The 57671-nt window shown below is 55.2% G+C and carries 51 protein-coding genes, 1 tRNA gene and 1 riboswitch (2 of these 53 cut by a window edge); of the genes, 23 read left to right on the top strand and 29 right to left on the bottom strand.

Translation table 11 applies throughout. The features are described from left to right. From pdeN to yeiP, 5 genes are all read right to left on the bottom strand, one after another. Window positions 1–665, bottom strand: partial view of a cyclic di-3',5'-guanosine monophosphate phosphodiesterase PdeN gene (pdeN, locus tag MWH02_RS13510; protein WP_271460832.1) — the 5' end (the start) only. 901 nt of this gene lie to the left of the window's left edge; 665 of the gene's 1566 nt are visible here — the first part of the coding sequence; it begins with the start codon at window positions 663–665; its stop codon lies beyond the left edge, outside the window. A gap of 280 nt (window positions 666–945) precedes the next feature. Further along, window positions 946–1521: a bifunctional murein DD-endopeptidase/murein LD-carboxypeptidase gene (mepS, locus tag MWH02_RS13505; RefSeq protein WP_271460831.1), complete on the bottom strand. Its 576-nt coding sequence runs from the start codon at window positions 1519–1521 to the stop codon at window positions 946–948. Window positions 1522–2035: 514 nt separating this feature from the next. Beyond that, complete coding sequence (locus MWH02_RS13500; protein WP_101763698.1) at window positions 2036–2743, bottom strand: phosphatase PAP2 family protein; 708 nt, start codon at window positions 2741–2743, stop codon at window positions 2036–2038. Between the two features lie 44 nt (window positions 2744–2787). Beyond that, window positions 2788–3762 (bottom strand): CobW family GTP-binding protein, encoded by a 975-nt coding sequence (locus MWH02_RS13495; protein WP_271460830.1) that lies wholly within the window; start codon window positions 3760–3762, stop codon window positions 2788–2790. 106 nt (window positions 3763–3868) lie between these two features. Further along, window positions 3869–4444: an elongation factor P-like protein YeiP gene (gene yeiP, locus MWH02_RS13490; RefSeq protein WP_008105009.1), complete on the bottom strand. Its 576-nt coding sequence runs from the start codon at window positions 4442–4444 to the stop codon at window positions 3869–3871. Window positions 4445–4596: 152 nt separating this feature from the next. Here yeiP and MWH02_RS13485 point away from each other — a divergent pair, with 152 nt between their 5' ends. The 4 genes from MWH02_RS13485 to fruA all read left to right on the top strand — a co-directional run bounded on the left by MWH02_RS13485 (window position 4597) and on the right by fruA (window position 8909). After that, entirely contained in the window at window positions 4597–4851 is a 255-nt protein-coding gene (locus tag MWH02_RS13485) for a YkgJ family cysteine cluster protein (protein ID WP_101763700.1), read from the top strand. Between the two features lie 278 nt (window positions 4852–5129). Then, window positions 5130–6260 carry a fused PTS fructose transporter subunit IIA/HPr protein gene (gene fruB, locus MWH02_RS13480; RefSeq protein ID WP_271460829.1) on the top strand — a complete coding sequence of 377 codons (1131 nt, stop codon included), beginning with the start codon at window positions 5130–5132 and terminating at the stop codon, window positions 6258–6260. Continuing rightward, complete coding sequence (fruK, locus tag MWH02_RS13475) at window positions 6257–7195, top strand: 1-phosphofructokinase (RefSeq protein ID WP_101763702.1); 939 nt, start codon at window positions 6257–6259, stop codon at window positions 7193–7195. Before fruB ends, fruK begins: the two co-directional genes overlap by 4 nt. Window positions 7196–7211: 16 nt before the next feature. Further along, window positions 7212–8909, top strand: coding sequence for a PTS fructose transporter subunit IIBC (gene fruA / locus MWH02_RS13470; RefSeq protein WP_271460828.1), 1698 nt, complete (start codon window positions 7212–7214; stop codon window positions 8907–8909). Between the two features lie 55 nt (window positions 8910–8964). Here fruA and nfo read toward each other — a convergent pair whose 3' ends face one another. Together nfo and MWH02_RS13460 are read right to left on the bottom strand one after the other, a co-directional pair. Beyond that, window positions 8965–9810 carry a deoxyribonuclease IV gene (gene nfo / locus MWH02_RS13465; protein ID WP_101763704.1) on the bottom strand — a complete coding sequence of 282 codons (846 nt, stop codon included), beginning with the start codon at window positions 9808–9810 and terminating at the stop codon, window positions 8965–8967. 57 nt (window positions 9811–9867) lie between these two features. Then, a complete protein-coding gene (locus tag MWH02_RS13460; RefSeq protein ID WP_192233326.1) occupies window positions 9868–10911 on the bottom strand; it encodes a YeiH family putative sulfate export transporter in 1044 nt (347 codons plus the stop codon). 139 nt (window positions 10912–11050) lie between these two features. Between MWH02_RS13460 and yieE the strand changes: the two genes are divergently transcribed. The 4 genes from yieE to MWH02_RS13440 all read left to right on the top strand — a co-directional run bounded on the left by yieE (window position 11051) and on the right by MWH02_RS13440 (window position 15554). Beyond that, window positions 11051–11917, top strand: coding sequence for a DNA-binding transcriptional regulator YeiE (gene yieE, locus MWH02_RS13455; RefSeq protein ID WP_101763706.1), 867 nt, complete (start codon window positions 11051–11053; stop codon window positions 11915–11917). A 136-nt stretch (window positions 11918–12053) separates the two neighbouring features. Next, on the top strand, window positions 12054–13520 hold the full coding sequence (locus tag MWH02_RS13450; protein WP_101763707.1) for an amino acid permease: 1467 nt from the start codon (window positions 12054–12056) through the stop codon (window positions 13518–13520). A 169-nt stretch (window positions 13521–13689) separates the two neighbouring features. After that, the gene (locus MWH02_RS13445) at window positions 13690–14769 is read left to right on the top strand and encodes a FecCD family ABC transporter permease (protein WP_271460827.1); all 1080 of its coding nucleotides are present in this window, start codon (window positions 13690–13692) and stop codon (window positions 14767–14769) included. Beyond that, entirely contained in the window at window positions 14769–15554 is a 786-nt protein-coding gene (locus MWH02_RS13440) for an ABC transporter ATP-binding protein (protein WP_271460826.1), read from the top strand. The genes MWH02_RS13445 and MWH02_RS13440 overlap by 1 nt, the downstream gene beginning before the upstream one ends. 182 nt (window positions 15555–15736) lie before the next feature. Here MWH02_RS13440 and fghA read toward each other — a convergent pair whose 3' ends face one another. The 3 genes from fghA to ptrR all read right to left on the bottom strand — a co-directional run bounded on the left by fghA (window position 15737) and on the right by ptrR (window position 18695). Beyond that, window positions 15737–16579: an S-formylglutathione hydrolase gene (fghA, locus tag MWH02_RS13435; RefSeq protein WP_137386162.1), complete on the bottom strand. Its 843-nt coding sequence runs from the start codon at window positions 16577–16579 to the stop codon at window positions 15737–15739. A gap of 12 nt (window positions 16580–16591) precedes the next feature. Further along, window positions 16592–17716 (bottom strand): S-(hydroxymethyl)glutathione dehydrogenase/class III alcohol dehydrogenase, encoded by a 1125-nt coding sequence (locus tag MWH02_RS13430; RefSeq protein ID WP_064739274.1) that lies wholly within the window; start codon window positions 17714–17716, stop codon window positions 16592–16594. Window positions 17717–17783: 67 nt separating this feature from the next. Then, entirely contained in the window at window positions 17784–18695 is a 912-nt protein-coding gene (ptrR, locus tag MWH02_RS13425) for a putrescine utilization regulator PtrR (protein ID WP_101763711.1), read from the bottom strand. Window positions 18696–18794: 99 nt separating this feature from the next. On the opposite strand from ptrR, the gene MWH02_RS13420 reads away from it, so the two are divergent. From MWH02_RS13420 to mglC, 7 genes are all read left to right on the top strand, one after another. Beyond that, window positions 18795–19922: a YbfB/YjiJ family MFS transporter gene (locus tag MWH02_RS13420; RefSeq protein ID WP_271460825.1), complete on the top strand. Its 1128-nt coding sequence runs from the start codon at window positions 18795–18797 to the stop codon at window positions 19920–19922. Window positions 19923–20039: 117 nt separating this feature from the next. After that, complete coding sequence (gene folE, locus MWH02_RS13415; RefSeq protein ID WP_049852430.1) at window positions 20040–20705, top strand: GTP cyclohydrolase I FolE; 666 nt, start codon at window positions 20040–20042, stop codon at window positions 20703–20705. Window positions 20706–20758: 53 nt separating this feature from the next. After that, complete coding sequence (yeiB, locus tag MWH02_RS13410; protein WP_101763713.1) at window positions 20759–21919, top strand: DUF418 domain-containing protein YeiB; 1161 nt, start codon at window positions 20759–20761, stop codon at window positions 21917–21919. A gap of 142 nt (window positions 21920–22061) precedes the next feature. Next, window positions 22062–23102 carry an HTH-type transcriptional regulator GalS gene (gene galS / locus MWH02_RS13405; RefSeq protein WP_101763714.1) on the top strand — a complete coding sequence of 347 codons (1041 nt, stop codon included), beginning with the start codon at window positions 22062–22064 and terminating at the stop codon, window positions 23100–23102. A gap of 303 nt (window positions 23103–23405) precedes the next feature. Continuing rightward, the gene (gene mglB, locus MWH02_RS13400) at window positions 23406–24401 is read left to right on the top strand and encodes a galactose/glucose ABC transporter substrate-binding protein MglB (RefSeq protein ID WP_101763715.1); all 996 of its coding nucleotides are present in this window, start codon (window positions 23406–23408) and stop codon (window positions 24399–24401) included. A 70-nt stretch (window positions 24402–24471) separates the two neighbouring features. Beyond that, complete coding sequence (mglA, locus tag MWH02_RS13395) at window positions 24472–25992, top strand: galactose/methyl galactoside ABC transporter ATP-binding protein MglA (RefSeq protein ID WP_110866613.1); 1521 nt, start codon at window positions 24472–24474, stop codon at window positions 25990–25992. 18 nt (window positions 25993–26010) lie between these two features. Further along, on the top strand, window positions 26011–27021 hold the full coding sequence (gene mglC, locus MWH02_RS13390) for a galactose/methyl galactoside ABC transporter permease MglC (protein WP_007889502.1): 1011 nt from the start codon (window positions 26011–26013) through the stop codon (window positions 27019–27021). Window positions 27022–27149: 128 nt separating this feature from the next. Here mglC and sanA read toward each other — a convergent pair whose 3' ends face one another. The 5 genes from sanA to MWH02_RS13365 all read right to left on the bottom strand — a co-directional run bounded on the left by sanA (window position 27150) and on the right by MWH02_RS13365 (window position 31951). Continuing rightward, window positions 27150–27869 carry an outer membrane permeability protein SanA gene (sanA, locus tag MWH02_RS13385; protein ID WP_008104952.1) on the bottom strand — a complete coding sequence of 240 codons (720 nt, stop codon included), beginning with the start codon at window positions 27867–27869 and terminating at the stop codon, window positions 27150–27152. 134 nt (window positions 27870–28003) lie between these two features. Next, window positions 28004–29701, bottom strand: a complete 1698-nt coding sequence (locus MWH02_RS13380; RefSeq protein WP_101763321.1) for an NAD-dependent malic enzyme — start codon at window positions 29699–29701, stop codon at window positions 28004–28006. Window positions 29702–29861: 160 nt separating this feature from the next. Next, window positions 29862–30758, bottom strand: a complete 897-nt coding sequence (cdd, locus tag MWH02_RS13375) for a cytidine deaminase (RefSeq protein ID WP_271460824.1) — start codon at window positions 30756–30758, stop codon at window positions 29862–29864. Between the two features lie 124 nt (window positions 30759–30882). Further along, window positions 30883–31575, bottom strand: coding sequence for a CidB/LrgB family autolysis modulator (locus MWH02_RS13370; protein WP_110866615.1), 693 nt, complete (start codon window positions 31573–31575; stop codon window positions 30883–30885). Then, window positions 31568–31951: a CidA/LrgA family protein gene (locus MWH02_RS13365; RefSeq protein WP_110866616.1), complete on the bottom strand. Its 384-nt coding sequence runs from the start codon at window positions 31949–31951 to the stop codon at window positions 31568–31570. Before MWH02_RS13365 ends, MWH02_RS13370 begins: the two co-directional genes overlap by 8 nt. A gap of 152 nt (window positions 31952–32103) precedes the next feature. Between MWH02_RS13365 and MWH02_RS13360 the strand changes: the two genes are divergently transcribed. After that, complete coding sequence (locus tag MWH02_RS13360) at window positions 32104–32460, top strand: endonuclease domain-containing protein (protein WP_192411507.1); 357 nt, start codon at window positions 32104–32106, stop codon at window positions 32458–32460. Between the two features lie 137 nt (window positions 32461–32597). Here the strand turns inward: MWH02_RS13360 and metG are convergent, their stop codons facing one another. Then, window positions 32598–34631 (bottom strand): methionine--tRNA ligase, encoded by a 2034-nt coding sequence (gene metG, locus MWH02_RS13355; protein ID WP_271460823.1) that lies wholly within the window; start codon window positions 34629–34631, stop codon window positions 32598–32600. A gap of 161 nt (window positions 34632–34792) precedes the next feature. Here metG and apbC point away from each other — a divergent pair, with 161 nt between their 5' ends. After that, complete coding sequence (gene apbC / locus MWH02_RS13350; RefSeq protein WP_101763326.1) at window positions 34793–35905, top strand: iron-sulfur cluster carrier protein ApbC; 1113 nt, start codon at window positions 34793–34795, stop codon at window positions 35903–35905. Here apbC and MWH02_RS13345 read toward each other — a convergent pair. Then, window positions 35902–36354: a GNAT family N-acetyltransferase gene (locus MWH02_RS13345; protein WP_271460822.1), complete on the bottom strand. Its 453-nt coding sequence runs from the start codon at window positions 36352–36354 to the stop codon at window positions 35902–35904. The two genes, apbC and MWH02_RS13345, sit on opposite strands and share 4 nt — an antisense overlap. Window positions 36355–36580: 226 nt before the next feature. Here MWH02_RS13345 and ahpC point away from each other — a divergent pair, with 226 nt between their 5' ends. Then, on the top strand, window positions 36581–37144 hold the full coding sequence (ahpC, locus tag MWH02_RS13340; protein WP_101763328.1) for an alkyl hydroperoxide reductase subunit C: 564 nt from the start codon (window positions 36581–36583) through the stop codon (window positions 37142–37144). Between the two features lie 67 nt (window positions 37145–37211). Beyond that, complete coding sequence (gene ahpF, locus MWH02_RS13335; RefSeq protein WP_192411512.1) at window positions 37212–38780, top strand: alkyl hydroperoxide reductase subunit F; 1569 nt, start codon at window positions 37212–37214, stop codon at window positions 38778–38780. A 69-nt stretch (window positions 38781–38849) separates the two neighbouring features. Here the strand turns inward: ahpF and MWH02_RS13330 are convergent, their stop codons facing one another. From MWH02_RS13330 to chiP, 6 genes are all read right to left on the bottom strand, one after another. Further along, window positions 38850–39053 carry a hypothetical protein gene (locus tag MWH02_RS13330; protein WP_101763330.1) on the bottom strand — a complete coding sequence of 68 codons (204 nt, stop codon included), beginning with the start codon at window positions 39051–39053 and terminating at the stop codon, window positions 38850–38852. A 185-nt stretch (window positions 39054–39238) separates the two neighbouring features. Further along, entirely contained in the window at window positions 39239–41104 is a 1866-nt protein-coding gene (locus MWH02_RS13325; RefSeq protein ID WP_271460821.1) for a GNAT family N-acetyltransferase, read from the bottom strand. Then, window positions 41104–42135: a UDP-glucose 4-epimerase GalE gene (galE, locus tag MWH02_RS13320; RefSeq protein WP_271460820.1), complete on the bottom strand. Its 1032-nt coding sequence runs from the start codon at window positions 42133–42135 to the stop codon at window positions 41104–41106. The genes MWH02_RS13325 and galE overlap by 1 nt, the downstream gene beginning before the upstream one ends. 56 nt (window positions 42136–42191) lie before the next feature. Beyond that, window positions 42192–43316 (bottom strand): sugar efflux transporter, encoded by a 1125-nt coding sequence (locus tag MWH02_RS13315; RefSeq protein ID WP_271460819.1) that lies wholly within the window; start codon window positions 43314–43316, stop codon window positions 42192–42194. A 53-nt stretch (window positions 43317–43369) separates the two neighbouring features. Next, window positions 43370–46033, bottom strand: coding sequence for a beta-N-acetylhexosaminidase (locus MWH02_RS13310; protein WP_271460818.1), 2664 nt, complete (start codon window positions 46031–46033; stop codon window positions 43370–43372). A 51-nt stretch (window positions 46034–46084) separates the two neighbouring features. Further along, a complete protein-coding gene (gene chiP / locus MWH02_RS13305) occupies window positions 46085–47482 on the bottom strand; it encodes a chitoporin ChiP (RefSeq protein ID WP_271460817.1) in 1398 nt (465 codons plus the stop codon). A gap of 266 nt (window positions 47483–47748) precedes the next feature. Next, window positions 47749–47844, top strand: a riboswitch (TPP riboswitch). A 33-nt stretch (window positions 47845–47877) separates the two neighbouring features. Here chiP and thiM point away from each other — a divergent pair. From thiM to fbaB, 3 genes are all read left to right on the top strand, one after another. Next, a complete protein-coding gene (thiM, locus tag MWH02_RS13300) occupies window positions 47878–48663 on the top strand; it encodes a hydroxyethylthiazole kinase (protein WP_192233356.1) in 786 nt (261 codons plus the stop codon). After that, window positions 48660–49460 (top strand): bifunctional hydroxymethylpyrimidine kinase/phosphomethylpyrimidine kinase, encoded by an 801-nt coding sequence (gene thiD, locus MWH02_RS13295; protein WP_271460816.1) that lies wholly within the window; start codon window positions 48660–48662, stop codon window positions 49458–49460. The genes thiM and thiD overlap by 4 nt, the downstream gene beginning before the upstream one ends. Before the next feature lie 147 nt (window positions 49461–49607). Then, window positions 49608–50660, top strand: coding sequence for a class I fructose-bisphosphate aldolase (gene fbaB, locus MWH02_RS13290; RefSeq protein ID WP_192233358.1), 1053 nt, complete (start codon window positions 49608–49610; stop codon window positions 50658–50660). Window positions 50661–50851: 191 nt separating this feature from the next. On the opposite strand, the gene MWH02_RS13285 is transcribed toward fbaB, so the two are convergent. From MWH02_RS13285 to MWH02_RS13265, 5 genes are all read right to left on the bottom strand, one after another. Beyond that, window positions 50852–51538 (bottom strand): GntR family transcriptional regulator, encoded by a 687-nt coding sequence (locus MWH02_RS13285; protein ID WP_101763339.1) that lies wholly within the window; start codon window positions 51536–51538, stop codon window positions 50852–50854. A 98-nt stretch (window positions 51539–51636) separates the two neighbouring features. Beyond that, window positions 51637–53097 (bottom strand): mannitol dehydrogenase family protein, encoded by a 1461-nt coding sequence (locus tag MWH02_RS13280; RefSeq protein ID WP_271460815.1) that lies wholly within the window; start codon window positions 53095–53097, stop codon window positions 51637–51639. A gap of 44 nt (window positions 53098–53141) precedes the next feature. Further along, window positions 53142–54425, bottom strand: a complete 1284-nt coding sequence (locus MWH02_RS13275; RefSeq protein ID WP_101763341.1) for an MFS transporter — start codon at window positions 54423–54425, stop codon at window positions 53142–53144. Window positions 54426–54509: 84 nt separating this feature from the next. Further along, a complete protein-coding gene (locus MWH02_RS13270; protein WP_271460891.1) occupies window positions 54510–55520 on the bottom strand; it encodes a Zn-dependent oxidoreductase in 1011 nt (336 codons plus the stop codon). Window positions 55521–55728: 208 nt separating this feature from the next. Further along, a tRNA-Asn gene (locus MWH02_RS13265) sits at window positions 55729–55804 on the bottom strand. Window positions 55805–56110: 306 nt separating this feature from the next. Between MWH02_RS13265 and MWH02_RS13260 the strand changes: the two genes are divergently transcribed. Then, window positions 56111–57232, top strand: coding sequence for a Gfo/Idh/MocA family protein (locus MWH02_RS13260; protein ID WP_217548664.1), 1122 nt, complete (start codon window positions 56111–56113; stop codon window positions 57230–57232). A 77-nt stretch (window positions 57233–57309) separates the two neighbouring features. Here the strand turns inward: MWH02_RS13260 and yegS are convergent, their stop codons facing one another. Beyond that, window positions 57310–57671: the end of a lipid kinase YegS gene (gene yegS, locus MWH02_RS13255; RefSeq protein ID WP_110866633.1), read on the bottom strand. It continues 538 nt past the right edge of the window; only the last 362 of its 900 coding nucleotides appear in the window; its start codon lies off the right edge, out of view — the gene reads right to left on this strand; the stop codon is at window positions 57310–57312.

Here is a 57671-nt window from a genome sequence, read left to right as displayed (position 1 = left end):
TTAAAGGCTATTTCATGCAGCGATGCCGGTAAATCACTCGCGCGTACCACGTTGTTGCTGCCGCTCAACAGCGCTTTGTTGCCGACCACCAGCGCCATGCCGGTGATTTCGGGATGATAAGAGGCCAGCAGCTGATAAGGCGTCAGGCTGATGTTCATGGTGGCGAAAAGGCCGGTCTCGGCTGAACCTGGATTTTTCACCCATAGCACCAGCGCCGGTTTCTTCGGTAGCAATGGCGTGCCTTCCAGCAAGCGCATATCGCGATCGCGTTCCAGTTCAGACTCAGGAGAAATATCGTTGGCCGGCATCAGAAAAGCGCCGGTGGCAGAAGAGCAGTAAGCGTTGCCATCACGCACCAGCAGGATGGCGCGGATATTACCGGCAAAGGCGGCGCGAGAAGTGAGCTCACGACTGACGTTGTTGCAGGCTAACTGGGTGTATTGCTGTAAGGGATAAAGTGTATCGACCAGGCTTGCTATCACCTGTTGTAAATCGTCGCGGCTGTGTGCCAAAAGCTGTTCGTGTTGTTGTACGCGTTTTTGCCAGGTGAGTGTTAATAGCACGGTGACAAAAAGCAGAAAGAATGCCGCGCCGATAATCGCACTATGCCAGGCGATACGGCGTGAATAACTGCTGTGGTGTTTTAATGTCCCTGACAGTGGCATGGAGTGCATTCCCCTTGTCTTGCCATTTTTTATTATGTTTATCGTTTGGTCACTACCCACTTCAGACCGCAGCCACGGTGATAACGGTGTCTGCAGCGCAATATCTGGGTATCAGGAAGTCAACGAGAATATAACGAGAGCGCGAAGAATGTCTCGTTATATTTTTGATTCTCAATTACTTTTTATCGGTTGGATTTGAGTTAAAAACTACGGGCGAAAAAAAACGCTGCCGGGGCAGCGTTTCTGATTCTCTGGCTGAGAGGATCATCAAAGAAATACGTTAGCTTGGGTTTTTAGCAAGAACCCGACGCGCTTCGCGGTAACGATTTTTCCAATAACTGTCATTCAGGTTGGAAATCATGACGCCACTGCTGGTGGACGCGTGAACAAAGTTATCGTTGCCAAGATAGATGCCCACGTGGCGACCGGTAGAACCGGCGCGGAACAGCACTAAGTCACCTGCGCGCAATTTATTGCGTGAAATCTCTTTGCCGGTGTCTTGCTGTTCAGACGTTGAGCGTGGCAAATCTAAACCGAACTGCTCGCGAAAGGTGCGCTGAACAAAAGCAGAACAATCAATGCCGCGTTTGGTGTCGCCGCCTAAGCGATAACGTACACCTTTCCAGTCACTGTACTGTTCCATGATGCGGGACTTAACGTCCACGTTCTGCACCATCTGTTCAAATTCGTCCTGAGACGCTTGAAGTAAAAAACCATTCTGGTTGTTAACTTCATGATTCTCGTTATTCGCGTTCTGACCGTTATGGGTACTGCTGCATGCTGATAAAAGTGTTGCGAGTGCTACCGCGGAAATGATCCGCCTGAGGTATCTCAGAATTGGTTGAGACTTGACCATTGTACGTGTTTTCCTTCGATTTCCTTACGACAGAATGTCGTCAGCCAGATGACAAAACGGGTTGAGATTAATAAGTACGACCGTCTAAGACAAATCCTTAATTACTAAAATGTGTTAATGCACACATTTTTGTCGCTTTCAGCACCGCATTTTATGCTGTTGCTTACTAATCGGATTCGAGGTTAACCGATTACAGACCGCGTGGCGAGTGCTTTTATATAAATATTCAAAGGTTTTTTCGATGTGAAATCAATCTGTAACACAATGGCGACTTTATCAACAATTGGCAGCGATTTAATAGCCAAACAGCGGTGCAATAAGGGGGTAATTCTGGCGCTAAGGCCGATTTTAAGAGGGTTCGGGCTGGACAACTTAGGATTAAGGCTATTGTTCCGCGTTTTTCATCATAATCTTTTCTTTTACCTGAATAATGTTAGTTTGCTAATAGTTTATTCAGGTTTTAAATAAGCGCGAGCGACTGACTTTTTGTTCTATGATCACTCGCGCTTAACAATTACGTGCGCGGCTTATATTTGCCCGGCAACGAACGGTTCAGCCAATTCACCAGCTTGTCGCTGAAGGGCGTTAACAGGCACCAGCTCATGCCAACCAGCACCACTGACAACGAACCCACAGCGATATCAGTAAACCAGTGCGCACCCGCCATCACACGTGGCAGAGCAAACACCACGGTAATCATCAACCCCACCAGAAACGCGCGGAAGCCGAAATAGCGCCACATAAAGCAGGTGAAGATCATCAGCATCATGCCGTGGTCGCCAGGGAAGCTATCTTTCGAGGCATCTTTGGCCGGGATGCCGGTCAGTTCGCTTACGCGATGCACATTCTCAAAGAAAAGCGTTGGGCTAGAGTGCTGTACCGGCAGCAGATGACCGAGTTGGTTCAGTACTACCGCGCTCAGCAGCATCGTGATGCCAATGGCCAGCAAACGGCGGCGACCTTGCGGTGTCTCGCGACGCCAGTAGCTTAAATAGAGCAAACCCATAGCCAGCAGCGAAACCACATCGAAACCGCGGAAGTTAGTGATGGCCACTAACAGTGCGAAACCGTGATGATCAACCATCTGGTCATTGAAGCCATAAAAGATGGCTTTATCGATACCAAACCAGAACCCGTGATCCGGCGGCAGGTACCATGAAAGGAAAAGCATCACACCCAGTGCATTCAGCAGCAGGATGGTGACTAATCGAGAAGCGCGCATAGAAAATAGACTCAAAGTGAAAACAACGGGGCAACCTAACGCATCTAATTTAAACGAATCTTCAACAAAGCGGTCTGCAAAAGGTTCCAGTCAGCAGGCTGATGATGAATCAATTCGATGCGGCTATCAGGCGGTGTAGTAGGGCGGGTTTCTATAAACAGATCGTCGCCCTGGCGATTGATATTCACTAAACCATCGGCAGTGCGCAACACACCTTTAACGCGATCAACTGGCGCATGCCTTGCCCACTCTAGCGCTTTGATCGTATCAAACACGGTTTCACCATCGAAAATCCAGCCACAGGAAGCATAGCCCTGGCCTTCATTTAGCGCACGACGCCAGCGCGCCTGGCCATCCAGTTTCAGTGCGGCCAAGCCTTGTGGACGTGAATTATGGTAGTGATGTGCTGCATCGGGAACCGCACGATCCGCCAAGGCGGGTTGAGTCAACAGCGCGGGATCGATGTGTCCCCACGCTGCTTCCACTAGCTGACGCTCGCCCAAAAATTGCTGTTGCCAGGTCTGTAACCGCTGACGATCATCATCGCTCCAGCGATCGCTTTTATTCGCCACGATGATATCGGCCGCCACCAGCTGATCGCGGAAATTCTCATTCTCCACTACGCGTGCGTCGGCAAGCTGGCGCGGATCGAGCAGCGTTAAGGTGGCATCCACCTGAATCCAGGGTTGATAGACGGCGGCACGCAGCATATTCAGCAGCTGTTTGGGATGGCCAAGGCCAGTGGGTTCGATAATCAGACGATCGGGTTTAGCCTGTTTTAGCAGCATGTTCAGCCCAACCTGCAGCGGCAAGCCATTAACGCAGCACATGCAGCCGCCGGGAATCTCTTTCAGCGTGGCACCGCGATCGGCGAGCAGTGCGCCGTCGATGCCAATTTCGCCAAATTCGTTGACCAGAATCGCCCAGTTTTCATCGGCGGGTTTATTGGCTAACAGATGCAGCAGAGTGGTGGTTTTTCCGCTGCCGAGAAATCCGGTGATGAGGTTTACGCGCGTCACAAAAGGGCTCCCAAAAAAAGAGAATAAATCGCGCGTGGATGAGAGGCATCCGGCGCGCACGGCCTTGTTATACTATAACAATCACCGGCCGCCGGACGGAAGCACGTTATGAATCAGCGCGTCCCATATAACGACGTTCCGCAATATGAATGCGGATGCGATCGCCATTGCTCAGGTATTCCGGCACCTGAATGGATAAGCCGGTGCTCATGCCTGCGGGTTTGGAGCGAGCGCTGGCGGAGGCGCCTTTAATGCCCGGCGAGGTATCAACAATTTCCATATCGACGGTTTGTGGCAGCTCAAGCGCCAAGACCTGGCCATCCATCGTCAGCACCTGAATGCCTGGAATGCCACCTTCAGGAATAAACAGCAGCTCTTCTTCAATTTGCTCTTTTTTGAAGTTGTACGGCGTGTAGTCTTCGTCATCCATAAACACATACTCATCACCATCTATATAAGAGAAGGTGACGGCGCGGCGGCTGAGCGAAATGGCGTCAATAATATCGTCGCCTTTGAAGCGTTCTTCCACTTTCAGGCCGGTGCGGACATCGGTGAAACGCATCTTATAGAGCGTCGCGGCACCGCGAGCACTTGGGCTCTGTACATCAATGTCTTTCACCAGCAACAGTTTGCCGTTCCAGGTGACAGCCATCCCTTTTTTGATCTCATTTGCCTTTGGCATGGTGGTTTTCTCGCTGACAGGAGGTTAATGCGCGTCACGTTACTCGCGCGGCGAAAAACTGGCAAGTCAGCCAATGTAAAATTGTTGCCGGTGCATGGCATTCGCGGTCTGGGACTGTTATTGTCGCGGCGAATTGTCTGCAGGAGCGCATGATGTTTTGTCGTGACCAGTGCGGTGCCTGTTGCACAGCCCCCTCAATCTCGTCCCCGATTCCTGGCATGCCGCACGGCAAGCCGGCCAACACGCGTTGCGTGCAGCTTGATGAGCAACAGCGTTGCAAAATCTTTGGTTCACCGCTGCGTCCGGCGGTCTGTGCCGGCTTACAGCCCAGCGCCGAAATGTGTGGCAGCAGCCGTGATAGCGCCATGACATTTCTGCTTAAACTGGAAGCCGAGACGGCGCCCTGAAGCACTGCTGACGCATAGCTGAAGAATTGGGCTTAGTGCCGTTGGTCTGTACAGCAAAAGCATCAGCCTGCCTGCCGGTAAAAATCTTAAATCCAACATGAAGTGTGCGGAACGTCAAAAATCTGCTACTCAGATCGCGCATTTTCTTGCCTGCTGTACGTGGCTGTACCATATTCCCTGAAACGTTTCAGCGTTGTCACTCCGGCTAAGTCCGCGATGCACAGCAGCTTTTTTCACCATCTAGCTGAAACGATTCAATACAGCAAGCGAGGAGAGATATGTTCCAGCTCGAAGTTCAGGCCATTCATACCGGTGCTAGCGCACAGAATAAAGAAGAGGCCATTCGTCAGGTTGCCGCTGCGTTAACCGCTGCAGGCAATGTGGCCGAAGGCTACGTTAACGGCATGCTGGCGCGCGAACAGCAAACCACCACTTTCCTGGGTAACGGCATCGCCATTCCGCACGGCACCACCGACACCCGCGACCTGGTGCTGAAAACCGGTGTCCAGGTTTATCAGTTCCCGCAGGGCGTGGATTGGGGCGAAGGGCAAACGGCGTATGTGGCGATCGGTATTGCCGCTAAATCGGATGAACACCTCGCGTTGCTGCGCCAGCTCACTCACGTATTAAGTGATGACAGCATTGCTGAACAGCTAAAAACCGCCTCGGCGGAAGATTTGCGTGCGCTGCTGATGGGCGAAAACCAGGCTGCAGAATTCAAATTCGATACCTCGCTGATTGCCGTTGATGTGGCGGCCAGCGATTTAATCACGTTACAGGCACTGAACGCCGGACGTCTGCAGGCTGCAGGCGCGGTGGACGCGTCATTTATTGCTGACGTGATTTCCCGCGCCCCGCTGAGCCTCGGTCAGGGCATCTGGCTGAGCGACAGCGCCAACGGCAATCTCGGCAGCGCAGTGGCCGTAAGCCGCGCGGCAGCGCCATTCCAGCATCAGGGCGAAAACGTCGCGCTGCTGCTGACCGTGGCGGCTAACGATCAGCGTCCGCTGGAAGTGCTGGACTATCTCAGCAACCTGCTGCTCAGCAACAAAGCTGAACGTCTGCTGAAGGCCGATGCCGCCGGTATTCTGGCGCTGCTGACCAGCGAAGTCGATGAAGCTGCCGAGCTGCTGACCGCTGAATTCACCATCCGCAACGAACACGGTCTGCACGCGCGTCCGGGCACGGCGCTGGTGACCGTCATCAAACAGTTCAACAGCGACATCACCGTAACCAATCTCGATGGCAGCGGTAAGCCTGCTAACGGCCGCAGCCTGATGAAAGTCGTTGCGCTCGGTGTGAAAAAAGGCCATCGCCTGCGCTTTACCGCCAGCGGCGAAGATGCACAGCAGGCGCTGAACGCAATTGAAGAAGCGATCAATTCTGGTTTAGGCGAGGGGGTTGCATGAGCCGTCGTGTCGCAACAATTACCTTAAACCCGGCTTACGATCTGGTCGGATACACGCCAGAAATTGAGCGCGGCGAAGTTAACCTGGTGAAAACCACCGGCCTGCACGCGGCGGGTAAAGGCATCAACGTTGCCAAAGTGCTGAAGGATCTCGGTATCGATGTCACCGTCGGCGGTTTCCTCGGCAAAGAGAATCAGGACGGCTTTCAGCAGCTGTTCAGCGAACTCGGCATCGCCAACCGTTTTCAGGTGGTGCAGGGCCGTACGCGTATTAACGTTAAGCTGACCGAAAAAGACGGCGATGTGACCGACCTGAATTTCTCTGGCTTTGAGGTCACCGCGCAGGATTGGGAGCGCTTCACCGCCGATTCTCTGACCTGGCTCGGACAGTTCGACATGGTGTGCGTCAGCGGCAGCTTGCCAGCCGGCGTGGCACCAGAAGCGTTCACTAAATGGATGAGCGATCTGCGCACGCTGTGCCCGTGCATCATCTTCGACAGCAGCCGCGAAGCGCTGGTTGCCGGTCTGAAAGCCGCGCCGTGGCTGGTGAAACCGAACCGCCGCGAGCTGGAGATTTGGGCTGGTCGCAAACTGCCTGCGCTGCAGGACGTGATCGGTGCTGCACATGAACTGCGTGAGCAAGGTATTGCGCACGTAGTGATTTCTCTCGGTGCTGAAGGTGCGCTGTGGGTGAATGCCTCCGGCGAATGGATCGCCAAACCGCCTGCCTGCGAAGTGGTCAGCACCGTCGGTGCCGGCGATTCGATGGTCGGCGGCCTGATTTACGGCTTGCTGATGCGTGAATCCAGCGAGCACACGCTGCGTCTGGCGACGGCAGTGGCGGCGATGGCCGTCAGCCAAAGCAACGTTGGCGTGAAAGATCGTACCCAGTTGGCCGCGATGATGGCGCGCGTCGACTTACAACCCGTTAACTAACAGCAGGAGAGCGATAATGAAAACGCTGCTGATAAAAGATTCTTCACTGGGACTGGCGTCAGGACATCTGGCGCTGGAACGTTTACGCGCGACGGCGGCACAAGCTGGCCTGACGCTGACCGATAATGCCGCCGAAGCTGAACTGGTGCTGGTTGCTGGCCACAATATGCCGCACGACGCAGAGCTGGCCGGTAAATCGCTGGCGCTGGTTGATGTGCAGCAAGCGCTGCGCGATCCGCTGGCGGCAATCAATCAAGCCAAAGCGAGTGCCAAAACCTGGCAGCCTGCGGCTGCAATCGCTGCCGCGCCAGTAGCTGCGCAGAGCGCTGCTCAGAAACGCATCGTGGCGGTGACCGCCTGCCCAACCGGCGTGGCGCATACCTTTATGGCTGCTGAAGCTATTCAGGCCGAAGCGACCAAGCGTGGCTGGTGGGTGAAAGTTGAAACCCGTGGTTCAGTGGGCGCAGGCAACGCGATTACCCCAGAAGAAGTGGCGGCGGCCGATCTGGTGATCGTCGCGGCTGATATCGATGTGGATCTGGCGAAATTTGCCGGTAAGCCGATGTACCGCACCTCAACCAGTCTGGCGCTGAAGAAAACTGCGCAGGAGCTGGATAAAGCGCAGGCCGAAGCGAAAACCTATCAGCCGAGCGGCAATCAGGCTGCCAGCGCACAGGGCGACAGCAAAGAGAAAGCCGGTGCCTATCGTCACCTGCTGACTGGCGTTTCGTACATGCTGCCGATGGTGGTTGCCGGTGGTTTGAGCATCGCGCTGTCATTTGCCTTTGGTATCACCGCATTTAAAGAGCCGGGCACCTTAGCGGCGGCACTGATGCAGATCGGTGGCGGCAGCGCCTTCGCGCTGATGGTGCCGGTGTTAGCCGGTTTCATTGCCTTCTCGATTGCGGATCGTCCGGGTCTGACGCCTGGTTTGATTGGCGGTATGATCGCCACCAGCATTAACGCCGGTTTCCTGGGCGGTATCATCGCCGGTTTCATTGCCGGTTACGCCGCGAAGATGCTCAGCAGCAAAGTGAAACTGCCGCAGAGTATGGAAGCGCTGAAGCCGATTCTGATTATTCCGCTGGTGGCGAGTTTAATTACCGGTTTGCTGATGATTTACGTGGTAGGTAAGCCGGTGGCGGGCATCATGACTGGCCTGACAACCTGGCTGGCCAATATGGGTACCGCGAACGCAGTGCTGCTGGGCGCGATTCTCGGTGGCATGATGTGTACCGACATGGGCGGTCCGGTGAACAAAGTAGCCTATGCGTTTGGTGTTGGTCTGCTGAGTTCACAAACCTACGCACCGATGGCGGCCATCATGGCAGCCGGTATGGTACCACCGCTGGCGATGGGCCTGGCGACGCTGGTTGCGCGTCGTAAGTTCAACAAAGGTCAGCAGGAAGGGGGTAAAGCGGCGCTGGTGCTTGGGCTGTGCTTCATCTCTGAAGGTGCGATTCCGTTTGCGGCGCGTGATCCAATGCGTGTGCTGCCGTGCTGTATCATTGGCGGCGCGGTAACCGGTGCGATTTCCATGGCGATTGGCGCGAAACTGATGGCACCGCACGGTGGTCTGTTCGTCCTGCTGATTCCAGGCGCGATTACCCCAGTATTGGGTTATCTGCTGGCGATTGTGATTGGTACTGCGGTAGCGGGACTTGGCTACGCCATCCTGAAACGTCCGGAAGAAGAGCTGGTTAAAGCCGCGTAATCTTCGTCAGACATAAAAAAAGGGAGCTGCGGCTCCCTTTTGTTTAATCAGATAATTAACCCTGCTGCTCCGACTTCAACCACGCAATCTCATCCTTCCAGATATCCGGATTAATGGTTTCCAGAATCATGGGAATGCCGTCAAAACGTTTATCTTTCATCAGCCAGCTAAACGCGGTTTTGCCAATATTGCCTTCACCCAGACTGTGATGGCGGTCGACGCGACTGCCCAGCGTGCTCTTGGCATCATTCAGGTGCATACCGCGCAAATACTGGAAACCAACGATGCGCTCAAAGTCGCTGAAGGTCTCGGCGCAGGCTTCTTCGGTACGCAGATCGTAACCGCCCGCAAAGGCGTGGCAGGTATCAATGCACACGCCAACGCGCGACTTATCTTCCACGTGCTCAATAATGGTGGCGAGGTGCTCGAAGCGAAAACCGAGATTGCTGCCCTGACCGGCGGTGTTTTCGATCACCGCCACCACGCTGCTGGTTTTATCCAGCGCGATGTTGATCGATTCGGCGATACGCTTCAGGCATGCTTCTTCTTCAATCTGCTTCAGATGGCTGCCCGGATGGAAGTTCAGCAAGGTCAAACCCAACTGCTCGGCACGCTGCATCTCATCGAGGAAAGCCTCGCGTGATTTCTCCAGCGCTTCCATCACCGGATGGCCGAGGTTAATTAAATAGCTATCGTGCGGCAGAATCTGCGCGGAGGTGAAGTTGTAACGATCGCAGGCGGTTTTGAACGCATCGATCACTTCCCCTGACAGCGGTGCGGCTTTCCACTGGCGCTGATTTTTGGTGAACAGCGCAAAGGCTGTGGCTTCGAGTTCGTGGGCACGGATAACTGCCTGGTCCACGCCGCCTGATGCACTGACGTGTGCGCCGATATATTTCATGCCGCTCTCCTGATTGGGCGATTGCTGCTGCAAAGCTGCCCATCATAGCGGATGCGGTTACGCCATGAAATGTTGCACCAGCACATTGAGTGCTCCGCCGCCGAGAATTAACCAGCCAAACATCACCAATCCCAGCAGCAACGGTTTACAACCGGCCTGTTTCAGGGCGCTGAAGCGCGTAGTCAAACCCAGCGCAGCCATCGCCATCGCCAGCAGCAGATTGGCCAGCTGATTCAGCGTGCTAACAATATTGGCAGGCAGCAGATGCAGCGAGTTAAACAGCGCCACCACAATAAACAGCAGCGCGAACCAGGGAAAACTAATCGCTTGTTGCTGTGCGTTGTGGCTGCGCTGACGTTTCAGCCAGCTTCCCAGCATCAGCAAGAAGGGCGCTAACATCATCACGCGCAGCATTTTGGCAATCACGGCGGTGTTTTCGGCCTCGGCACCCATCGCGTGTCCTGCCGCAACGACCTGCGCTACTTCATGCAACGTCGAACCCGTGAAGATTCCGAAATGTTCCGCGCTAACTGTTGGCAGCAGCGACCACAGCAGCGGATAGAGGACGATACCGAGGGTACCAAACAGCACCACAGTCGCAACAGCCACCGCCACTTTTGACGGCGCAGCCTTAACGATAGGTTCACTCGCCAGCACCGCCGCCGCGCCACAAATGCTGCTGCCCGCCCCAATCAGCCACACGGTTTCGCGATCCATCTTCAGCAGACGAATGCCGATAAAACAGGTCAGCAGGAAAGTGGAGCTGAGAACCATCACATCAATCAATACGCCGCTAAGACCGACGTCCGCAATCTGCTGCACGGTAATACGAAAGCCATACAGGATGATGCCGAGGCGCAGCAAGCGCTGTTTCGCCAGCATTACGCCGCTGTCACATGCGCCGGCCATCTGCGGATAAAGGGTGTTACCGAGCACGATGCCCAAAATAATCGCTAACGTCAGCGCACCGAATCCGGCCCCGGCCAACCAAGACTGATTGCTTAACCACGCCGCGGTACCGGCAATCGCCACGGTCAACAGCAAACCCGGCAGCCAGTGATGTAGATGAAACGGGGTTTTATTCACGCTTAACTCAGCCATACTTTTCTCCTTTAGGGGTACCATTCCTGGCGACCTTCTAACATTCAATCTCTGCCTCAAGCCTGCGCTGTGCTGGTATAAAAGTAAAATTGATAATATATTTATAATTAACCAGAATAAGTAATATAAAGAGAACCGCATGCACATCACGTTGCGCCAGATTGAAGTGTTTACCGAAGTGCTGAAGAGCGGCTCGACGACGCAGGCCTCGCAGGTGCTGGCGCTGTCGCAGTCGGCGGTGAGCGCCGCGTTAGCAGATTTGGAAAACCAACTCGGTGTGCAGCTGTTTGACCGCGTCGGTAAGCGGCTGGTGGTGAATGAGCATGGCCGTTTACTCTATCCGCGTGCCGTGGGTTTGATGGAGCAGGCGGGCGAAATCGAACAGCTGTTTAAGGAAGATAACGGGGCGATTCGCCTGTTCGCCAGCAGCACCATTGGTAATTACCTGCTGCCGGGCATGATCGCCGCCTATCGCCGCGATTTCCCCGCGTTGCCGCTGGAGCTGAGCGTCGGCAACAGTCAGGATGCGATTAATGCGGTGGCGGATTTTCGCGTCGATATCGGTTTGATCGAAGGTCCGTGCCACGAGCTGGATATTATCAGCGAGCCGTGGCTGGAAGATGAGCTGGTGGTGTTTGCCGCGCCGGATGCCGCCATCCTGCAGCAGCCGATTACGCTGGAAGCGCTCGCCGCCGCGCCGTGGATTCTACGCGAGCGCGGTTCAGGCACGCGCGAGATCGTTGATTATCTGCTGCTGTCGCATCTGCCACAGTTTCAGCTCGGCATGGAGTTAGGCAATTCAGAGGCGATTAAACACGCGGTGCGTCACGGCATGGGCATCAGCTGTTTGTCGCGGCGGGTGATTGAGGATCTGCTGGAAGCCGGCACGCTGGTGGAAGTCGCGATCCCATTGCCGCGCCTGACGCGCACGCTGTATCGCATCCATCATCGACAGAAGCATGTGTCCAAAGCTTTAAGCCGTTTCCTGTCGTATTGCCGTGAATAATCACAGCGCTGATCACGCTGCGGCTAATAATTCCCGGCCGATCATGAAGGTAACTAATAACCCGACGTGAATGCTATACAGCTTGGGGCTAGCTGCTACAATCTCGCCTCATTTTTATCCAGCATAGCGTTTACACATGCATAATGACTCAAAAACAACACAACAACCTGGATTGCGCCGTGAATTAAAAGCGCGTCATCTCACCATGATCGCCATTGGTGGTTCCATCGGTACCGGCCTGTTTGTCGCCTCGGGTGCCACCATTTCTCAGGCCGGACCCGGCGGCGCGCTGCTCTCCTATGCGCTCATCGGCCTGATGGTTTACTTCCTGATGACCAGCCTCGGCGAACTCGCGGCCTTTATGCCGGTTTCTGGCTCCTTCTCCACCTACGGTTCAAAATATGTTGAAGAAGGCTTCGGCTTCGCGCTGGGCTGGAACTATTGGTACAACTGGGCGGTGACCATCGCCGTTGACCTCGTCGCCTCGCAGCTCGTCATGAACTACTGGTTCCCGGACACGCCCGGCTGGATCTGGAGCGCACTGTTCCTTGGCCTGATGTTCCTGCTCAACTACATCTCAGTCAAAGGCTTCGGTGAAGCGGAATATTGGTTCTCGCTGATCAAAGTGACCACCGTCATCATCTTTATTGTGGTTGGCGTGTTGATGATCACCGGCATCATGCGCGGTGCAGAAAACGCCGGCTGGCATAACTGGACCGTGGGTGAAGCGCCGTTCGCCGGTGGTTTTGCCGCGATGATAGGCGTGGCGATGATCGTTGGCTTCTCCTTCCAGGGCACCGAGCTGATCGGTATCGCAGCCGGTGAATCTGAGGATCCGGCGAAGAACATTCCGCGCGCGGTGCGTCAGGTATTCTGGCGAATTCTGCTGTTCTATATCTTCGCTATTCTGATCATTAGCCTGATTCTGCCGTACACCGATCCGAAGCTGCTGCATAACGATGTCACCGATATCGCCATCAGCCCGTTCACGCTGGTGTTCCAGAATGCCGGTCTGCTTTCGGCGGCAGCGGTAATGAACGCAGTGATTCTGACGGCGGTACTGTCGGCGGGTAACTCCGGCATGTACGCCTCAACGCGTATGCTGTTCAACCTGGCACGCGAAGGTAAAGCGCCACGCATTTTCGGCAAGCTGTCGAAAGGTGGCGTGCCGCGTAACGCGCTGATTGCTACCACTGTGGTGGCGGGATTGTGCTTCCTGAGCTCGAAATTTGGTAACCAGGAAGTTTACCTGTGGCTACTGAACACCTCAGGCATGACCGGTTTTATTGCCTGGTTGGGTATCGCCATTAGCCATTACCGTTTCCGTCGCGGTTATATCGCTCAGGGTCACAACCTGGCCGATTTGCCGTACCGTTCGGGCTTCTTCCCGCTGGGACCGATTTTCGCCTTTATTCTGTGTTTGATCATCACACTGGGTCAGAACTATCAGGCGTTCCTTGCTGACCGCATTGATTGGTATGGCGTGGCCGCAACCTATATTGGTCTGCCGCTGTTCCTGATTATTTGGTTGGGTTACAAGCTGACACGCGGTTCGCGCTTCGTGAAATACAGCGAGATGGAATTCCCGACGTTTAAAGAGTAGTCATACCCTTGCGCGATAAATCGCGCCGCTACGAATAAGGTGCACGTGTAGTAGCGGCGCAATTTATTGCGCATTGTTTTGGATTTTGTTACTCAGATTGAATTGATAATTATTATCACCTGCACTATTGTGGCTGCCGTTATGATTTCGACAAGAAACGGGTAGAACAATGCGTACCACCGACGCCACGCTGCTGGCGGAAAACGGCCTCGAAACCGACACCATGACGCGTTATCGTCAGGTACTGCGCCAGCGATTGATGTTAATTGGCGTGCTGGCGCTAGCGATATTAGCGTCAGTGATTCTTGATTTCACCCTCGGCCCGGCTGGGCTCTCCCTCGACACCTTATGGCAAACGCTGACGCATCCCGATGCGGTCGATGCGGGCACCCGCGTGATTGTCTGGGATATTCGTTTACCGTACGCCTTGATGGCGGTGGTGGTGGGCTTCTCGCTCGGCCTTGCCGGTGCAGAGATGCAAACCATCCTGAATAACCCGCTTGCCAGCCCGTTTACGCTCGGCGTTTCGTCGGCGGCGGCCTTTGGTGCGGCGCTGGCCATCGTTCTTGGTATCGGCATTCCTGGCTTGCCGGATCAGTGGTTTATCTCCGCCAACGCGTTTGTGTTTGCGCTATTTGCCGCCTTGATGCTGGATGGCGTGACGCGCTGGACCAAAGTTTCGACCTCTGGCGTGGTGCTGTTTGGTATCGCGCTGGTGTTCACCTTCAACGCATTAGTCTCAATGATGCAGTTCATCGCCAGCGAAGATACTTTACAGGGCCTGGTGTTCTGGACCATGGGCAGCCTCGCGCGCGCCTCGTGGGAAAAGCTCGGCGTATTAACCGCCGCCTTTGCCATCCTGATTCCGTTCTCGATGCTCAGTAGCTGGAAGCTGACCGCGCTGCGCCTCGGCGAAGATCGCGCGGTGAGTTTTGGTATCGACGTGCGCCGTCTGCGCCTGGCAACGCTGCTGCGCATCAGTATTCTCTCTGCGCTGGCGGTGGCGTTTGTCGGCCCAATTGGTTTCATCGGTCTGGTCGCGCCGCACATTGCGCGCATGATGTTTGGTGAAGATCACCGCTATTACCTGCCAGCCAGCGCGCTGGTCGGTGCGCTGGTGCTGTCGCTGGCTTCGGTGGCGTCGAAAAACCTGATTCCCGGCGTGATCATTCCGGTGGGAATTGTGACGTCGCTGGTCGGCGTGCCGTTCTTCCTCAGCATTATTCTGCGTCATCGGGGGACGGTGTAATGGAGCAGGGATTACGTCTCAAGCATTTCTCCGCCGGTTATCCGAAGCGCAAGGTGATTGACGATCTCAACGTGCCGGAGCTGCCGCAGGGCAAAATCACCGTGTTGCTTGGCCCCAACGGCTGCGGCAAATCGACGCTGTTGCGCGCGCTGGCTGGTTTGGGCAAAGGGCAGGGCGAGCTGTGGCTGAACGGTGAAGAGCTGATGAGCCAGCCGTTTGCGCGCCGGGCGCAGCGTGTGGTTTATCTGCCGCAAAGTTTGCCGGCGGGCGTGCATCTGCACGTGCTGGAGTCGATTATCGTGGCGCAGCGTGCGTCGGGTGGCTTGCACAGCGCCTCGAACGAAGCGGAGATCATGCATCTACTCGAGCAGCTCGGCATCGCGCATTTAGCCATGCGTTATCTCGATCAGCTTTCGGGCGGGCAGAAGCAGTTGGTGGGTCTGGCGCAATCGCTGATTCGCCGTCCGGAACTGTTGCTGCTGGATGAACCGCTCAGCGCGCTGGATCTTAACTACCAGTTCCACGTGATGGATCTGGTGCGTCGTGAAACCCGGTTGCGCAATATTGTGACGGTGGTGGTGGTGCACGATATCAACATCGCGCTGCGTCATGCGGATCACGCGTTGATGCTGAAGGATGGCAATCTGCTGGCGGACGGCGAGCCGTCGCAGGTGATTACGCCGGAGACGTTGGCGCAGGTGTATGGCGTGCGCGGCCGTATTGAGCACTGCTCACGCGGCATGCCGCAGGTGATGATCGACGGGCTGGCGGAGACGTTGGTGTAGTTAGGTAGGTGCACGCTGTCCTCCATAGGGTGCACGCTGTCCCCCTCCTCGGTCCTCCCCCATTAATGGGGGAGGAAGATGCTGCTATATGTGAGTAAATAAGCTGCATGTGGCAGCGTCTCCTTCCCCCGTTTACGGGGGAAGGCCGGGATGGGGGACAGCGAGCACGACAGCCAGCACCATCACACCAACAAATGCTTCGCGTGGAAACGCAGATGATCTTCCACGAAGCTGGCGATAAAGAAGTAGCTATGGTCATAACCCGGCTGAATGCGTAGCTCCAGCGGGAAACCTTGCTCACGCGCCACCGCTTCCAGTCGCTCTGGACGCAGCTGATCGGCGAGGAACTGATCGCTATCCCCTTGATCAATCAGAATCGGCAAGCGCTGTTCCACGTCACGCATCAACAGGCAACTATCCCATTCACGCCACGTCTGACGATCTTCACCCAGGTATGCGGCAAAGGCCTTCTGGCCCCACGGCACTTCGGTAGGATTGACGATTGGCGCGAAGGCAGAAGCAGACGCAAAACGTCCGCCGAGACGCAATGCCAACACCAGCGCACCGTGACCGCCCATTGAATGACCCATCACCGACTGACGATCGCTCAGCTTAAAGTTATCCGCCACCAACTCCGGCAGCTCCGCGCTGAGGTAATCGAACATGCGGAAGTTCGCCGCCCACGGCTGCTGCGTGGCGTTGAGGTAGAAACCTGCGCCCTGGCCGAGATCGTAACCGCTGTCGTTAGCCACCTCGTCACCGCGCGGGCTGGTGTCTGGCATAATCAGCACCAAACCCAGCTGCGCAGCCACGCGCTGGGCGCCGGCTTTGGTGGTGAAGTTCTCATCGCTGCAGGTCAATCCGGCGAGAAACCACACCACTGGCGGCGGTGCGTCACTCTGCGGCGGCGGCAGAAAAATGCTGAAGGTCATCGGACAGTTCAGCACGGCCGACTGATGACGCCAGCGCTGCTGCCAGCCACCAAAAATGCGATGCTCTTCTAACAGCTCCAAAGTGGAAGCCATAACGTCTCCTGATTACTTAGTAAAATGCACCACCGTACGGATGGATTTCCCTTCATGCATCAGATCAAAGGCGTCGTTAATCTCTTCCAGCGGCAGGTTGTGGGTGATGAAATCGTTCAGGGCGAATTTACCGTCGAGGTAATCCTGCACGATGCCCGGCAACTGTGAACGGCCTTTAACGCCACCAAAAGCGGAACCACGCCATACGCGACCGGTCACCAGCTGGAATGGACGGGTAGAAATCTCCTGGCCCGCGCCAGCCACGCCGATAATCACTGATTCGCCCCAACCTTTGTGGCAGCACTCCAGCGCCGAACGCATCACGTTAACGTTACCGATGCACTCGAAGGAGAAATCGACGCCGCCGTCGGTCAGTTCAACGATCACATCCTGAATCGGCTTATCGTGATCTTTTGGGTTGATCAGATCGGTGGCACCCAGTTTGCGCGCCAGATCGAATTTACTGGTGTTGAGATCGATACCGATGATGCGACCGGCTTTCGCCATCTTCGCGCCGATAATCGCCGACAAACCAATGCCGCCGAGGCCGAAGATCGCCACGGTATCGCCTTCTTTCACTTTGGCCGTGTTCATCACCGCGCCCATGCCGGTGGTGACGCCGCAGCCCAGCAGGCACACTTCTTCCAGAGGCGCTTCTTTGCTGATCACCGCCAGCGAGATTTCCGGTACCACGGTGTATTCAGAGAAGGTTGAGGTGCCCATGTAGTGGAAAATCGGCTTGCCGTCTTTGAAGAAGCGGGTGGTGCCGTCTGGCATCAAACCTTTGCCCTGGGTGGCGCGAATCGCCTGGCAGAGGTTGGTTTTGCCCGAGAGACAGAACTTACACTTGCCGCACTCTGGGGTGTAAAGCGGGATCACGTGGTCGCCGACGGCCACGCTGGTCACGCCTTCACCCACCGCTTCCACCACGCCGCCGCCTTCGTGACCGAGGATCGCCGGGAATACGCCTTCCGGATCTTGTCCCGACAAGGTGTAAGCATCGGTGTGGCACACGCCAGTAGCCACGATGCGCACCAGCACTTCACCTTTTTGCGGTGGCATCAGATCCACTTCTTCGATTTTCAGCGGTTCGCCAGCTGCCCAGGCAACGGCGGCGCGGGTTTTAATCATGTTCATGCAATCCCTCTTCCTGTAGATGCGGGGTAAGTGGCCCCGATGGTCGTGATGTCGATAAAACAGAAACTCACTCGGCAACGTGCAGCGGATGCCGCAACTCGTCGTTAACCGGGCGATCGTCAAACAGTTCAATAATCAAGTATTTCAGCGCTTCCACATTGGGTGTAAACGCATCGCGCCGCCACATCAGCCAGGTGGCGGTATCGCGGTAAGCAGGCGGTAACGCATGCTCCTGCACGCGGGCGCGGGCTGGCATTTGCGCCAGCACCGAGGCGGGAATCATCGCCACGCCCGCGCCGCCGGCCACACACGCCACCATCGCGTGGTAAGACTGTATCTCCATCACGCTGCTCGGCGCGGTCTGGCTTTCGCGATACCACGCTTCCAGCTTGGTGCGGTAGGAACAGCTGTTGCGAAAAGCAAACAGCGTGTCGCCTTGCACATCGCGCGCGCTGGCAATCGGCGCATGTTCCGGGCTGGTGATCAGCACCATCTGCTCATTAAAGGCAATGCAGCCATTGAGATCGTCGTGCGCCACCGGACCATCCACCAGCGCGGCGGCCAGCGTGCCTTCCCGCACTTTGTCGATGATTTCACCGGAAGTATTGGTGATCAGCGACAGTTCCACGGCGGGAAAACGCTGGTGATAGGCCGCCAGGAGGGCAGGGAGGCGCGTCGCGGCGGTGCTCTCCATCGAACCGAGCGCGAAATTACCGCCCGGCTCACCGGCGCGCGCCATGTTCAGCGCTTCATCGCTCAATGCCAGGATGCGCTGCGCATAGTTAAGAAAATTGTGGCCCATTGGCGACAGGCGAATGCGTTGCTTCTCACGAATAAACAGATCAACGCCAATTTCATCTTCCAGCTGGCGCAGACGCGTGGTGAGATTGGAAGGTACGCGATGGAGTTGCTCGGCGGCACGCGCCAGCGAACCGGATTCGGCCACGGAGCAAAACATGCGGAGCTGTACTAAATCCATATTCTCTTCTCGTAAACAACTTGGTTAGTATTATTCACTTTCCGTGAGTTTAAACGTCATGCATGCTAGTGACAAGTGATAAAACATTCTGAGGTCGGTATGGCGTTTCGTGTCGCGCTTAGCGCGTTCTTAAGTTTAGTGGTTGCGATGGGGATTGGGCGATTTGCTTTCACGCCGCAGGTTCCGCTGATGATTCAGGACCATCAACTGACGCTCACCAGCGCCAGTCTGGTGGCGGCACTCAACTATCTCGGCTATCTGTTTGGCTCGTTTGATGCGATGCGTGCGCGCAACCGCGTCGAGTGGCGTTTACAGGCGGGCGTGTGGGGCGCAGTGATTTTAACGCTGCTCTCGGCCTGCGTCAGCGGTCCGTGGTTACATGGCCTGATTCGTTTCCTGATTGGCTGGGCCAGCGGCTGGGCGATGGTGTTGCTGGCGGCATGGGCCAGCGACCAGCTACATCATCACGGACGTCCCGGCTTGCTGGCGGCGGTGTTTGCCGGACCCGGCACCGGCATCTTTATCAGCGGCATGCTGGCGGTGGCGCTGCACGCCAGCGGTGTCAGCGCGGCCTTTGCGTGGGCGGCTTACGGTTTGCTGGCGCTGTTGTTGATTGCCGCGATTGCGCGATTCCTGCCGCGCACCGGCCAGTTACATCGCCCCGATCAAGCTGCATCGCCGCTGGTGCTGAATGGCAATCTCAAGCGCTTAGTACTGAGTTACAGCCTCGCCGGCTTTGGCTACATTCTGCCCGCCACTTTTCTGTCGCAAATGGCGGCGGCGCGTTTTCCCGACAGCGCGTTTGCCCAGTTTGTCTGGCCGGTGTTTGGTGGCGCGGCGGTGATCGGCATCGTGTTAGGCATCCTGACGCGTCACTGGGGCAGCAGCCATCTGCGGCTGGCCATAGTGTTGTGGGCGCAGGCGCTGGGCGTTATCGCCGCGATTGTACTGCCAAGCTTGAATGGCCTGATGCTGGGCGCAGCGCTGATCGGCGGCGGCTTCCTGTGTGTGGTGCAGCTGACGCTGCAATATGGGCGCGAGCTGGCACCGCAGCATGCGCGCTATCTTGCCGGTTTGCTCACCACCGGTTATGCGGTCGGGCAGTTGGGCGGTCCGCTGCTGTCGTGGATTTCCAGCATGCTATGGCATCAGCTGGAACCCGCGCTATGGGTAGCGGGCGCCAGCTTAATCCTTGCGGGAATGCTGGTTTTACGTCGCCGTACGTGATGAAAAGCTTATCAGAATGATTACTGGATTAAGGGCGCGGAGTATTTCACAATACGCGCTCAGAATTTCCCCCGTGGGCGAAAACCCGCGGGCGCATCACCTGTCGGAGAAGAGTAAATGAGCACCTTAAGTCAGGAAGCCGCCCTGGTTCACGAAGCGCTGTTGGCGCGTGGTCTGGAAACACCGTTACGTGCCCCGGTGCGTGAAATGGATGACGCCGCGCGCAAACGCGAAATTGCCGGTCACATGACGCAAATCATGCAGCTGCTGAACCTGGATCTGGAAGATGACAGCCTGATGGAAACGCCGCACCGCATCGCCAAGATGTATGTGGATGAGATTTTCTCAGGTCTGGATTACGCCAACTTCCCGAAAATCACCGTTATTGAAAACAAGATGAAAGTGGATGAGATGGTAACGGTGCGTGATATCACGTTGACCAGCACTTGCGAACACCACTTTGTGATTATCGATGGCAAAGCCACCGTGGCCTATATCCCGAAAGAAAAAGTGATTGGCCTGTCGAAAATCAACCGTATTGTGCAGTTCTTTGCCCAGCGTCCGCAGGTGCAAGAGCGCCTGACGCAGCAAGTGCTGGTGGCGCTGCAAACGCTGCTTGGCACCAATAACGTTGCGGTGTCGATTGATGCGGTGCATTACTGCGTGAAAGCGCGTGGCGTAAAAGATGCTACCAGCGCCACCACCACCACTTCACTTGGTGGCTTGTTCAAATCCAGCCAGAACACGCGTCAGGAGTTTTTGCGCGCGGTTCGTCACAGCTAATCTGTTTGGGCAACAGCCTGTTGCCCGATTTCCTCTCTCCGTCAGGGCACTCGATGCAACGCTATCTCGCGCTGGATTTCATTCGTGGTTGCGCCATTCTCGGCATCTTGCTGCTGAACATTGTCGGCTTTGCGTTGCCATCGGCCGCCTATCTCAATCCGGCATGGCGCGGCGAGGCTGCTACGTCTGATGCCTGGACGTGGGCGATCATGGATGGCCTGGCGCAGCTGAAATTCCTCACGCTGTTTGCCTTGCTGTTTGGTGCCGGCCTTTATATGCAGGCGCCGCGCGGCAGCCGCTGGATGTCGGCGCGTCTGACGCTGCTGGTGCTGCTCGGTTTCATTCACGGCATCTTTTTCTGGGAAGGCGACATCCTGCTGGATTATGGCCTGATTGGGCTGATTATCTGGCGCATGCTGCGGGATGTGCCTTCCGACCGCGCGTTGTTACAAACCGGCGCATTACTCTATCTGGTCGGCTGCGGCGTGCTGCTGATTTTCGGCGCGGTCTCCAGCCCCAATCCCACGCGATCCTGGCTGCCGGGTGCGGCGGACCTGCAGTATGAAAGCTACTGGAAACTGCTAGGCGGTTGGGAAGCGGTGCAGAACCGGCTGGATCATCTGTCATCAGGCCTGATGGCACTGGCATCACAATATGGCTGGCAACTGGCGGGTTTGATGCTGATTGGTGCGGCATTGATGCGCAGCGGCTGGCTCAGCGGGCAATTTAGCGTGCAGCACTATCGCCGTTCGGCGGCGCTGCTGCTGACTATCGGCTGGCTGATCGCCATTCCCGGCATCGCCGCGCAGTGGATGATTGGCTGGGAATTCCGCTGGACCGGCTTTTTCCTGCAGGTGCCGCGCGATCTCGCCAGTCCGTTTATCAGCCTCGGTTATGCCGCACTTTGCCTGGGATTCTGGCCGCAAATTGCGTCAACGCGCGTCAGCTACGCCATTCAATGCGTTGGCCGCATGGCCTTGAGCAATTACCTTTTACAGACGCTGATTTGCACCACGCTGTTCTACCGCTTTGATCTGTTCCTCAGGTTCGATCGACTGCAGCTGCTGGCCTTTGTACCGGCTATCTGGCTGGTTAATATCCTGTTTTCCGTGCTGTGGCTGCGCGTCTTCCCGCAAGGCCCAATGGAGTGGATCTGGCGCAAACTGACACGTCTTGCCGCGGGAAAAGCTGATCCTTCCTCCTCGCTCAGATAATGATGTTCATCACAAAGGTTGCAGAATTGTATGTAACCGTTTTCATTGCTGTGACGTGATTCACGTAGTCGTTTCACATGCCCTGACAGAATAGCGCCGTTACGCGCTTGTCGCGCATTTTCAGCCTCTGTGGAACAGCTGCATGATAACGATTCGTGATGTCGCCCGTCAGGCCGGTGTGTCAGTAGCCACCGTGTCGCGTGTGCTCAACAACAGCAGTGCAGTCACCGCCGATACCCGGGAAGCCGTGCTGGCCGCCGTTGATGCGTTAGGCTATCGCCCGAACGCCAACGCGCAGGCGCTGGCTACGCAAATCAGTGACACCATTGGCGTGGTGGTGATGGATGTTTCCGATCCCTTCTTTGGCGCGCTGGTGAAAGCGGTGGATACCGTGGCGCAGCGTGTGCATAAACACGTGTTAATCAGTAACTCCTGGCATCAGGAAGAGAAAGAACGTCACGCAATTGAGGTGCTGATACGTCAACGATGTAACGCATTGGTGGTGCACGCGAAAACGCTTTCAGACGCCGAACTGATGCAGTTTATGGATCAGGTTCCCGGTATGGTATTGATTAACCGTACAATTCCCGGTTACGAACACCGCTGCGTCTGCCTGGATAACGTTACCGGCGCTCAGGTAGCCACGCGCATGTTGTTACAACAGGGACATCAACGCATCGGCTTTCTTAGCTCCAGCCACCCGATTGAGGATGTAACGCAACGACGTGAAGGCTGGCTGCAGGCCTTGTCAGAACAGGGAATTCGCCCGCAGGAGTCATGGATTGCGCATGCTGAACCTGATATGCAAGGCGGCGAAGCAGCGATGGTGGAGTTGCTGGGTCGTAACTTACATTTAACAGCGGTGTTTTCCTACAATGACGGCATGGCGGCGGGTGCATTGACCGCTTTAAAGGACAATGGCATCCAGGTTCCGCAGCATTTCTCTGTCATTGGCTTTGATGATATTCCCATCTCCCGCTACACGGATCCGCAGTTAACCACGGTCCGTTATCCTATTGTTTCTATGGCGAAACTCGCCACGGAATTAGCGCTCAAAGGTGCCGCAGGCGAGCTGGATCAGCTGGCTGTACACTGCTTTATGCCAACGCTGGTGCGTCGCCATTCTGTCGCCCAGCGGCAAATTGTGGAGTCGGTCACTAATTCAGGCGATAGCGCAGTGTAACCGTTTCCAATCTGTGATTGCATTCACAGTTAATTAACATGCCGCTCACTATGATGGCAGCGTCTTACCGGACTGAAACATCATGTAACGCCGGGAAACCCTCTTCCCAGCCGGTTTCAGTAGCCGATTGAAATAGTTCACAACACTCTTCAGGAAGCGTTTACCTACAGGGAAGTCAGGATTGCGATGGTGGCCCGGCTTTGCGTTACGCGTCCGCCCATTATCAGGTTTACAACCGACGGCGCTGTTTGCCCGCAGGCAAATAGCGCAATGAAATGCCCTACATAAAAAACCGGAGATACCATGAATAAGAAGGTTTTCACGCTCACAGCACTGGTTGCCAGCATGATGTTTGGTGCAACTGCGCACGCCGCCGATACCCGCATTGGCGTGACCATCTACAAATACGACGACAACTTCATGTCGATGGTGCGTAAGGACATTGAGAAAGAAGCAAAATCATTGGGCGGCATTCAGCTGTTGATGAATGACTCCCAAAACGACCAGTCTAAACAGAACGACCAGATTGACGTGCTGATGGCGAAAGGCGTGAAAGCGCTGGCCATCAACCTGGTGGATCCGGCTGCTGCGGCAGTGGTGATTGATAAAGCGCGTGGCAACGATGTGCCGGTGGTGTTCTTCAACAAAGAACCTAACGCCAAAGTGCTGGCCAGCTACCCGAAAGCGTATTACGTCGGTACCGACTCTAAAGAGTCAGGCATCATCCAGGGTCAGCTGATTGAGAAGCACTGGAAAGCCACGCCAGCCTGGGATCTGAACAAAGACGGTACCATCCAGTTCGTGCTGCTGAAAGGCGAGCCGGGTCATCCGGATGCCGAAGCGCGTACCAAATACGTGATCGATACCCTGAACAAAGACGGCCTGAAAACGCAGCAACTGGCGATGGATACCGCAATGTGGGATACCGCACAGGCAAAAGACAAAGTTGACGCCTGGCTCTCTGGCCCGAACGCCAACAAGATTGAAGTGATCATCGCTAATAACGATGCGATGGCGATGGGTGCGGTTGAAGCGCTGAAAGCGCACAACAAAACCAGCATTCCGGTGTTTGGTGTCGATGCACTGCCAGAAGCGCTGGCGCTGGTGAAGTCAGGCGCGCTGGCCGGTACCGTGTTGAACGATGCGGAAAACCAGGCGAAAGCGACGCTGGATATTGCTAACAATCTGGCCAATGGCAAAGAGCCAACCGCTGGCACCAACTTCAAAATGGACAACAAAATCGTACGTGTTCCTTACGTACCAGTAGATAAAGAAAATCTGTCGCAGTTTGTGAAGTAATTCATCCTGGGCGCGGCATTTCGCCGCGCCTTATTGCATCTGACCAACGCTTTATTTAGCCAGGTAAATTATGGCCAGTGAGAATCCGACCACACAGCGTGAATATCTGCTGGAGATGACGAATGTCTCGAAATCATTTCCAGGGGTTAAAGCCTTAGATAATGTGAATTTAAAAGTGCGGCCGCACTCTGTTCATGCATTAATGGGCGAAAACGGCGCCGGGAAATCTACATTATTAAAATGTCTGTTTGGGATTTATAAAAAGGATACGGGGAGCATCCTGTTTCAGGGTGAGGAAATTGATTATAAGAGCTCCAAAGAAGCGCTGGAAAATGGCGTTTCCATGGTGCATCAGGAATTAAACCTGGTTCTGCAACGCAATGTCATGGATAACATGTGGCTTGGCCGTTATCCACGTAAAGGCGTGTTTGTCGATCAGGATAAAATGTATCGCGATACCAAAGCGATCTTTGATGAATTAGATATTGATATCGATCCGCGCGATAAAGTTGCCACCTTATCGGTGTCGCAGATGCAGATGATCGAAATCGCCAAAGCCTTCTCCTATGATGCCAAAATCGTCATTATGGATGAGCCGACATCATCGCTGACCGAAAAAGAAGTGAACCACTTGTTCACGATTATTCGTAAGCTGAAAGATCGTGGCTGCGGCATTGTGTATATCTCGCACAAGATGGAAGAGATATTCCAGCTGTGTGATGAGATTACCATTTTGCGTGACGGACAGTGGATCGCCACCCAGCCGCTGGAAGGTCTGGACATGGACAAAATCATCTCGATGATGGTTGGCCGTTCATTGAACCAGCGCTTCCCGGACAAAACCAACGTGCCGGGGGAAACCATTCTTGAGGTGCGCCATTTAACCTCACTGCGTCAGCCGTCGATACGTGATATCTCGTTCGATCTGCGTAAAGGTGAAATTCTTGGTATTGCCGGTTTGGTGGGCGCCAAGCGTACCGACATCGTCGAAACCCTGTTTGGCATTCGCGAGAAGTCAGGCGGTACGATTAAGCTGCACGGCAAGAGTATTAATAACCACAGCGCCAACGAAGCCATTAACCACGGCTTTGCGCTGGTGACGGAAGAGCGTCGCTCCACGGGTATTTATGCGTATCTGGATATTGGCTTTAACTCGCTTATCTCCAATATTAAAAAGTATAAATCCAGCATGGGGCTGCTCGATAATAAACGCATGAAAAGCGATACCCAATGGGTCATTGATTCGATGCGCGTGAAAACGCCGGGTCATCATACGCAAATTGGTTCGCTTTCCGGTGGTAACCAACAGAAAGTGATTATTGGTCGCTGGTTATTAACGCAGCCGGAAATATTGATGCTTGATGAACCGACGCGCGGGATTGATGTGGGCGCGAAATTCGAAATCTACCAACTTATTGCCGAGTTGGCGAAGAAAGAGAAGGGCATCATTATTATCTCTTCTGAAATGCCAGAGCTGTTGGGTATTACCGATCGTATTTTAGTGATGAGTAATGGCCAGGTAGCAGGCATTGTTGATACCAAAACGACCTCGCAGAATGAAATCCTGCGTTTAGCGTCATTACACCTTTAATGAAGCAAGGGCTTTAACATGAAAGCGACTACTAAAAAGAATGCGCTAACTTGGTTAAAAGAGGGCGGCATTTACGTTGTCCTGTTTGTACTGCTGGCAATTATTATTTTCCAGGATCCAACCTTCTTAAGCTTAATGAACCTGAGTAATATTCTGACCCAATCTTCGGTGCGTATTATTATCGCACTCGGCGTGGCCGGTTTGATTGTCACCCAGGGTACCGACCTTTCAGCGGGTCGTCAGGTTGGCTTAGCGGCGGTGGTGGCAGCCACGCTGCTGCAGGCGATGGATAACGCGAACAAGGTGTTCCCGCATCTGGATACCGTACCTATTCCAGTGGTTATCCTGACCGTGTGCATCATCGGCGGTGTGATTGGTCTGGTGAACGGGGTGATCATCGCTTACCTCAAGGTAACGCCATTTATCACCACGTTGGGCACCATGATTATCGTTTACGGTATCAACTCGCTCTATTACGACTTTGTGGGTGCATCGCCAATTGCCGGTTTCGATCCTGGCTTCTCCAAATTTGCCCAAGGCTTCCTGCGTTTTGGTGATTTCAAACTGTCGTTTATCACCTTCTACGCTGTGATTGCCATCGTCTTTGTTTGGGTGCTGTGGAATAAAACTCGCTTTGGTCGCAATATCTTCGCTATCGGTGGTAACCCGGAAGCGGCGAAAGTGTCTGGTGTGAACGTGCCGTTCAACCTGATTCTGGTGTATGCCTTGTCTGGCGTGTTCTACGCGTTCGGCGGGATGCTGGAAGCAGGCCGTATCGGCAGCGCCACCAATAACCTCGGCTTTATGTATGAGCTGGATGCGATTGCGGCTTGTGTGGTCGGCGGCGTGTCGTTTGCCGGGGGCGTGGGTTCGGTGGCGGGCGTGGTGACCGGTGTCATCATCTTCACTGTGATCAACTACGGTTTGACCTACATCGGCGTTAACCCTTACTGGCAGTACATCATCAAGGGCGGCATCATCATCTTCGCCGTGGCGCTGGATTCATTGAAGTACGCACGTAAGAAGTAGTGGATTTCCCCTCACCCCAACCCTCTCCCGCTCGCGGGAGAGGGAGCAGACCGAGTTCTAACTTAAAACCTGCATGACACGGTTCCCTCTCCCGCAGGCGGGAGAGGGCCAGGGTGATGGAACAAACATCACTTCTGCAGTTTCTCTTCCAACTCCAAAAGCTGCTCCGGCGTCACCGCCGGATAACTCTGCGCATCTTCCGGCACTTCATGCACCGCAGGAATCGGCACTAATGGGCCAAGGAAGCGCGGCTCGCGCTTCATCAAATACAAATCCGCCAGCGCACCCAAACGCGCACCCACTTCGCGGAAACGCACCGACAACATATTCTTCGGCGACGGCACCGCATAGCACTGCGCCTGAATGCCCAAATGCTGCGCGATATACAGCGCTCGCTCGCAGTGGAAGCGCTGAGTAATGATGATGAAATCGTTGGTATCGAACACTTTACGCGTGCGCACAATCGAATCCAGCGTGCGGAAGCCAGCGTAATCCAGCACGATGTCCGACGGCGCGACGCCCGCTTTGATCAAATCGCGGCGCATAGTCATCGGTTCGTTATAGCTTTGCTGCGCATTATCACCGCTCAGCAGCAGGTAATTGACCTTGCCACTGTTATAGGCGTTCAACGCGCCCTGGATGCGATAGAGGTAATACTGATTGATCACGCCGGTGCGGTAGTACTTCGCCGTGCCCAAGACCACGCCGACCTGACGATGTGGCAACGAGGTGACATCTTCGTATATAAAGGGCGCGGTTTTCCAGCTGATCCAGCGATCCAGGCCGAGCGCGGTCGCCACCATCAGTAAGATGATGAAAAACAGACCAAAGAAAACGCGTTTAATCATGCGCGCGGGCACTCGGTTGGCAGAATTCAGAATGGATAAAGGCTACTTGAGGCGGGCGGGGGAAGCAAGTAAACGCCCGTTGGCTGACGTTTTTTTAAACGTTGCCGGATCTAAATGATCCGGCAACGGATTTATCAGATCGAAGTACGGCGATAATTACGATACTGCGGCAGCCAGAAGTTGTTGCTGACGGCTTTCGACAACACATCTTCCGACGTCACCACCGCTACGCCCGCCAGCTGCGCGGCTTTACCCACCTCGATGGCAATCAGCTTGGAAACGCCCTGAATGTCTTTGATCTCCGGCAGAACCGGACCTTCGCCATCGTTAACCAGCGGCGAGCAGTCGGCCAATGCGCGGCTGGCGGTCATCAGCATTGAATCCGTTACGCGACTGGCGCCCGCAGCGATAACCCCCAAACCGATGCCAGGGAAGATATAGGAGTTATTGCACTGGGCGATGGGATAGGTTTTCCCTTTCCAGGTGACCGGCGAGAACGGGCTGCCGGTGGCAACCAGCGCGGCGCCATCAGTCCAGGCGATGATGTCGGCTGGCGTCGCTTCAACGCGTGAAGTCGGGTTCGACAGCGGCATAACAATCGGACGCTTAGTGTGCTTGTGCATCTCGCGAATGATCTCTTCGGTGAACAGGCCAGGTTGGCCAGACACGCCGATCAGAATATCCGGCTTGGCGTTGCGTACCACGTCGAGCAGAGAAATGGAGTCGCTGCTGGTGTCCCAATCTTTCAGGCTGTCACTCTTCTGCACCAGCTTGCTCTGGAAATTGAGCAGGTTCGGCAGCTTGTCGGTGAGCAAACCGAAGCGATCGACCATCATCACGCGGCCACGCGCTTCATCATCGCTCAATCCTTCCGACTTCATCTGCGCGATGATCTGCTCGGCAATACCGCAACCGGCAGAACCGGCACCGAGGAACACCACTTTCTGCTCGCACAGGCGGCTGCCCGCAGCGCGGCTGGCGGCGATGAGGGTGCCGACGGTCACTGCGGCGGTGCCCTGAATATCGTCGTTGAAGCAGCAGATCTCATCGCGATAGCGCTCCAGCAGCGGCATGGCGTTTTTCTGCGCGAAGTCTTCGAACTGCAACAGCACGTTCGGCCAGCGACGATTCACCGCCTGAATAAACTCATTGACGAACTCTTCGTACTCTTCGCCAGTGATACGCGGATGACGCCAGCCCATATAGAGCGGATCGTTCAGCAGCTGCTGGTTGTTGGTACCAACATCCAGCACCACCGGCAAGGTGTAAGCCGGGCTGATGCCGCCACACGCGGTATACAGCGACAGCTTACCGATTGGGATGCCCATGCCGCCGATACCCAAATCGCCAAGGCCGAGAATACGTTCGCCATCAGTCACCACGATCACTTTGACATTCTGCTTGGTGGCGTTCTGCAGCATGTCTTCAATGCGGTCGCGATTGTTATAAGAGATGAATACGCCACGCGCGCGACGGTAGATTTCAGAGAAGTGTTCACAGGCGGCGCCGACCGTTGGGGTGTAGATGATCGGCATCATCTCTTCCAGATGATTGTCGAGCAGGCGGTAGAACAGGGTTTCGTTGGTGTCCTGGATGTTGCGCAGATAGACATGCTTGTCGTTGTTGTTTTTAAAATCCAGGAACTGGCGCCAGGCACGTTCTGCCTGCTCTTCGATGGTTTCTACCGCTTCGGGTAGCAGGCCGTTGAGGTTAAATTCGTTACGTTCTTCGAGGGTGAAGGCGCTGCCTTTATTCAATAGCGGAAATTCCAGCAGGATCGGACCCGCATAAGGAATATACAGCGGGCGTTTACTTTCGTAGTCGAGTTCCATGCAGTGCTTGCTCCGGTTGCAGTGTTTTCTGACGTATCGCCGGGAAAAGGTAACGCCAGTCCATCTTGAAGTGAAGAGGTTCTGGCGCCCGATCCTATGAAAATTCCTGCAGATGTACAGCTTTTGTTAACAGGAGGTCACAAAAGCGGTAAAAGGATCACTAAACTGATGTTTTCGAAACTAAAGTAAGTGAGAAATCCTCACATCCTAACGCCTTAAGCGTCGCGCGGGTCGCGTCAAGCTGACTCAGCGTGCTGTCCTGACATTCCGCCAAAACCGCTTGCTGAATTGTCTCCAGCGCTTCGTTGCTCATGTTCATCAAAATCAGTGCAGCCTGCAGCGGCGGCAAGCTGGGGTTAAAGGCGGCGTTTTCCGCATAGCGACCGGTGAAGACCTTGCCGCTCTGGCTGCGCAGCGCCACGCCGCTGTAACTCTGGCTGTAAGGCGCGTGACTGTGATTGGCGGCGGCAATGGCGGCCTGTTGCAATGCATCGCCCGCAACCGCAAAACCATGATCGACCGGCGTCAGCAGACGTTCGGTGATGTTCAGATCGGCAGGGCCAAACGCATCCGGCAGGTAGTCGCCCAGCGTGCTAACCGCACGTCCCGGCAGGCTGATGCGAATCGCTGTGCCGCTGTTCAGCTCGTTCATAAACTGACGGCAATGTCCGCACGGCGTGTAGTTGACGGTAATCGCCGCCAGCTTCTCTTCACCGCGCAGCCAGGCGTGCGTAATGGCGCTCTGCTCGGCGTGCACCGTCTGCTGCAGCGGGGTATGCAGAAACTCCATGTTAGCACCGAAGTACCAGTGGCCGCTGACGCCGCGGGAAATCGCGCCGACATTAAAGTGAGACACCGTTGCCACGGCGCAGCTCGCCGCCAGCGGCAGCAGTTCCAGCGCCAGCGCATCTTCATCCAGTCCGGTAAGCTGTTTCAGTTGCGCGACATCCTGCGGACGCAATACGCCATGGAAATCCGGCGCATCCAGCAGCGGCTGAATCGCAGCTTGCAGCGCAGCGGGCAGGGCAGAAAAAGCAGTTAGGAATCGTGAATGCATGATGGGATGACCTCAGTTACGCGTTAGCGGCGATGCGCCGCCTGACGTTTTATATGTGATCCAAGTCGCTCTGACAATGCAAGCTGATTGGGTTGTTTCAACTTTGCGAGATCTCTCGCAAGTTTTAGCCCCACCAATGCATTAATAGCGGAAAAAGCAGCGGCGCCAGTAACGAGGTGATGATGCCGCAAATCACCAGCGCAAGGGAGCTGAACGCGCCTTCCTGATAATCGATCTCGGCTGCGCGCGCGGTACCTAACGCGTGCGATGCGTTACCAATTGCTAACCCGCGCGAGGATTTGTTTTTCACCTTAAACAGATTGAGCAGCATATGGCCAAACACCGCACCCAGCACGCCGGCGATAAGCACGCAGATGGCGCTGATGGCAGGAATACCGTGCAGCGATGCGGAGACCGCCATCGCAATTGGCGTGGTGACGGATTTCGGCATGATGGTGGCGGCGATTTCCGGCGTTGCGCCCATCCACAGCGCAATCGCGGTGCCCGATACCATTGCCGTGATGCTGCCGATGAAGCAGACGCTGATGATGGTTTTCCAGCGCGCGCGAATCTGATGCATCTGCTCATACAGCGGCAACGCCAGCGCTACGACTGCCGGTTGCAGCAACTGATTGAGCAGGCTGCTGCCGGCAAAATAGCGCGTGTATGGCAGGTGAGTCAGCAGCAGAATCGGGATGACAATCGCCATCGCCACTAACAATGGATTAACGATGGAGATATTAATTTTCGCCGCCAGTCTTCGCGCCAGGAAATAGGCGATCACCGTCAGCGGCAGCGACCACCATGCATCACTCATTCGGCTTCTCCTGCGGGCGCTGCAGGCGCTCTGCGCTGAGCCCGACAATCAGCAGCACCATAAAAGTACTGACAATGCATGACACCACAATCGGCCCAAACTGCGCGGTGAGGATATCGGTATAGCCCATTACACCAACGCTAATCGGCACAAACAGCAGTGCCATATAGCGAATCAGTAAATGGCATCCGGGTTTCACCCACTCAACCGGCATGATTTGCAGACCCAGCAGCAGGAATAGCAGCAGCATGCCGATGATGCTGCCGGGAATGGTTATTGGGAGCAGGGCAGAAATCCCCATTCCAGCGTAAAGCGCCGCATAGATGATGACGAAGGCGCGCACATAGCGCCAACAAGCAGTGAGAACGGCAGGCATGTCAGGCTCCTGTTTTCGTAGCGCTTTATCATACGCATTAAGCGATTAGCGTGCTAGCGATCACATTGGAATGCAGATTCCAGCTTTTTCATCGCGTTATTTTCCTCCTGCAAACATGGCGTAGGGTAAGCCGATATCGCGAAAGGGAGGCGATGATGAAAGCGATTACGCGGCGGCGACAACTGCGCCAGGCAATGCCTGAAGCGGAGCATCTTTTGTGGCGTTTTTTACGTAATCGGAATTTATGCGGAGTGAAGTTTCGGCGTCAGCATCCGATTGGCGGTTATATCGTGGATTTCGCCTGTATTGAAAGGAGGGTGATAGTTGAGCTAGACGGCGGGCAGCATAACGAAGATGAAGCGAAGATTTATGATCAACAACGAACGGCTTTTTTAGAGCGAGGTGGCTGGAGAGTGATTAGATTCTGGAATCATCAGGTTTTCGAAGAGTTTGATGCGGTGATGGAGGAGATATATCGGCAGTTGATGTTGCCTGGGCCCTCACCCTAGCCCTCTCCCGCCAGCGGGCGAGGGAATGGTTAGGTGGAGCAGGCTAGCATAAAGTGGAGTGAAAAATTAAATGGCTGCTTTGAACGGTTCCCTCTCCCGCGCGCGGGAGAGGGTTAGGGTGAGGGCAACGAAATTCGTTACTTAACCGGCATGCCCGGTACTGCGCCGCTATCGACCGACAGCACAAACAGGTCTTTGCCGCCTGGACCCGCTGACAGCACCATACCTTCGGAAATACCGAAGCGCATTTTACGCGGCGCGAGGTTGGCGACGATGATGGTCATCTTGCCGACCAGCACCGACGGATCCGGATACGCAGCGCGAATGCCAGAGAAAATCTGACGCTTCTCGCCACCCAAATCCAGCTCCAGACGCAGCAGCTTGTCAGAACCCTCAACCAGCTCCGCTTTCTCGATCAGCGCCACGCGCATATCGACCTTGGCAAAATCATCAATGGTGATGGTGTCGCCAATCGGCGCATCAGCCAGCGGACCGGTTGCTGCAGGCTTATTCGTCGCCGCCGCATCTTCTTTCGAGGCCTCAATCAGCGCGTCAACTTTGGTCATTTCGATACGGCCATACAGCGCTTTGAACGGCGCCACTTCATGATCCAGCAGCGGTTGGGTAATTGCATCCCAGCTCAGTTCGCTCTGCAGGAAGGCTTCGGCACGCTCGCTCAAAGATGGCAGCACTGGCTTCAGCCAGGTCATCAAGACGCGGAACAGGTTAATGCCCATGGAGCAAATCGCCTGCAGGTCGGCATCGCGGCCTTCTTGCTTCGCCACCACCCAAGGTGCCTGCTCATCGACATAGCGGTTTGCCAGATCGGCCAGCGCCATGATTTCACGGATCGCGCGGTTATATTCGCGGCTGGCCCAGGCTTCGCCAATCTTCTCTGAGGCCTCCACAAAGGTCTGATATAGCGCGGGATCGGCCAGTTCACTCGCCAGTTTGCCGCCAAAGCGTTTGGTCAGGAAGCCGGCATTACGTGACGCCAGGTTCACCACTTTGTTCACCACGTCTGCATTCACGCGCTGCACGAAATCTTCCAGATTCAGGTCGATGTCGTCGATGCGTGAAGAGAGCTTGGCTGCGTAGTAATAGCGCAGGCTATCGGCATCCAGATGCTGCAACCAGGTGCTGGCTTTAATAAAGGTGCCGCGCGATTTAGACATCTTCGCGCCGTTCACCGTCACATAACCGTGTACGAACAGGTTGGTTGGCTTGCGGAAGTTGCTGCCTTCCAGCATCGCTGGCCAGAACAGGCTGTGGAAATAGACGATGTCTTTACCGATGAAGTGATACAGCTCAGTAGCGGAATCTTTCTTCCAGAACTCGTCGAAATCGATATCGCCGCGTTTGTCGCACAGGTTTTTGAATGAACCCATGTAACCGATTGGCGCATCCAGCCAGACGTAGAAGTATTTGCCCGGCGCGCCAGGGATTTCGAAGCCGAAGTAAGGTGCATCGCGGGAGATATCCCACTGCTGCAAGCCAGACTCGAACCACTCTTGCATCTTGTTAGCCACCTGCTCTTGCAGTGCGCCTGAACGCGTCCACGCCTGCAGCATCGCGCTGAAAGAGGGCAGATCAAAGAAGAAGTGCTCGGAATCGCGCAGCACCGGCGTCGCGCCAGAGACCACTGATTTCGGGTCGATCAGCTCGGTTGGGCTGTAGGTCGCGCTACACACTTCGCAGTTGTCGCCATATTGATCCGGTGACTTACATTTCGGGCAGGTGCCTTTGACGAAACGGTCCGGCAGGAACATGCCTTTCTCAGGATCGTACAGCTGCGAAATAGTGCGGTTCTTAATGAAGCCGTTCTCTTTCAGGCGACCATAAATCAGCTCGGACAGCTGACGGTTTTCGTCACCGTGCGTCGAGTGATAGTTGTCGTAGCTGATATTGAAGCCAGCAAAATCCGTTTCGTGCTCCTGCTTCATCTCCGCGATCATCTGCTCCGGCGCGATGCCAAGCTGCTGAGCTTTCAGCATGATCGGCGTGCCGTGAGCGTCGTCTGCACAGATGAAGTGAACCTGGTTGCCACGCATTCGCTGGTAACGGACCCAAATGTCAGCCTGAATGTGTTCAAGCATGTGACCGAGATGGATTGAACCGTTTGCGTACGGCAGTGCGCACGTTACCAGAATTTTTTTAGCGACTTGAGTCATGTTTGCGTAGCGTTCCGTTGAAGAAAAATCGGTGTTAGATGTTAACCGAAGCACCCTCTGGCGTAAACACAGCTGGACATCCACGTCACTTTTAGCGCCTATCTGATATTATTGAACAGACACCGCCGCAATCTGGCGTGATGAATAAACAAGGAGAGGGGATGACTTCACAATCCCAGCAACATCATTCACCTGAGGCGCTGCGAGCATTGGTTATCGGCGTGTTGAGTGACTTTGAACATCCGACGCTGCAACATAACCTGACCACGCTGAAAGCCCTGCGCCATGTCGCGCTGCTGGATGACAAGCTGCATATCGAGCTGGTGATGCCGTTCGCGTGGGCCAGCGCTTTTGAAGAGCTGAAAGCGCAAACCAGCGCCGAACTGTTGCGCCTGACGGATGCCAGCGCCATTGACTGGCGACTGCGCCACGACATCGCCACGCTGAAGCGGGTGAAAAACCATCCGGGCGCGACCGGTGTGAAGAACATCATCGCCGTAAGTTCTGGCAAAGGTGGCGTGGGCAAATCCAGCACCGCTGTGAACATGGCGCTGGCGCTGATCGCTGAAGGGGCGCGCGTGGGGATTCTCGATGCGGATATTTACGGTCCGTCGATCCCTAACATGCTCGGCACCGAAAATCAGCGTCCCACCTCGCCGGATGGCACGCACATGGCACCGATTATGGCGCACGGCCTGGCAACCAATTCGATTGGTTATCTGGTCACCGACGACAACGCCATGGTGTGGCGTGGTCCAATGGCCAGCAAAGCCCTGATGCAGCTGCTCAACGAAACCCTGTGGCCGGATCTCGATTATCTGATCCTCGATATGCCGCCAGGTACCGGCGATATTCAGCTGACGCTGGCGCAAAACGTGCCGGTGACCGGCGCGCTGGTGGTCACCACGCCGCAGGACATCGCCTTGATTGACGCGCGTAAAGGGATGGTGATGTTCGAGAAAGTGAGCGTGCCGGTGCTGGGCGTGATCGAGAATATGAGCATGCACATTTGTAGCCAATGCGGACATCACGAGCCGATTTTCGGCACCGGCGGTGCGCAGAAGCTGGTGGAAGATTACAGCACCCGTTTGCTGGCCCAGTTGCCGCTGCACATTACGCTGCGTGAAGATCTGGATGATGGCGAACCGACCGTGGTGCGCCGTCCGGAAAGTGATTTCACCGCGCTCTACCGCCAGCTGGCGGGTCGCGTTGCGGCGCAGCTCTATTGGCAGGGAGAGATTATCCCTGGCGATATCGCGTTCCGCGCCGTTTAACGGCGTCCATTTCCGCTGGTGCGCGTCGCCAGCGGAAAATGCATCAGCACATATTTTCCCTGCTCGCTCTCGCCAACCGCTTCGCGCCGCCAGCCGTGTTTGAGATAGAAATCCATCGCCGCCTGATTCTGTTGCAGGCATTTCAAGGCGCCCGTCGAGCTAAATCGCGATTGCACTTTTTCTAACAGCGCGCTGCCCACGCCTTGTCCCTGCGCATCGGGGTCGACATACAGACTATGCAGGAAGTTGTCATTATCCAGCACCGCCGCAAACCCTACGCGATGCCCATTCAGTTCAGCGACCAGCACGGTTTCGCCCAAAATCACCGCATCGAAATCTTCTAACTGCCAATCATCGCCATCCAGCCACGTCCAGTTATGGCGTCGCGCGGCAAGATACAGCGTGCGCAGAAAAGGCCGATCGGCTTCGTCAAAAAAACGTATATTCACCTATTTGCTCCGTCAGTTAGGTATTTGAATAAAAGTAGCAGTTTCACCGCAAAAAGATAAAGCCTGACAGAACCGCGCCCTTTTTGTGTAGAATGCCTCCGCGAGCCGCATGAAATCTGGTGTCGGCGCTTTGATAGCTTTTGGTTATCTGATTGATAACGTCTGCATATTAGAAGTTGGCCCGAAAATTCTGTAGCCTGCATCACATCTTTTAACGGAGGTCACCATGTCCATCATTAATACCAAGATCAAACCATTTAAAAACGCAGCGTTCAAAAACGGCGAATTCATCGAAGTCACCGAGAAAGACGTTGAAGGTAAATGGAGTGTTTTCTTCTTCTACCCGGCTGACTTCACCTTCGTATGCCCAACCGAACTGGGTGACGTTGCAGACCATCACGAAGAGTTCCAGAAACTGGGTGTAGATATCTACTCTGTTTCTACTGACACGCACTTTACCCACAAAGCCTGGCACGGTTCTTCTGACACCATCGCGAAAATCAAATACGCGATGATCGGTGACCCAACTGGCGCGCTGACCCGTAACTTCGAAATCATGCGCGAAGACGAAGGTCTGGCAGACCGCGGTACCTTCATCGTTGACCCGCAAGGCATCATCCAGGCGATCGAAATCACTGCAGAAGGCATTGGCCGTGACGCATCTGACCTGATTCGTAAAGTGAAAGCCGCTCAGTACGTTGCTTCTCACCCAGGTGAAGTTTGCCCGGCAAAATGGAAAGAAGGCGAAGCAACGCTGGCTCCATCACTGGACCTGGTTGGCAAAATCTAAGTTAGCTGCCATTCGATCTTTCTCTATCGGGTGCTACGGCACCCGATTTTCATGACAGGAACTCACTATGCTCGACACCAATTTAAAAACCCAACTCAAGGCTTACCTTGAGAAACTAACGAAACCGGTTGAGTTGATTGCCACATTGGATGATGGCGCCAAATCGGCAGAGATTCGCTCTCTGTTGGCCGATATCGCGGGCTTGTCAGACAAAGTCAGCTTCCGCGAAGAGAACGATCGTCCGGTGCGTAAACCCTCTTTCCTGATCACTAACCCAGGCAGCCAGAGCGGTCCGCGTTTTGCCGGTTCGCCAATGGGTCACGAATTTACTTCACTGGTTTTAGCCCTGCTGCAAACCGGTGGACACCCTTCGAAAGAAGCGCAGAGCCTGCTGGATCAGGTTGTGGCTTTGGAAGGCGACTTCCACTTCGAAACTTATTATTCCCTGTCGTGCCACAACTGTCCTGACGTGGTACAGGCGCTGAACCTGATGGCGGTGCTGAACCCGCGTATCAGCCATACCGCGATTGACGGCGGTATGTTCCAGAACGAAATCACCGAGCGCAACGTGATGGGCGTGCCGGCGGTATTCCTTAACGGTAAAGAGTTTGGTCAGGGCCGTCTGAGCCTGGCGGAAATCGTCGGTAAAGTGGACACCAACGCCGACAAGCGTGCGGCGGAAGAGCTGAACAAACGTGAAGCCTACGAAGTACTGATCGTCGGCAGCGGCCCGGCGGGCGCAGCAGCGGCCATCTACTCTGCACGTAAAGGCATCCGTACTGGCCTGATGGGCGAGCGTTTCGGTGGTCAGGTGCTGGACACCGTAGACATTGAAAACTACATCTCCGTACCGAAAACCGAAGGCGCGAAGCTGGCCGGTTCTCTGCGTGCCCACGTTGATGATTACGATGTTGATGTGATTGATACCCAGAGCGCCATCAAGCTGATTCCTGCGGCGAAAGAGGGCGGTCTGCACGCAATTGAAACCGCATCTGGCGCAGTACTGAAATCCCGCAGCATCATCATTGCTACCGGCGCACGCTGGCGCAACATGGGCGTACCTGGCGAAGAGCAGTATCGCACCAAGGGCGTAACTTATTGCCCGCACTGCGACGGCCCGCTGTTTAAAGGCAAACGCACCGCGGTGATCGGCGGCGGTAACTCAGGCGTGGAAGCGGCAATCGATTTGGCCGGTATTGTTGAGCACGTGACGCTGCTGGAATTTGCCAGCGAAATGCGCGCCGACAAAGTGCTGCAGGACAAACTGCGCAGCCTGAAAAACGTCGATGTGATTCTGAATGCACAGACCACCGAAGTGAAAGGCGACGGCAGCAAAGTCACCAGCCTGACCTACATTGACCGTAACAATCAGAGCAGCCACGAAATCGCGCTGAGCGGCATCTTCGTGCAGATTGGTTTGCTGCCGAACACCACCTTCCTGGAAGGTGCGGTTGAGCGCAACAAGATGGGCGAAATCATCATTGATGCCAAGTGCGAAACCAGCCTGAAAGGCGTGTTTGCCGCAGGCGACTGCACCACGGTGCCGTACAAGCAGATCATCATCGCCAGCGGTGAAGGCGCGAAAGCCTCACTCAGCGCCTTTGATTATCTGATCCGCACCAAACCGGCTGAATAAGTTTTGCGATAGCCACGCAATAGCCCTGCAACGCATGTTGCGGGGCTTTTTTTTATTTAGAAACAATGATTAGCCTAACCAGCGTATGGCTTGCGCATCGCTAATATCGCGGTAATAGATTTTATGCAGCCGTTCGCCACAGCCTTTACATTGTGCTTCAACATGAGTTGAGAAGTAGGCTCGCCCGGTGGGAGAAATAGCGCCTTTGCGGGAAATACGGATGTTATGCCATTTGTGTGCATGCGGAATAAAGCTGAAGAATTTTAATTTCATTATCGCTACCGGAATGGAGTGGGCGGTGTTTATCTTCAAATCCGGAGCGCAATTAGGCCCGTTTTCTGGCGTAATAAATTTGATAAGTATCAAGGTGATTAAAACTTTGCTTATTTCACCGCGCTTCTGTTGCTTCCGGTGCGAATAAAAATAGATTCGCACCGGATTATTTGATCGCGGAAGGATTACAGCATTAGCGCCATAAACACGATTTCATCACTAAACCGTGCAACCTCCTGTTTCATTCTGCTCACCACCTTAAAACCTTTCTTGCGATAGATCATAGCTGCCGGGTTCGATTGCCAGACGCATAAGGTGATGCGGCGCATTTTTTGCTGTTTGGCTTGATCCTTAAGCTTTGACAAAATTTGATTGAAATAGCCTTTTCCCTGTTCCTCGGGCTGCAGCGCCACGCTGCAAATGAAGAAATCGTCCGGCTGGCGATGCTGATTCACGAAACTGTCGTAAGCCACATCCAGTGGAAAAACCTCCTGACGATAGCCATATTGCACCTTGATGTGATCGTAATCCTGAATCGGCGCAGCGTTAACGAAACCCACCATTTTTCCCTGCGGATTATAAATCACGGCAATCTGTTGCAGGAAAGGCTGGATATTTTGCCGCAGCTGTAGGGTGGTTATATCAGTGGCATAAATATTATCGACCGAGCAGTATTCCAGATAGCTGGTGGTGAAAATTAATTTCGCCATCGCGAGCTGTTCATGCTTGTCTGTAATACTTCCCGGTTTGAAGCTCAGCGGCGACGCTTTCTGACCATCAATCGGCTGCCAGAAATCACCTGCTTTTATGTTCCTGGCGTTAATCGCAATTAAAAAATTGCTGAATAACGCATTCACTTTATCCAGTTGCGGATCCTGAGAGAGCACGCCGTAATAGTGATAATAGGGAATTTCAGCGCGCAGCTGCGGCGCATAAGCAATTTGCAGGATATCGCATTCAGAAAGCAAAGGTACCAGTTCACCCAACTGCAGAGGATCGCTTAATTGCCAGTCGCGTTGTGCTAGCTGAGTAATCGTATGCTGATAATGCTGCTGCTCTTCACCACTTAGCGGGCGACGTTCACCGCTGAGAATATCCTCCGTCAGGCGCATGCCTTTAATCCCGCTCACGCGATGCTGCTGAACATCAAAACCCCATACGGCAAACCGGCTGAAATCCTGATGGCTGAGCTGCGTGACCTGCAATTGCTCGCACCATAACTGGTAAAAAGGTTCGAAGATGGCGCGTTCGCTTTCTGGCGTTTTTGCTGTGATTGGCTGAGGCCAGCCGCGATATACCGCACTGAGTCGCTGCTGCAAATCCTGCAGCACCGGATTGTTTTGATGGCTGATGATCATGCCGGTTTCATCAGTGAAGAGATTCAGCCAGTTAATTTGCTGCTGTTCTCCTGCAAAATCCGGCAGTTCAGGATGACAGAGAAACAGCGTCGCAGGCTGAGCGGGAAGTGTATCGGCATCCATATAAACGCCGCCGCACCGATTGAGAATCGCCAGGCGGAAGAAGTCAGAAAGCGTAGCGTAATAGCGCTTATCATGCAGTTGCTGCAGCACATCGATCAGCGCGCCATCAAATGACTGGATCAGTGCGCTCAAGCTGTTGACCTGCACCAGCGCATCAGGCAGAAACAGCGTGCCAGCATGAAAGGGGCTGTTTCCCTGCTGAGCGACGAAGCGATCCTCTGCCGCCAGCTGCTGTGCATTCCACACCCATAGCGTTTGCCGGAAATCACTGCGACTGGCTTCTATCGCGCGTTGCCATTGGGCAATGGTGCGGTTGACGTTGAGTGGTGATGGTCCGCCGAGCCAGATGCGATGGAGCGTGCATTCATTACCTGTCAGTCGGCTGGTGGGCACCGCGAACATCGAAGAGAGTTCCGCAACGCACACCTCGTGCGGCTGATGTTCCACTTGCCACTGTTTAAACTGCCGTAACGCTTGTTGCCAGTCTGCTGTCGCGGGATAGGTAAAGCGCTTTTTAAGCGCGGCGAGTTGGCGTTCGTAGTGAGGTAAAAACGTTTCGCGCGTCATCATCAGATTTCGCTCCCGGCTGGTTGAGCAACATAGCCTTGCGGATTCTGCGTATGCCAGCGCCATGCGTCGCGCAGCATGTCTTCGAGGCCGCGAGTTGCTTGCCAGCCCAGTTCTTTTTTTGCCTGACCGGGATCGGATAAGCAGATGGCGACATCGCCGGGACGACGCGGGCGCATATCGAGCGGCACGCTTCGGCCGCTCACCTGTTCAAACATCTGCACGATTTCCAGCACCGAGTAGCCTTGTCCGGTACCCAGGTTGTAATGGCGATAGCCCGGTTTGAGATGATTTAGCGCCTGAATATGACCTTCGGCTAAATCCATCACGTGGATGTAGTCGCGCACGCCGGTGCCGTCGGGCGTTGCATAGTCATCACCAAATACCGGCAGATGGCTTCTTAGTCCATTGGCAACCTGAAACAGATAGGGCAGCAAATTGTTGGGAATCCCTTCAGGATGCTCACCAATCTGGCCGGAGGGATGTGCGCCGGCGGGATTGAAGTAGCGCAGTGCGGTAATGGCTAACTCAGGTTGTGCATCAACCACTTCACCCATGATCTTCTCCACCATGTATTTGGAGGCGCCATAAGGATTGGTGGTATTGCCGGTATCACAGTTCTCACACAGCGGAATCTTTACCGGAATGCCATAAACCGTGGCGGATGAGCTGAAAATAAGTTTTTTCACCTGATGCTGCTTCATGGTTTCCAGCAGCATGAGCGTTCCGGCAATATTGTTTTGATAATACTTCACCGGTTTCTGCAGCGATTCATTTACCGATTTGAGCCCTGCCATATGAATAACCGCATCAATCGGTTGATGGCTAAATACCTGATTTAGATCGGCGCGGCGGCGAATATCGCCCTGATGAAACGTCATTTTCTTTCCGCTTAACGCTTCGACACGCCTTAATGCCAGCGGTGAGCTATTACACAAATTATCCAGTACGATTACACGATGGTTTTTCTGCAGCAGGCTAAGGGCAATGTGTGAGCCAATATAGCCCGCACCGCCAGTAATTAAGACATTCATTTACGTACACTCCATGTGTTTTGTTGCGCGCAGCGGTGCGCGACGAATGAGGGTGTTTAAACATTGTCGACCTTTATTATCAGTAGTGATGACATCACCAACAGCACACAGGCTGCCGGCCAGATGGCCAGCGGTGAGACGGTGGTGATAATTCCCTGTAAAACGCCAGCAAGCAGCACGCCGATGGACATCGAATTGGTATACAGCGTGGCCGCCATTCCCTGACGATGTTGCAGTAAATCCTGAAACCAGAACATGCCAACGGTAGCGATGATAGCGATGAAAATGGCATTGAAAATTTGCAGTAACATCAGTGGGATAAAACTTTGACTGAAGTAAATTCCCACATAAAACATCATGCCGCACAGCATGGCTGCCTGCATTTGCGTTTTCTTACCCCAGCGTTTGAGCTTGCTGGCGCTGAGCAGCATGATCGGTATTTCCAGCGCCGCGGCGAGGCCAAAAAGCACGCCACTCCAGTCGGCAGACAAGGTTGGCTGCTCTGCCAGATGCATAGGAAACGCAATCAGATAGAGTGCGCTGCAGCTCCATACCAGCAAGGTGGCAAACATCAGGAAGCAAAGGTTTTGCCCCAGCGGCTGCCGGTCCGGTTGCTTTGCAGGAGTAGCGCTTGCCAGCCGCTCGCCAGGCGGCAAGGTGACAGCCAGCAGCGTCACGCTCAGTAACAGCACGAACATGACGGCATACAGCCAGGTGAAGCCGGCCAACTGAACAATCCAGAATGCCAGCGGTGGGCCGAATACCCACGCCAGCGAAAATTGCGCGCGTAAAATGGCGCTGAAAGCATTGTCACTGCGGGTTTGACGTGCCAGCGCGAACAGTTGCGGTATCGCCGCACTGCCGCAAGCATTGAGCAGCGAGCCGAGCGAAATTAACAGCAGATAATCGCGGCAGAAGATAAACAGCAGCGCATTGAGCGCCTGTGCGAATAAGCACAAGAGCAGTAGCGGGCGACGCTGCGTGACACGATCTGAATAACGGGCAATCAGTAAGCTCATCGCAATACTGCTGAGCGCATTAACGCTGTAGAAGGCGCCGATTTTCCAGGCTGCCACGTTAAGTTCACTGGCTAGAAATAAGCTGAGCGTCGGAATGAACAGGGCGCCGCTTAAACCGGCACCCAGCGCAACAACATAAAAAGAGAAGGTTGAGTGTTTCATCGACATCCTTGTCAGTGTTCGCCCCAGGCACTCCAGCGAGGGGCAGAAAGTTTTTAAAGTGCTTCAGCGCGGCTGAAGCGTTTGCCATCCGGACTCACGCTACGCACCCAGACTTTATCGCTAGCAGTAATTGCCGGTTTAGCATGTGGTTGATAACGCTGCCAGCGCTTACCCTTATCCAGGCTGTACTCCAGCGGCAGACCCGGCAGCGCAATGTTCATGGTCAGTGTGCCATTCTCGACGCGCGCCCCCGGCACCGGTAAACGGTAGTGAATACCGGCTTTATCCATCTTGCCCAACTCACGCTGGCCTAACAGATTGGCGAAACGCTGCCAGTCCTGATTGCGCTGCTGCTGGTTAACGAAGTGGGTTTCACCTCCTTTAAAGGTGCGACCTTGCTGATAATCCAGCTCCCACTCCGCGCGATGCCAACCGCGTTCGGCCACCGACAGCAGGCGCGGGAATACCATGTAATCCATCTGCTGATCGGTACGCGTGGTTTCACTCCACAGCTGTACTGAAATGCCGTATGCGCCTGACCACGGCTTATTCGAGGTGGCATCAAAGGTCTTCCCGTCGCGATCCACCGAGGTTTCAGCGTTCTGCGGCAGGTTGTTCGGCGCGAATCCAAACATCTTGCGCTCATCGCTGAAGCGTGTGCCCCAGTAATAGCCGCGCTCGTTAGGATTCACCTCATACGGGAAGTCCATGTAGACGTAATCCGGATTGGAGATCACCACTTCATAATCTTTCAGCGTCCAGTCGTTGGCGGTGTCAAAGCCGCCCCAATAGAGCGTGTCCCAGAAGTTAACGCGTACGCGCGAAGTGGCGAAGGCGTGCGCGTCAGTGGCATCTTTCAATCCATCCTGCCAGGCCTGCATCACCGGAATGCCGTGCGCTTTCACCATCTTGCTCACTTCCAGCGCGAAGTGACTTGGCAAGTGCTCCAGATCTTCCACCTTGCCGGATTTCACCACCGCCTGGCAGACCTGAGATTTTGCCCAGGGTTTGTCCTCTTTGCTTTGGTCTAAAATGCCCGTTCCCGCTTTCGGGTTCTTAACATCGCTGTAGCCGCTACCGAGGCGAATGTTTTTCGCTTCATCACCGCCAAAGTGCCAGGTGGTCAACGGTTGGCCGGCTTCGCGGTGCATCGCCTGCACTTCACCCATCACTTTATCGACAAAGCGCTTCGAGGAGTCGAGGCAAGGATTGAGATAGCTGGTGCGGTCGTACAGCTGCACGGAACGGGTATTCGAGGTATCCGTAGGATCCACCAATCGATATTCACTGGCCTGCTGCGGTTTACCTGCTTTCATCAGTTGCTGATATCGCGCCTCCATAGAGATCACCGCCGCGCGTGCATGCGCGGGCATATCGATTTCCGGGATCACTTCGATGTTGCGCGCCTGCGCGTATTTGACGATCTCAATATAATCGGCGCGGCTGAAATGTCCGGTTCCGTTGTTATTCGTGAGCGGGCCGGAGCCCAATTGCGGCAGAAGACATTGCTGCTCAGTCAGATCGTGACAACGCTTACTGCCGACGTCGGTCAACTCTGGCAGACCGGGGATTTCGATACGCCAGGCTTCGTCATCGGTCAGGTGGAAGTGGAATTTATTCATCTTCCACGCCGCCATTTGATCGAGCATGCGCAGCACCGCTTGCTTGCTGTGGAAATTACGCGCCACATCGAGGAAGGCACCGCGATAGGCAAAGCGCGGTGCATCTTTCGCTTCAAGCGTGGCGATAATCGGTTTACCTTCAGCCGGCACCAGCGACAGTAACGACATTAAGCCGTAGTAAACGCCAGCTTGATCGTAACCAATGATATCGGTGCCGCGCGGTGTGATGCGCAGTTCATAAGCACCGGAAACCGCCTCTGCGCCGTGGAAATGATTGACGGCGATACGGGTATGAATGTCATAACCCGCTGACTGCGGTTTGAGCCCCATCAAATCGAAACGCTGTTTAACTGCATCGGCCTGGTTGTCCGCCAATACCTCAAGATGCAAGGCAACGCCACGGCTCAGATCGACATCCGCCGCATGAACTTTCACCGAACGCGGCGTTGGGGTGATTTGTCCGCGCAGCGCGCTGGCAGGCAGTTGCGCCACATCGGCATTCTTTGAGAAGCGACTTTGCGGCAGCATTAGCACGTTTTTATCGTCGGCAATGCGCTTCCATTGGCCGCCAAACGGCTTAACAAAGTCGCTGAGGTTTTCGGTATCGGTGCTGGTGATAATTTTTGGCGTGGCATTGGCGGCGGTGACATACCAGCGCGGCATCACGTCGGTGATAAACAGCTGCCAGTATTCATTGACGATAGGGATCTCAATCGACTCACCCGCCGCGATACCTTTGAATTTCTCCGTCGGTTCCAGACGGGTTAAATCGCCGACGATATGGGTCATTTTGAACTGATCGTTATCCACCCGCAGCGTTTCGTGCACGTTGCTCATGTAGATTGCCCAGTTTTTACTGGTGAGCGCCGGACCGTTGTTGGTCAGCGTGATGGTAGCGGTGTTGCAGGATGCCCAATCGGCACCGAGTTTCGCGCAGTTCACGCCGTGATCGGCCGCCTGGTTGTCAGTGACCTGATACTGCACGCCGAACTGACTGATTTGATCGACGACCTGCTGATTACTGCGCGGGGATGAACTGCAGGCGGCAAGGCTCATCACGCTCAGCGCCAGTAAACTGATTTTTAACTTTTTCATGTTGTTATCCTTCTCCACGGAGGTAAGTCTCTGGCTCCTGCCAGATCGGGGTCAAAACAGGGTGAATGGCGCGACGACCATAAATTTGATGTCTTTCTCGTCCTGGAAGATGTTGCCGTAGCCGCCGCTATAGCTGGGAAGATCGCTGTGATTGTCGTAGCGGGTGTAGTGCAGCTTGAATTGGGTGTCTTTGGCGCGGCCTTGCTGGATGGTGTAAACCAGGTCGAGGCTCCACGCGGACTCTTTCAGGCGCTGATTTTGGTCGTAGAGGGGATTGGTGGAAGGCTTCGCGTCCCAACCGTAGGCGTACGATGTACCGACTTGCCAGCCAGGTAATTGCCAGTGTCCCAGATCCACCATCACACCGGCGAAGAGCGCTTTCTCACCGTTGGCGTTCCAGTCTGAGCGAGAATCCCACCACACGTCCATGCGGCCATTCGAGCTGGCGTAAGACGGCGTCATACGTTGCAGGAAGAAGCCCTGATTACCCTCGGCTTTTACCCATGTGCCTTCGAGGCGGAAATCGAACGCGCCGAGCGTGTAGCCGAACGTCAGCGCCTGCAGCCACGCGAGGCCATCGTAAACATCGTTCACCTGGCCAACGCCGCTGTTGTCACGATCCTTCGCGCCATAAAATTGATAACTGGTGCGCAGCGGTGCATCGGCCAGCGGCAGCTGATAAGAGGCTTTGGCAAAATACTGATCCATGTAATTTGCCGCCTGGCCGTAGGCGCCTTCCAGCACCAGCGCGTTTTTAAAATCGTATTTGACACCAAAGGATTGCAGCCACGGAATCTCCGTCACGCCATCGGCTTTACGGAAGTTGTACATGTCGCGATACCACGGCGCTTTGTATTCGTCAGTCCACATCCAGGAGACGGAAAGGGCGCCGGCGTCGCTAAAATCAAAGGTGGTGCCGGCCTCAACACCGCGATAGGTGCCGGGCAGGAAGCTCCAGTGCGGTGCCAGCAGCGTCTGCCCGGTGGGCTGCAGATAGCCTGCGCGCAGCCAGTTATCCTGCCATTTTGCCTTGATGGCGGCTTTATAGAGACTTAAGCCGCTCTTATCTCCGCTCCAGTCCTCATCCCAGCGCGTACGGGCATTGCTGAAACCAATTTCATTCGGTGCCGCCGGGCCGCCGTTGCTTAACTCCAGCGCGCCAAACGCTGCCAGATCGAGGCCGATCACCTCACCGGCGTAACCGGATGAGAAGTCGAGATTGGCATTCGCAGAGGCGTGATGCAGATTGGCATCATACTGACCGTACGAGCCTTTTTGCGGATCCATCTCTTTGCGATCGCGCTGGCGTTGCCAGTAAAACAGATTGCCAGAGAGAGTGGCGTCTTCGACAAAACCCACGGCGTGGGCGGAGGGAACCGGCACAAAAGTGCCGGCAAACAGGGCAGAGACAATGGCCGCAGAGAGCGGCGCGCGTGGAATCCGACGCATAGCAAATCCTCCGTGATGCTTCCATAAACAATTAACAAATCCGTATTGTTTCGTCATGAAACAAGTTGCCGGGGATGCTATTTTTCGCGACGCGAATTATCAATGGGATTTATTACAAAGTATGACGCAGCACGCAAAAAAGCGTCGTTTTAAGGCGTTTTATCAATAAGTTACATGAATGTGTAATTTGTTGCTTTGTGAGCCAGATTCCAGGAAAGCGGCGTTTACTTGCTTTACCCCAACTTGTTCCCTATGCTCGCCAACGTAGTTTTGACTCGGGGTGCCCCTTTAATACAGGGCTGAGATACACCCGCCGACCTGATCTGGATAATGCCAGCGTAGGGAAGTCAGATGCCTGACCGCATTCGCCTTCTTGATCGCCGGTTGGGAGCCTTATGAAACAGCCTGACCTTCTTTCCCCCGCGCAACTCGCGCACTCTCTGCAACTGCTGCGTCAGCAAGCGCCGCTGGTGCACTGCATGACCAATGACGTGGTGCAAACCTTTACTGCCAACGTGCTGCTGGCACTGCAAGCTTCGCCCGCGATGGTGATCGATCCTGAAGAAGCGGCGCAGTTTGCCGGTTTTGCCGATGCGTTGTTGATAAACGTAGGTACGCTGACGCGCGACCGTCGTGATGCGATGTGGGCGGCGGTGCAAGCGGCGCAAACCGCAGGCACGCCGTGGACCTTGGATCCGGTGGCGGTTGGCGCACTAACGCTGCGCACCGCATTCTGCCAACAGTTGCTGAGCCTGCAACCGGCGGCGATTCGCGGTAACGCTTCAGAAATTCTCGCACTGGCGCAACAGGCTAGCGGCGGACGCGGTGTCGACAGTCTGCATCAGGCCGATATCGCGTTAAGCGCTGCCCAGCAGCTGGCGCGTGATTACCACACCGTTGTGGCGGTGACCGGTGAAGTGGATTATGTCACTGACGGCGTGCAGACATTCGCCATCCCCGGCGGCAGCCCGCTGATGACGCGCGTGGTTGGCACCGGCTGCGCGTTGACGGCGGTGGTTGCCGCCTGCACCAGCTTGCCGGGCGATCGCCTGCAGCATGTCGCTGCGGCCTGCCGCGTGATGTCGCTGGCGGGTGAGCAGACAGCGCGCCAGGTCGCCGGGCCAGGCAGCTTTGCCGCTGCTTTCCTCGATACGCTGTGGACGCTGGAGGTCGAGGCATGAAACGCATCAATGCATTGACCATTGCTGGCACCGATCCGAGCGGCGGCGCAGGTATTCAGGCCGACCTCAAAGCTTTCTCCGCGCTGGGCGCGTATGGCACCAGCGTCATCACCGCGCTGGTGGCGCAGAACACCTGCGGCGTGCAGTCGGTGTATCGCATCGAACCTGATTTTGTTGGCGCACAGCTTGATTCGGTGCTGAATGATGTGCGCATTGATGCTGCGAAGATTGGCATGCTGTCAGAAACCGCGATTGTCGAGGTGGTCGCCGAGCGGCTGAAACGGGCCAGCCTGCCGTTTGTGGTGCTGGATACGGTGATGATTGCCAAAAGCGGCGATGCGCTGCTGTCGCCGGATGCGGTGGCGAGCGTGCGCGAATTGCTGCTGCCGCAGGTATCGCTGATCACACCAAACCTGCCGGAAGCCGCCGCGCTGCTGGGACGCGCGATGGCGCAGGATGAGAAAACCATGTTGCAGCAGGGCGATGCGCTGCTCGATCTTGGCTGCGAAGCGGTGCTGATGAAGGGCGGACACCTTAGCGATGCCGAAAGCCCGGACTGGCTGATTACCCGCGACGGACGTCAGCGCTTTACCGCGCCGCGCGTCAATACGCGTCACACGCACGGCACCGGATGCTCGCTTTCAGCCGCGCTGGCGGCGTTGCGTCCGCGCCATAATAGCTGGGCGGCAACGGTCGCTGAAGCCAAGGCGTGGCTGCAACAGGCGCTGCTGCATGCCGATTCGCTGGAGGTCGGCAAAGGCATTGGGCCGGTGCACCATTTCCATCGATGGTGGTAGGGCGTAACGCCAGATTGCCGCTTTTTCACTGCGCATCCGTCTGAAAAATGGAGTCAGCAATTTGCCAGCCTGGCGCTTTCCGGTCCAGGCTGTTGGGGGCGAATCGGCAACGGCCGGTTCCAATCCAGCCATTTATCAGGAGCGAACATGACGGACATCGTACAGTTATTGGGCAAAGAGGCGGATAGCCTTCTTCAACATCGCTGCATGACCATTCCAGCGGATAGCCTCTATTTACCCGGCGCGGATTATGTTGATCGCGTGATGATCGACAACAATCGTTCTCCTGCCGTACTGCGCAACATGCAAACGCTGTACAACACCGGACGTTTAGCCGGCACCGGCTATTTGTCGATTCTGCCGGTCGATCAGGGCGTTGAGCACTCGGCGGGCGCATCCTTTGCGGCCAATCCAGCTTATTTCGATCCGAAAAACATTGTTGAGCTGGCGATTGAAGCTGGCTGTAACTGCGTCGCCTCCACCTACGGGGTGCTGGCTTCAGTTTCTCGTCGCTACGCGCACCGCATTCCGTTTATGGTGAAGCTGAACCACAACGAAACGCTGAGCTATCCGACGCAATACGATCAGACGTTGTACGCCAGCGTGGAACAGGCCTTTAATCTGGGCGCGGTGGCGGTTGGCGCCACCATCTACTTTGGTTCTGAACAATCACGTCGCCAGATTGAAGAGATCTCGGCGGCCTTTGAACGTGCGCACGAGCTGGGCATGGTGACGGTGCTGTGGGCCTATCTGCGTAATGATGCGTTCAAGAAAGAGGGCGTCGATTATCACGCCAGCGCCGATTTAACTGGCCAGGCCAACCATCTGGCGGCGACCATCGGTGCGGATATCGTCAAGCAGAAGATGGCGGAGAATAACGGCGGCTATAACGCGGTGAAGTTTGGTCACACCGATGAGCGCGTTTACAGCAAGCTGACTACGGAAAACCCGATTGATTTGGTGCGTTACCAACTGGCGAACTGCTATATGGGACGCGCGGGTTTGATCAATTCCGGCGGCGCTTCTGCGGGTGAAACGGATATCGCGGAGTCGGTGCGTACGGCGGTGATCAATAAGCGTGCCGGCGGCATGGGGCTGATTCTGGGGCGCAAGGCGTTTAAGAAGACGTTGAAAGAGGGCGTGCAGCTGATTAATGCGGTGCAGGATGTGTATTTGTCGAAGGATGTGACGATTGCTTGATTGAGTGGGGTTGTGCTGATTTTCCCCCTCCTTGGTCCTCCTCAATAAGTGCGTGCTGTCCCCCTCCTCGGTCCTCCCCCATTAATGGGGGAGGAAGATGCTGCCATATGTCAGTGTTAAAGCTGCATGTGGCAGCATCTCCTTCCCCCGCTCGCGGGGGAAGGCCGGGATGGGGGACAGCGAGCACTAAATCAAGGCGCCTCAAACCACTCACTATTACGCTCGGCAATCGGCGTAATGGTCAAAATCATCTCCTGCAGATGACGGCGCATTGCGCTTTCAGCTGCGTCAACATCATGCGCTTTCAACGCGTTATAGATATCTTCATGCTGCTGAATCAAACGCTCCGGCGGTGACACTTCGCTCAGGGTCAGAAAGCGCACGCGGTCCATGGTAGCTTTGATGTTCTCCACCGTTTCCCACGCCAGCAGGCAATTAATCCCTTCAGCAATTAAGCGGTGAAACTCATCGTCCAGCCCCAGGAAAGCCTGGCTGTCATGACGTTCAGCGGCGAGACGCTGCAGCTGCAGGTTATGCTCCAGCGCCATCAATCCGGTCGCACCCATCTCCTGCGCGGCGCGGCGAACCACGGCGATCTCTACCGCTTCACGGATAAAGCGACCGTCGGCCACGCGCTGAGCGGAGATTTTGCGCACGAAGGTGCCGCGCTGCGGTAGCACCTGCACCAGTCCGGCTTCCGCCAGCTTGATAAAGGCTTCACGTACCGGCTGACGTGACACGTTAAAACGCGCCGACACTTCCTTCTCCGACAGCAGCGAGCCCGGATGAATAACGCAGGTCACAATATCTTTGCGCAGATAACGATAGATCTGCTGATTTACCGGTTCGCTGGTGGTTATGGTATAGGCAGTCGACATGCAGCAATATCCGTATTACGGCTGGCATCTGCCAGCCCGTTAAGAAAGGTTCAGTCTAATCAGCACGCTGCGTCTGCGCTACACATTTGTGCAGGCGCTTAGCCTTGTGTGACGAGGCTTTGAACGGTGGCGCGCGCGCCCTGTTTAACCAGTTGCTGATAGAGTTCAGTCACGCGTGAGACAAAGGCGGGCTGCTGCTGCAGATCGTCACCAAACACGGCGTTGAGGCCGAGCAACGCCTTAACACGTGGCGCACCGTCCTCACTGTGGGCCACAATGTCCGCCAGCTGATCTTTCAGCGGATCGCGAATCTCAATGGCCTGACCTTGCTCATCCACACCGCTGACATAGCGCATCCAGCCCGCCACGCCCAGCAACACGAAATCGCACGAGGTGCCATTGCGCAGATGCCAGCGCGCGCTATCCAGCAGGCGCTGCGGCAGTTTTTGCGTGCCATCGGTGGCGATTTGATAGGTACGATGTTTGATGGCGCGATTCTCGTAACGTGCAATCAGGGAATCAGCGTAGGCTTCGAGATCGACGCCTTGCGTGCGCAGCGTCGGCGCCTGATCCTGCAACATCAACGCGCGCGCCGCCGCACGATAGCTGGCATCGGCCATGCAATCGCTGATGTGTTCATAACCGGCGAGAAAACCGAGATACGCGAGGAACGAGTGGCTGCCGTTGAGCATCCGCAGCTTCATCTCTTCGAACGGCAGCACATCGCTGACCAGCTCAGCGCCCGCGTTTTCCCACGCCGGACGTCCGTTAACGAAGTTGTCTTCGATGACCCACTGGAAAAACGGTTCGGCTTCAACCGCCACCGGATCGCGGTTGCCCAAACGTTCCGCCAGCGTGTCGAACGCGGCATCGGTCATGGCCGGGACGATGCGATCAACCATGGTCGAAGGGAAGGTGATGTGCGCCTGGATATATTCAGCCAGCGCAGGGTTGTGGCGCTCGGCCAACTGGGTGATCACGTTGCGCGTGACATGACCGTTCTCTGGCATATTGTCGCAGGACATCACGCTAAACGGCGGCAAATTGCGTTCGCGGCGGCGGATAATGGCCGCCAGAATCAAGCCGGGCAGCGAACGTGGCTCACCAGGATGAGCGAGGTCGTGCACAATATCGGGATGATCGGGATTGAGCTTGCCGCTCGACGGCATGTAGCAATAACCTTTCTCGGTTACGGTCATCGAGACAATCGCCACGTCCGGCTGGCTCATCGCCTCGATCACCGCCTCAATGCCGTCGCCTTTGCCATGCAGCGCTTGCGTCACCACGCCAATCACCCGCGTGTGTAAACTCTCATCCGCCATTTCGGTTAGCGTGTAGAGCAGATCCTGCTGACGCAGCGCCTGAATCAGCGTGCCGCTGTTGAGATTCACTTCGCAATAGCCCCAGTCGCTGCCCTGAGCGGCCAGCTTATCGGTCGCCAGCGCCTGATGCGCGCGGTGGAAGGCGCCAAAGCCGATGTGCACCATGCGGGTCTTGAGTTGGCTACGATCGTAAGCGGGGCGTTGGACATCAGCGGGGAGGCGATCAAGCTCTAACATAGTCATTCCTTTTAGCAAATGGGGCGCTCAGCGCCCCATGAGAATTACACTGAAACCGGTTTATTGGTGGCTTTAGGTTCACGAATCACCAGCAGTACCAGCAGCGCGCCGACGCCAGCCACCGCACCTGCGAGGATAAAGGCGCTGTCAAACTTACCGGAGTGCTGCACGATGAAGCCAGTCACCACCGGGCCGATCACACCGGACAAGCTACCAATCAGATGGATAAAGCCACTGATGCTGCCGACACGGCTTTTGTGCACCACGTCCTGCACAATCGCCCAGTAAATTGCGCCGGTGATGTAGAGGAAGAAGATCGAGATCGACATCATGATCACCGCCGAGTTGACCTCTTTTATCGTACCTGCCAGCGCCACGCAAATCGCCGCGGCGGTAAGTGAAACTACCAGCACAATTTTTCGTGAAAGCAGCAGCTTGCCGGTGATGTTGAAAATCTTATCGGAGATCCAGCCACCCAGCGCCAGGCCCACGAAGCCAACAATCCACGGGATCATGGTGGTGATGCTCATCGCTTTGATATCGAGGCCGTGCGCCTGCACCAGATATGCCGGGAACCAGCTCAGGAAGAAGAACAGAATGTAGTTGTAGCAGAAGAAGGCAAAGGCGGTGACCAGAATGATCGGCTGGCGCAGATAAAAGCCCAAACCATGCGCGGCGCCGCTTGAGTCGATCACGTCGGCCGGTTCTTCGGCTTTCAGTTTTTCTACTAAGGCACGCTCTTCTGCCGAGACGCGCTTACTTTTCGCCGGATTATCTGACGCGAAGAAGAACCACAGCGCCAGCCAGACGAAGCCAATCGCGGCGATCACTACAAATGCCGGACGCCAGCCGAACGACAGCGCCAGATAGCCAACAATCGGACCGGCAACCGCGCCACCCAGCGGTGAACCCGAGCTGAGTAAGCCCATTGCGGTGGCGGCCTGTTTTTTCGGGAACCAGCCGTTAATGGCTTTGTTCGCTGAGGCAGAGATGGGGCCTTCCGCCATGCCAAACAGCACGCGCAGAATCATCATCGACCAGAAGCCAGTCGCCATCGCGGTCAGGCCGCAGAACAGCGACCACATGCCAACGGCGGTGCCGAGCACGATGGTCGGGCCAAATTTATCCGTCGCCAGGCCACCGATGAAGTTAAACAGGGCATAACCGAAGAAGAAGCTGCCGAAAATCATGCCGAACTGCTCGGCGTTGATCATCAGGTCTTTTTCCACCAGCGGTACCGTCAGAGAGAGGGCGATACGATCAAGGTAGTTGATCATAAACACCAGGAACAACAGCAGTACGAGGGTCCAGCGCAGGTTCTTAAACATAGAAACTCCGTCATCGTCATTTTTTATAGTAATAATGCCGGCAGGTAAGGGACCGGCATGGGGACACCTGGTGTGCGGGTTAACTTAACCCATTTGTAGGATCACTTTGCAGCAGGTGCGGGGATCTTTTTCGAACAGCGTCATGGCTTGCTCAACGTCTGCCAGCGGGAAATAGTGCGTCACCAGTTTCTCCGGCTGGATCTGGCCTTGCTCAATCCACTCAATCACCTGCGGGAAGCGATTGCTGTTGAGACGCGAGGTGAACAGCGACAGCTCTTTGCTGGTGAGACTTTGCTGCGTGATGCTGCACGGCTCGCCAGAAAAACCCAGCAGGCCGATACGCGCCGCCGGTGAGGCGAGGGCGGCGGCTTCTGCCAGGATCGAAGGGTGACAGGCGGCGTCGATAATCAGCGTTGGTTGCAATCCTTCCAGCTGCGCGGCGAGCGGAATTTCGCTGTTGTTGAACACCTGATCGGCACCGTTTTCCTGCGCCAGCGCCAGCCGTTCTGGCAGACGATCAACCACCAGTACCTGTTCAACGCTATACACGCCTTTCAGCACCTGAATGGCGGTAAGGCCCATTGGCCCGGCACCGTAAATCAGCGCCACATCGTTTGGCTGTGGTTTGAGGAAGGCGGTGATATTGGCCGCGATGGTGAAAGGTTCGACCATGCTGGCGAGTTTGTCGGGAACGCTATCCGGCAGGCGGAAGGCGTTTTTTGCTGGCGCCACGGCATATTCGCTAAAGCCACCGTCGCGGTGCACGCCAATCACCTGCAACGTTGTGCAGACGTTCGGGCGACCAATCGAGCAGGGATAGCAGTGACCGCAGCTGACCACCGGATCGACCGCCACACGTTCGCCAATGCGGCTGGCGGCAACGTCATCGCCGACCGCATCAATCAGGCCGAAGAATTCGTGACCAATCACGCGCGGATATTTAGCGAAAGGATTGTGGCCGTGCCAGATATGCACGTCGGAACCGCAGATGCTGGCAAATTGCACCTTCACGCGTACTTCACCGGCAGCGGGTTGCGGCAGCGGACGTTCTGCCAATACCAGTTCACCCGGTTGCTCAATCACTACACTTTTCATCATCTACTCCAACGGGAATGCAATGATGAAAAAATACGCGCACTAATACTACCATACAAGTCGGCGTTAAAGAGTTGTGAAGAGAATCACAGAGGAACAGTTACGTAGGGGCGCCATTCATGGCGACCAGGGAATCACGGCCACCCTAAATGGCGACGCTGAAATGACAAAAACCCGCTCAGGTTTCCCTGAGCGGGTTTTTTAAATTTGGCTCCTCTGACTGGACTCGAACCAGTGACATACGGATTAACAGTCCGCCGTTCTACCGACTGAACTACAGAGGAATCGTTTGAACGGGGCGCATATTATCGAGCGGCCCTCGCCTTGTCAAAACTCTTTTTCACAATTCGTTCTGACTGCTGAATAAAGCGTCAATTGCGCGCTATGAGCGGACTCAGCGCGGCAAAATTACGACTAATACAACCTCTTTTGTGACGATGATCACCATCTCTATGCAAAATTACATTCTGATTTGTCGATTTTGTCAGATACCTCGCATGCATGATCACAGATATTTCATTTCGCCGTTGTCGGGGCCAAAAGCGAAACATATATTCCAGATCAACTCTTAAGCGAATGCGGGAATAGTCATGAACAAAGTCAGAATTGGAATGATTGGCAGTGGTTACATCGGTCGTTGTCACGCGATTGCTTACGCTCAGGCACCTACGGTTTTTGCCCTGAAAGGCGAGATCGTGCGTGAAATGCTGGCGGAAGTGAACCCAGAGCTGGCAGCAAAACAGGCGGCAACTTTTGGCTTTGCCCGTTCTACCGGCGACTGGCACGAGCTGGTGCGCGATCCGAACATCGATGTGGTTGATATCTGCGCGCCGAACTTCCTGCATAAAGAGATGGCGCTGGAAGCGATTCGCAACGGCAAGCACGTTTACTCTGAGAAACCGCTATCGCTATCAGTGGCCGATGCGGAAGAGATGGTACAAGCGGCGCAGCAGGCGGGCGTTAAAACGCTGGTCGGCTTTAATTACATGAAAAACCCCACCAGCCAACTGGCGCGCGAAATTATCGCGCGTGGTGAAATCGGCGATGTGGTGCACTTCTACGGCACGCACAATGAAGATTATCTGGCACGGCCGGAAACGCCGCTCGATTGGCACTGCCAGAAAGCGTTGGCCGGATTAGGCGCGCTTGGCGACCTCGCTGCGCATATTGTGAATATGGCGCACTATTTGGTCGGTGATATTGAAGAAGTCAGCGGCGATATGATGACGGTGATTAAAGAGCGTCCGGATCCGAAGGATGCTTCACGCCTGCTGCCGGTGGAAAACGAAGATCAGGCCAGCGCCTTGCTGCGCTTTAAAAACGGTGCGCACGGCGTATTTGAAACCTCGCGAATCGCCTGCGGCAGCAAAATGGGCCTGACCTATGTGGTCACCGGTACTAAAGGCACGCTGCGTTATACCCAGGAACGTATGGCCGAGCTGGAGCTGTATATTCACGATGAACCGGCAGGCCGCCAGGGTTTCAAAACCATTTTGACCGGTCCGGCGCATCCGGATTACGCTAACTTCTGCGTCTCTGCCGGGCACGGCATCGGTTTCAACGATCAGAAAACCGTCGAGATTCGCGATTTAATCAATGGCATTGCCGCTGGCGATCGCATGTGGCCAGATTTCGCCGAAGGATTGCAGGTGCAAAAGGTGCTGGAAGCGGTTGCGGTTTCCGCGCTGGAACGCCGCTGGATGAAGGTGTAATCACAGTTAACTGAACAACATCGTAGCGGCGCAATGTATTGCGCGCCGTTGAAAGCGCGCCGCTACGGTAATGTGCGTTAAGCAAGTAACGGGCATTGAGGCGGTAAACGGCAGCTCAGTGCGCCCGCCATCACTTCAATCTCAAACTCACTTCCCGTCAGCGGTTCGCCATCCAGATTAAATGTCATCTCGTGCGGTGAACGGATGGTGAGCGACTGCAGCTGCGCCGTGACGATATTCGGATTTTCATCATCACGCGTCAGCGAATGCAGCAACGTTGGCAGCAGCTCTTGCGCGGTGACGATGCTGAGGTTGAGCTGTCCGTCATTGATTAAGGCATCCGGGCAGAGCTTTTGTCCGCCGCCAGCCTGACGTCCATTGCCGATGCCAATCACCAGCGCATCGCCTTGCCAGTTAAAGCCGGGGCCGCTGATTTCGC

It is taken from the genome of Pantoea leporis (genome assembly GCF_028048155.1).
In the GTDB taxonomy this organism is placed as follows: Bacteria; Pseudomonadota; Gammaproteobacteria; order Enterobacterales; family Enterobacteriaceae; genus Pantoea; species Pantoea leporis.
This window is presented reverse-complemented; position numbering and strand designations above follow the sequence as displayed.

What these genes read in the sequence shown, in the direction of transcription:
- mepS (WP_271460831.1), bottom strand. Translation starts at nt 1,521, where the DNA reads ATGGTCAAGTCTCAACCAATTCTGAGATACCTCAGGCGGATCATTTCC.
- MWH02_RS13500 (WP_101763698.1), bottom strand. Translation starts at nt 2,743, where the DNA reads ATGCGCGCTTCTCGATTAGTCACCATCCTGCTGCTGAATGCACTGGGT.
- yeiP (WP_008105009.1), bottom strand. Translation starts at nt 4,444, where the DNA reads ATGCCAAAGGCAAATGAGATCAAAAAAGGGATGGCTGTCACCTGGAAC.
- MWH02_RS13485 (WP_101763700.1), top strand. Translation starts at nt 4,597, where the DNA reads ATGTTTTGTCGTGACCAGTGCGGTGCCTGTTGCACAGCCCCCTCAATC.
- fruB (WP_271460829.1), top strand. Translation starts at nt 5,130, where the DNA reads ATGTTCCAGCTCGAAGTTCAGGCCATTCATACCGGTGCTAGCGCACAG.
- fruK (WP_101763702.1), top strand. Translation starts at nt 6,257, where the DNA reads ATGAGCCGTCGTGTCGCAACAATTACCTTAAACCCGGCTTACGATCTG.
- fruA (WP_271460828.1), top strand. Translation starts at nt 7,212, where the DNA reads ATGAAAACGCTGCTGATAAAAGATTCTTCACTGGGACTGGCGTCAGGA.
- nfo (WP_101763704.1), bottom strand. Translation starts at nt 9,810, where the DNA reads ATGAAATATATCGGCGCACACGTCAGTGCATCAGGCGGCGTGGACCAG.
- MWH02_RS13460 (WP_192233326.1), bottom strand. Translation starts at nt 10,911, where the DNA reads ATGGCTGAGTTAAGCGTGAATAAAACCCCGTTTCATCTACATCACTGG.
- yieE (WP_101763706.1), top strand. Translation starts at nt 11,051, where the DNA reads ATGCACATCACGTTGCGCCAGATTGAAGTGTTTACCGAAGTGCTGAAG.
- MWH02_RS13450 (WP_101763707.1), top strand. Translation starts at nt 12,054, where the DNA reads ATGCATAATGACTCAAAAACAACACAACAACCTGGATTGCGCCGTGAA.
- MWH02_RS13445 (WP_271460827.1), top strand. Translation starts at nt 13,690, where the DNA reads ATGCGTACCACCGACGCCACGCTGCTGGCGGAAAACGGCCTCGAAACC.
- MWH02_RS13440 (WP_271460826.1), top strand. Translation starts at nt 14,769, where the DNA reads ATGGAGCAGGGATTACGTCTCAAGCATTTCTCCGCCGGTTATCCGAAG.
- fghA (WP_137386162.1), bottom strand. Translation starts at nt 16,579, where the DNA reads ATGGCTTCCACTTTGGAGCTGTTAGAAGAGCATCGCATTTTTGGTGGC.
- MWH02_RS13430 (WP_064739274.1), bottom strand. Translation starts at nt 17,716, where the DNA reads ATGAACATGATTAAAACCCGCGCCGCCGTTGCCTGGGCAGCTGGCGAA.
- ptrR (WP_101763711.1), bottom strand. Translation starts at nt 18,695, where the DNA reads ATGGATTTAGTACAGCTCCGCATGTTTTGCTCCGTGGCCGAATCCGGT.
- MWH02_RS13420 (WP_271460825.1), top strand. Translation starts at nt 18,795, where the DNA reads ATGGCGTTTCGTGTCGCGCTTAGCGCGTTCTTAAGTTTAGTGGTTGCG.
- folE (WP_049852430.1), top strand. Translation starts at nt 20,040, where the DNA reads ATGAGCACCTTAAGTCAGGAAGCCGCCCTGGTTCACGAAGCGCTGTTG.
- yeiB (WP_101763713.1), top strand. Translation starts at nt 20,759, where the DNA reads ATGCAACGCTATCTCGCGCTGGATTTCATTCGTGGTTGCGCCATTCTC.
- galS (WP_101763714.1), top strand. Translation starts at nt 22,062, where the DNA reads ATGATAACGATTCGTGATGTCGCCCGTCAGGCCGGTGTGTCAGTAGCC.
- mglB (WP_101763715.1), top strand. Translation starts at nt 23,406, where the DNA reads ATGAATAAGAAGGTTTTCACGCTCACAGCACTGGTTGCCAGCATGATG.
- mglA (WP_110866613.1), top strand. Translation starts at nt 24,472, where the DNA reads ATGGCCAGTGAGAATCCGACCACACAGCGTGAATATCTGCTGGAGATG.
- mglC (WP_007889502.1), top strand. Translation starts at nt 26,011, where the DNA reads ATGAAAGCGACTACTAAAAAGAATGCGCTAACTTGGTTAAAAGAGGGC.
- sanA (WP_008104952.1), bottom strand. Translation starts at nt 27,869, where the DNA reads ATGATTAAACGCGTTTTCTTTGGTCTGTTTTTCATCATCTTACTGATG.
- MWH02_RS13380 (WP_101763321.1), bottom strand. Translation starts at nt 29,701, where the DNA reads ATGGAACTCGACTACGAAAGTAAACGCCCGCTGTATATTCCTTATGCG.
- cdd (WP_271460824.1), bottom strand. Translation starts at nt 30,758, where the DNA reads ATGCATTCACGATTCCTAACTGCTTTTTCTGCCCTGCCCGCTGCGCTG.
- MWH02_RS13370 (WP_110866615.1), bottom strand. Translation starts at nt 31,575, where the DNA reads ATGAGTGATGCATGGTGGTCGCTGCCGCTGACGGTGATCGCCTATTTC.
- MWH02_RS13365 (WP_110866616.1), bottom strand. Translation starts at nt 31,951, where the DNA reads ATGCCTGCCGTTCTCACTGCTTGTTGGCGCTATGTGCGCGCCTTCGTC.
- MWH02_RS13360 (WP_192411507.1), top strand. Translation starts at nt 32,104, where the DNA reads ATGATGAAAGCGATTACGCGGCGGCGACAACTGCGCCAGGCAATGCCT.
- metG (WP_271460823.1), bottom strand. Translation starts at nt 34,631, where the DNA reads ATGACTCAAGTCGCTAAAAAAATTCTGGTAACGTGCGCACTGCCGTAC.
- apbC (WP_101763326.1), top strand. Translation starts at nt 34,793, where the DNA reads ATGACTTCACAATCCCAGCAACATCATTCACCTGAGGCGCTGCGAGCA.
- ahpC (WP_101763328.1), top strand. Translation starts at nt 36,581, where the DNA reads ATGTCCATCATTAATACCAAGATCAAACCATTTAAAAACGCAGCGTTC.
- ahpF (WP_192411512.1), top strand. Translation starts at nt 37,212, where the DNA reads ATGCTCGACACCAATTTAAAAACCCAACTCAAGGCTTACCTTGAGAAA.
- MWH02_RS13330 (WP_101763330.1), bottom strand. Translation starts at nt 39,053, where the DNA reads ATGAAATTAAAATTCTTCAGCTTTATTCCGCATGCACACAAATGGCAT.
- MWH02_RS13325 (WP_271460821.1), bottom strand. Translation starts at nt 41,104, where the DNA reads ATGATGACGCGCGAAACGTTTTTACCTCACTACGAACGCCAACTCGCC.
- galE (WP_271460820.1), bottom strand. Translation starts at nt 42,135, where the DNA reads ATGAATGTCTTAATTACTGGCGGTGCGGGCTATATTGGCTCACACATT.
- MWH02_RS13315 (WP_271460819.1), bottom strand. Translation starts at nt 43,316, where the DNA reads ATGAAACACTCAACCTTCTCTTTTTATGTTGTTGCGCTGGGTGCCGGT.
- MWH02_RS13310 (WP_271460818.1), bottom strand. Translation starts at nt 46,033, where the DNA reads ATGAAAAAGTTAAAAATCAGTTTACTGGCGCTGAGCGTGATGAGCCTT.
- chiP (WP_271460817.1), bottom strand. Translation starts at nt 47,482, where the DNA reads ATGCGTCGGATTCCACGCGCGCCGCTCTCTGCGGCCATTGTCTCTGCC.
- thiM (WP_192233356.1), top strand. Translation starts at nt 47,878, where the DNA reads ATGAAACAGCCTGACCTTCTTTCCCCCGCGCAACTCGCGCACTCTCTG.
- thiD (WP_271460816.1), top strand. Translation starts at nt 48,660, where the DNA reads ATGAAACGCATCAATGCATTGACCATTGCTGGCACCGATCCGAGCGGC.
- fbaB (WP_192233358.1), top strand. Translation starts at nt 49,608, where the DNA reads ATGACGGACATCGTACAGTTATTGGGCAAAGAGGCGGATAGCCTTCTT.
- MWH02_RS13285 (WP_101763339.1), bottom strand. Translation starts at nt 51,538, where the DNA reads ATGTCGACTGCCTATACCATAACCACCAGCGAACCGGTAAATCAGCAG.
- MWH02_RS13280 (WP_271460815.1), bottom strand. Translation starts at nt 53,097, where the DNA reads ATGTTAGAGCTTGATCGCCTCCCCGCTGATGTCCAACGCCCCGCTTAC.
- MWH02_RS13275 (WP_101763341.1), bottom strand. Translation starts at nt 54,425, where the DNA reads ATGTTTAAGAACCTGCGCTGGACCCTCGTACTGCTGTTGTTCCTGGTG.
- MWH02_RS13270 (WP_271460891.1), bottom strand. Translation starts at nt 55,520, where the DNA reads ATGAAAAGTGTAGTGATTGAGCAACCGGGTGAACTGGTATTGGCAGAA.
- MWH02_RS13260 (WP_217548664.1), top strand. Translation starts at nt 56,111, where the DNA reads ATGAACAAAGTCAGAATTGGAATGATTGGCAGTGGTTACATCGGTCGT.